We start from the raw sequence: 54563 nt of genomic DNA, 5'->3' as shown, positions 1-54563 counted from the left end.
TGTCGTCGTCAAGCGAGGACAGGACGCGGTCCAGGATCTGGTCGCTGGTCAGATCAGGGCCGCCAGGGGTCGCAGCCGGCCCCGTGGCCGGCGAGACGTCTTGTGACAGGGTTATATCCTCCGGTCAGCGCGCCGATCGCCCCCGGCGCAGGGGATGGATCAAAGATAGCAACTTTTCGCACCATCTCAATGTTCCCGGTCCGATTCCGTGTCGTCCGGCCGGGGATCGCCCGTATGGACCCGAGGCGCGTCATTCACAAGCCGGACCTCTCGGCGCGGGAAGGGGATGGTGATGCCCTGTTCCTTGAAGGCGTCCCACAGCGCCAGATAGACCTGGCCGCGCACATTGGTCAGCCCGTCCGCCGCGTCGTCGATCCAGAAGCGCAGCACATAGTCGATGGAGCTTTCGCCAAAGCCCGTGACCCAACAGACCGCCTGCCGGTGCGACAGAACCCGCCTGACCGTCTTGACGGCGGCGATGGCCGTGGCGGTGACCTTGTGGGGATCGTCCTGATAAGAGGCGCGGAACGTCAGGTCCAGCCGCACGAAGCTGTCGGTGTGGGACCAGTTCACCACCTGGCCCGTGACCAGATCCTCGTTCGGGATCAGGTATTCCTTGCCGTCGCGCGTGACCACGCTGACATAGCGCGCGCCCAGTTCCTCGATCCAGCCGAAGGTGTCGCCCAGGCTGATCACGTCGCCGGGCTTCACGGACTTGTCCAAAAGGATGATGACCCCCGAAACCAGGTTGGACACCACCTTCTGCAGCCCGAAGCCAAGGCCCACGCCCACCGCGCCGGAAAAGACCGCCAGCCCCGTCAGGTCGAATCCCGCCGCCTTCAGGCCGACGATCAGCGCCAGGCTGAACAGCATGATCTGCAACAGCTTCGTGGTCAGCACCCGCATCGTGGGCGAGATGTCCTCGTTCCGGGCCAGCCGGCCCCCGATCAGCCGCGACAAGGCCCGCGCGGCCCCGATCATCAGGCCGGTGACGACCAGCGCCTTCAGCACCGTCAGGGCCGACAGGCGCAATTCGCCCAGGGTGATGGCGATGCTGTCCAGGAAATCGCCCGCGGGATCCGTCAGGTCCAGCAGGAACAGCGTGACCCAGATCCAGGCGGCCCAGCTGACGATGCGGCGCAGGAAGCGGTTGGCGATCAGCCGCACCAGGAAGAAGGTCGCCAGCCAGGCCGCCGCGATCGAGGCCGCCAGCGCGATCAGCGCGCTGCGCGAGGGCCAGGTGATCTCTCGCATGACAAGGACGACGGTCCAGGCCAGGGCCGCGAAGATGATCAGCCCCATCCTGCGCCCGATCAGCACCCCCAGCCGCAGCCGCCATTTGGGCCAGTTGTCGCGCCGGCGCAGCCAGTCGTTCCACAGCCGGGCGGTGATCCGGCCCACCAGCCAGGACAGAAGCATCAGCCCGGCGATGGCGGCCAGCTGATACAGGCGCTGCGGCAGGATCATGATCTCGAGGAACAGGGCGATGCGCGACCACAGCCCCCGGGCTGCATCCATGACGCTTGGACCGATCGGCTCCATCCCCCTTCCGCCCCTTCCGACAATGTTGCGTCAACGCCGAAAGGGGCATAAAAGATCGGCCATGGCCGGGTTCATCTATTTCGACATCCATGACCGCGCGCGCCTGCCCTCGCGGTTCTTCGGCGCCACGCGGCGCGTGACGGCGCGACTGTGACGGGCTGCGGTTTGCGCCGCAGCCGATCCTTTCGCCACGACCCCATCACAGCCGAAAGCCAAAAACCATGACCACCCAATCCGCACGCACGCTTTACGACAAGATCTGGGACGCCCATGTGGTGGACCGCCAGGAAGACGGCACCTGCCTTCTGTATATCGACCGCCACCTGGTCCACGAAGTGACCAGCCCCCAGGCCTTCGAGGGGCTGCGCATGACCGGCCGCACCGTCCGCGCCCCCGAACGCACCATCGCTGTGCCCGACCACAACGTGCCGACCACCTGGGACCGCGAAGCGGGCATCGACAACGAGGAATCGCGCATCCAGGTCGATGCGCTGGACCGCAACGCCCGCGAATTCGGCGTGGTCTATTACCCCGTCAACGACATCCGCCAGGGGATCGTCCACATCGTCGGCCCCGAACAGGGCTGGACCCTGCCCGGTATGACGGTGGTCTGCGGCGACAGCCACACCGCGACGCATGGCGCCTTTGGCGCGCTGGCCCACGGCATCGGCACCAGCGAGGTCGAGCATGTCCTGGCCACGCAAACGCTGATCCAGAAGAAATCGAAGAACATGAAGGTCGAGGTGACGGGCCGCCTGGCCCCCGGCGTCACCGCCAAGGACGTGGTGCTGGCGATCATCGGCCATACCGGCACGGCGGGCGGCACCGGCCATGTCATCGAATATTGCGGCGAGGCGATCCGCAGCCTGTCCATGGAAGGCCGCATGACCATCTGCAACATGGCGATCGAGGGCGGCGCCCGCGCGGGCCTGATCGCGCCCGACCAGACGACCTTCGATTACGTCAAGGGCCGCCCCCATGCGCCGAAAGGGGCGCAATGGGAAGCCGCCGTTTCCTGGTGGAAGACGCTTTTCAGCGACGAGGGCGCGCATTGGGACAAGGTTGTCACCCTGCGGGGCGAGGATATCGCCCCCACCGTCACCTGGGGCACCAGCCCCGAAGACGCGCTGCCCATCACCGCGACCGTCCCCGCCCCCGAGGATTTCACCGGCGGCAAGGTCGAGGCCGCGCGGCGGTCGCTGGACTACATGGGCCTGACGCCCGGCACGAAGCTGACCGACATCGCCATCGACGCGGTGTTCATCGGTTCCTGCACCAACGGCCGGATCGAGGATCTGCGCGCCGCGGCCGACATCCTGCGCGGCCGCAGGCTGGCGCCCGGCGTGCGCGGCATGGTGGTGCCCGGATCGGGCCTGGTCCGTGCGCAAGCCGAGGAGGAAGGGCTGGACCAGGTCTTCAAGGACGCGGGCTTCGAATGGCGGCTTGCGGGCTGTTCCATGTGCCTGGGCATGAACCCCGACCAGCTTGCCCCCGGCGAACGCTGCGCTGCGACCTCCAACCGCAACTTCGAGGGCCGGCAGGGATATAAAGGCCGCACCCACCTGATGTCGCCCGCGATGGCTGCGGCGGCGGGCGTGGCCGGGCATCTGGTCGATGTGCGCGCCTTCGCGGCGGAAATGGCGTAGGGAGAGCCGATCATGGACAAGTTCACCACCCTGACCGGGATCGCAGCGCCCATGCCGCTGGTCAATATCGACACCGACATGATCATCCCCAAGCAGTTCCTCAAGACGATCCAGCGGTCGGGCTTGGGCGTCAACCTGTTCGACGAGCTGCGCTATGACCGCGACGGGAACGAGCTGCCGGATTTCGTGCTGAACCAGCCGGCCTACCGGCAGGCGCAGATCATCGTGGCAGGCGACAATTTCGGCTGCGGATCCTCGCGCGAACATGCGCCCTGGGCGCTGCTGGATTTCGGGATCCGCTGCGTGATTTCCACCAGCTTCGCCGACATCTTCTTCAACAACTGCTTCAAGAACGGCATCCTGCCCGTGGTGCTGCCGCAGGACGCGGTCGATGTGCTGATGGAGGATGCCCGCAAGGGAGCCAACGCCCGCATGACGGTGGATCTGGAAAACCAGACGGTCACCACCTCGGACGGGCAGTCCTTTGCCTTCGAGGTCGATCCCTTCCGCAAGCATTGCCTGTTGAACGGGCTGGACGACATCGGGCTGACCATGGAAAAGGCCCCCGCCATCGAAAGCTACGAGACGCAGATGGCGCAGGCGCGGCCTTGGGTCTGAGGGCCTGAAAAAGCCCCGCCATGCAGGATGGCGGGGCAAGGCGGTTCCCCTGATGGCGGCAGCCGGGGGAACGTGGCGAACACCTGATGTTCAGTTGGGACGGGACACCTCGCCCTCCATCTCGGCGCGGATCTGCTGGCGCAGGATGTCGATGGGGATCATCCGGCCCTCGCGCCGGTAATGCCAATAGGTCCAGCCGTTGCAGGAGGGCGCGCCTTCCAGCGCGGCGCCGACCTGGTGGATGGATCCCTTCACGTCATTGCCGATCAGCGACCCGTCCGCGCGGACCTTGGCCTTGTGGCGGTTGTTCATGGAATACAGTTCCTCGCCCGGGCGCAGCATCCCGCGCTCGACCACCTGGCCGAAGGGGATGCGGGGTTCGGCGCGCTTGGGCCGCGCGGTGGCCAGCGCCTCGGCGTCCAGGCGGCGGATGCGGCTGATGCGGCGTTCGGCCACCTCGCGATAGGCTTCCTCGCGCTCGATGCCGATGAAGTCGCGGCCCAGCATCTTGGCGACCGCGCCTGTCGTGCCGGTGCCGAAGAACGGGTCCAGCACCACGTCGCCGGGATTGGTGGTGCCGATGATGACGCGGTGCAGCAGCGATTCCGGTTTCTGCGTCGGATGGGCCTTGTCGCCCGCCGCGTCCTTCAGCCGCTCGCCGCCGTTGCAGATGGGCAGCACCCAGTCGGATCGCATCTGCGTGCCTTCGTTCAGCGACTTCAGCGCCTCGTAGTTGAAGGTGTATTTCGAATTTTCGGATTTTGCGGCCCAGATCAGCGTTTCATGCGCGTTGGTCAGCCGCTTGCCGCGGAAGTTCGGCATCGGGTTCGCCTTGCGCCAGATCACGTCGTTCATGATCCAGAAGCCCTGGTTCTGGATCTCGGCCCCCACGCGGAAGATGTTGTGATAGCTGCCGATCACCCAGATCGCGCCGTTGGGCTTCAGCAGGCGCCGCGCGGCGGCCAGCCAGTCGCGGGTAAAGGCGTCATAGCTGGCAAAGCTGGAAAACTGGTCCCAGTGGTCGTCCACCGCGTCGACGCGGGAATTGTCGGGCCGGTGCAGGTCGCCGCGCAGTTGCAGGTTATAAGGCGGGTCGGCAAAGATCAGGTCCACGCTGGCTTCGGGAAGCGCGTTCATCACGGCGATGCAGTCGCCTGCCAGGATCTGGTTGAGGGGAAGCGGTCGCGCGGCTGCCATGCGCTGGTCCTTGGTCTTTATCATCTTTGCCTCGGGGGGAAGTGCCGGTTTGTCCCGGTCTGGTATCCCCCCAACATGATTCAGACCCGAATCGGCGTCAATTTCTTTTTTGAATCAAGAGCTTGCCTCTAGGGCTTTACACAAGATGTTGTGGACGGGCTCGAACGAACGCCTATGCCAAGGGGTGACGCCCAGATCTAGAAGCGCCTGCTTGTGCGCGGGCGTGCCGTAGCCCGCGTTGGTTTCCCAGCCATAGCCCGGATGTTGTTGCGCCAAATCCACCATCAGCCGGTCGCGCGCCACCTTGGCCAGGATCGAGGCCGCGGCGATCGTCACGCAGCGCGCATCGCCCCCCACGATCGCCTCTCCCGGGCAGGACAGGTCGCGGGGAACGCGGTTGCCGTCCACCAGGACGTGGCAGGGCCGGGTCCGCAGGCCCTTCACCGCCAGGCACATCGCAAGGTGCGAGGCGTGATAGATGTTCAGGCGGTCGATCTCCTCGACACCGACATGGACGATGCAATGGTCGCAATGGACGGCCAGCCATTCGGCCAGCGCCTCGCGCCGTTTTGCCGTCAGCTTCTTGGAATCGTTCAGCCCGTCGGGGATGTTGCCGGGGTCCAGCACGACGGCGGCGGCGGTGACGGGACCGGCCAGCGGGCCGCGCCCGACCTCGTCCACGCCAGCGACGCGGCGGGCGCCCCGGGACAGGGCGGTCCGTTCGACGCTGAAATCGGGCAGAATCATGCGGTGATGGTTACAGGGGGGATGGTGACTTCTTCAAGGTTCACGCCGTCCCCTTCGCGGTCCACCACCAGGAAATAGGCGGGCCGGTCCAGCGGCGTCAGGACACCATGCCAGACCCCCGCGCGCAGGTTCACGCCGGTGCCCGCAGGCACCAGGAAGGCGCGCGGCGCCCCGGGCTTGCCGCCCGCGTCGGGGGCCACGACCGACATCCAGGCATCCGGTCCCAGCGGCATGAAGGCCTGGCTGCCCAGGGGGTGGCGTTCCAGCAGGGTGCAGGCGTAAGGCAGGCTGACGGCTTCGCTGCGGAAGATCGAGATGATCGCCTCGCCGCCCCCGGTTTCCACGGTGGCCAGCGCGTGGTGACGCTCGCAGCGGCCTGCGTTGATCATGCGGTCGGGGGTGGCGCGGGGGGCCAGCACCTCGCCGAAGGGGGCGAACGCTTCCGGCGTAAGGGGTTCGATGCGGATCGTGGTCATGGGTTCCTCCTGCCCCATGCCTAACCCGCCGCCGCCAGCCCGTCGAGGATCCGCGCCATGATCGCGCGCCGCGTGGCGGGCTTGCGCAGCATGGCGGCCTCGGTGCGGGCCGCAGCCGCCATGGCCTTGCATTCGTTCGGATTTTCCCGCGCCCAGGCAAGCTTTTCGGCGATGTCGGTGCCATAGCGTTCCAGCGGAATATAGTGTTTCCATGGACGGAAGCGGCCGGAATAGAAGACTTCCCAGCCGTCCTCCTCGGCCAGCAGCACCGACTGGCTGTCGATGGCCCCGATGAAGTTCGAGCCGTGGTCATAGCCTGTGAGGCACAGCTGATAGCGGAATCCGTGGAAGAAGCTGCGGCCCTGGCGCGGCACGCAATAGGGCGCAAGCCACGGATCGCGGGCAAAGTCGCGGTATCCCCAGGCCATCACCACGCCCAGGTCGAAATCGGGATGCTCCCACCAGCGCCGCACGAAGGCCAGCCGGTTGGTGTTGCACAGCCGGTCCCAGGCCGCCTGCCGCCGGGCCGGATCGTCCCCCGCCTGGGCCAGATCCCGCAGGATGGTGTGCGAGGCCGGGCCGGTCCTGACCCCCTCTCCCATCCCGCTGCCCGAGATCATGCCGCGCCAGACCACTTGGTCCAGCTTGTCCTCCCACGGGATCGGGTCGGGGGGCGCATCGGGATCGAAGCCCGGCAGGCCGATGGCGTGCTGGTCGGGCAGCGGCCACAGAACGGCATTGCGCGCGCCTGCGCGGCGGTTGTGGCACAGGACCGGGGCGGACAGCGCCTCGCCCTGGGGGGATCCGAACCAGCGCGAATCCTCCATGTCGATGCGCAGGGGCAAGGGGCGGTCCAGGCGCAGGGCGTCGTTGATCACCCCCTCGGCCCGGATCAGCTTGAAATGCCGGCCTGGGGCCGACAGGGCGATCCCGTCCCGGACCGCGATGCGGCGCGGGGCGCCGTGGCGGTTGGTCACGAATGCGGCCCCGTTCCAGATGGAAAAATATTCCGAAAGCCCGCCGTCCTGCGGCGCGCCGGGCTCTAGCCCGCGCAGGCAGAAGGCGGCCACGTCCTCGACATAGGCCGGATCGACGGGTTCGGCAGGGGGCGGGGCCAGCAGCCGGGCCAGATCGGGGGGCGCGCCCTCGGCCGGGGGGAACCAGCCTGGCTGCCAGCCGGCATCGGGCATCGGCAGCAGCGGGTCCAGGCGCGCGGCCAGATCGGCGGGCGTGTCGCGGTCCAGATCGACGCGGAACAGCCGGGGATCGGTGCCGAAGAAAGCCTCGACCGCCGCCATGTGGGCGTGCCAGTCGGCTTCCCACAGGTCGGGCAGGTCGGCGGTGGCGCAGCCGCGATGATGCGCATGGCAGCGTGCGGCGGCCGCCCCGTCGCGGGTCAGGCGATCGAGGATCCAGTCCTCGGGGCGCCGCGTGGTCAGGATGAAGCGCGCCTGCGGAAAACGGTCGGCCAGCCAGGCGAACTGCCGCCAGGCCTCCAACGGAGGGCGCCAATGCGGGGTGTGGCGGTAAAGGCCCGCGAACAGCACCGTTCCCGGCCAGGGCGTCAGCGGGTCGGTCCCGGTGGCGCGGGCGAACAGGACATCCTCGGCCAGACGCCCCTTGTCGTGGCAGACGGCGGGGTGGCCGTTGCGGCGGAACAGCCGGGCCAGCCGCCCCTCGCCGCAGTTGTCGGGGCTGATGTGGAAGAACAGCGGCCCGTCCGTCATCCGCCGATCAGCCGCCCCGGGCGTGGCAGAAAGATCGTGAGAACCCCCAGGATCGGCAGGAACGAGCAAAGGAAAAACACCCGCTCGATCCCCTGGGCGTCGGCCAGCACGCCCAAGGCGGCGGCGGCGATGCCGCCCATGCCGAAGCTGAATCCGAAGAACAGCCCGGCGATGGTGCCGGTGCGCCCCGGCACCAGTTCCTGCGCAAAGACCACGATGGCCGGGAAGGCGGATGCCAGGATCAGCCCGATGATCACGGCCAGCACCCCCGTCGCCGCCAGCCCGACATGGGGCAGCAGCAGCGTGAAGGGCAGCACGCCCAGGATGGAAAACCAGATCACCCGCAAGGGCCCGATCCGGTCGCCGACGATGCCGCCCAGGATCACGCCCGCCGCCATGCCGCCCAGGAACAGGAACAGCATGATCTGCGCGCCCTGCGTGGACAGGCCGAACTTCTCGATGGTGAAGAAGGTGAAATAGCTGCTCATCGAGGCGGTGTAGATGTTCTTGGTGAAGGTCAGGATCGCCAGCACCGCGATGGCGCGGATCACGATGGCGCGCGGCAGGCGCAGGGTCGTGTCGGGCTTCGCGGATGCCGCGCGCCGCCGACCCTCGGCCCAGTGGCCCACCTGCCACAGCATCGCGGCGCCAAGGGCGGCGGCCACTGCGAACCAGGCCACCGCCGGGCGGCCCAGCGGCACCACGATGAAGGCCGCCAGCAAGGGGCCCAGCGACTGCCCGAAATTGCCGCCCATCTGGAACAGCGACTGCGCCGTGCCGAACCGCCCGCCCGACGCCAGCCGCGCCACGCGCGAGCTTTCGGGATGGAACACCGCCGATCCGACCCCGATCAGCATCGCCCCCGCCAAGAGCATCCCGTAATGATGCGCGAAGGCCAGCAGCAAGACCCCGCAAAAGGTCGAGGCCATGCCGAAGGGCAAGGACCGGGGCTGCGGATGCCGGTCCGTGGCCATGCCGATCAGCGGCTGCAGCAGCGATGCCGTCACCTGGAAGGCAAAGGTCATCACCCCGATCTGCGCATAGGTCAGCGCGAACTCGACCCGCAGCAGCGGATAGATCGCGGCCAGCATCGACTGCATCACGTCGTTGATCATGTGGCACAGGCTGATGGCGGTCAGGATGCCCCAGGCGGTGCCTGCGGCGGCGACGGGATTGGCGGTGGTGGCCTCGGCGCGCATCGTTCCCCCTGCGGTCGGCTGCAGATCATGCAATAGCAGCCGCACCGCCCGGCGCAAGCGGGCTGTCGCGCCCGGCATGGCAAGCCTTTGCCGGTCACGGGCCATTGTCGATTTGGACATCTTCCTTTTGCGCCAACTGTTCCCGACACTGGATTGGTTACATGTTTCGAGTTTCATAGTAAAAAAATGGCAAAAATACCCGGTAACCTTGTCCGGTCGCTTCGCGCATCCGGTGCGGCGGGCGGCGGCAGGCGCATGAACACCTGGCAATCCGTCCGCGCCGATGTGCTGGAGCGGATCCGAAGCCGGGAATGGCCCCCCGGAGAGCTGATCCCGACCGAACAGGAACTGGCCGTCAGCATGGGCTGCGCGCGCGCCACCGTGAACCGGGCGCTGCGCGAGCTGGCCGACAGCGGCATCATCGAACGCCGCCGCAAGGTGGGCACGCGGGTGGCCGCGACCTCGGCCCGGCGCACGGTGCTGGACATGCCCGCCATCCGCACCGAGATCGAGGGCATGGGCGCGGCCTATGCCTATCGCCTGTCGAACTTCCTGACCCGCCTGCCGACCGAGGCCGCCGCCCGCGCCCTGCAGGTTTCCCCGGCCGAGGAACTGGTGCTGGTCAAGGCGACCTATACGGCCGACGGCAACCCCCATTGCTGCGAAGCGATCTGGCTGAACCCGCGCATCCTGCCCCCCCTGACCCGCCAGGACGTGGAGGAGCAATCCGCCCATGAATGGCTGGCAAGCCAGGTGGCCCTGACGCATGGCCGCTTCTCGATCCTGGCGGATGCGGCCACCGGCGATTGCGCGCGCCACCTGAAGATCGCCGAGGGCACCCCCGTCCTGACCATCGAGCGCACCAACTGGAGCGACACGACCCCCGTGTCCTTCGCCCGCCAGTTCTATCCCCCCCATCATCGCCTGGTGTCCGAGGACTAGGGCCAGCCGGTCAGCGCCGGGAACAGCACGATCGCGGCCAGGACCAGAAGGTCCGCGAACAGGAACCGCAGGATGCCCGACAGGACCGGGCCGGGCGGAACGGTCTTGCTGGCGGTCGCCACGACCACCGCGATCAGCCCGAAGGGCGGCAGGACCAGCGCGGTCTCGACCAGCTTGACCAGGACGACCCCCGCCCAGACGGCATCGAGGCCCCAGACCTGTGCCAGGGCCAGCGCGAAAGGCAGCAGCAGAACCAGCATCGCCACCGGCTCGGCCAGCAAGGCCAGGGTGGCGCAGGCCAGGGCCAGCAGGGCCAGGGTGCCCAGGCGCGGCATGTCGGCGGCCCAGTCCGCCCAGGCGGCGGGGATGCCGGTCCTCTCCAGGAAGGCTAGGAACAGCGTCGCCGCGACCAGCACCAGCAGGATCGCCGCCGTCTGCCGCAGGGTTTCGCGCAGGGCGGACCACAGCGTCTCGGGCGTCAGGCGGCGCTGGACCAGGCCAAGGGCCAGCACCAGGGCCAGGCAGGCCGTCACGGCGGCAACCGGGGTCAGAAGGCCTGACCAGATCCCGCCCACGATGATCGCGAACAGCACCGGCGCGGGCCAGACCGCGCGCAGGACGGCGCTTGCCGGAATGGGCTGCGGCTGCGGCAGGGGGGCGGCTTGCGGATCGCGCCAAACCCACCACAGCACGGTGGCGATCATCCCCGCCAGTGACAAAAGCGCAGGCAGCAGCCCGGCCAGGATCATCGCGCCCACCGGCGTTCCCGACAGCAGCCCCCAGACGATCAGCAGCATCGAGGGCGGCAGCAGCGCCCCCAGCGTGCCGCCCATCGCGACCGAGGCCCCCGCCAGGCGCGGATCGTATCCCGCGCGCAGCATCGCGGGCAGGGCGATGCGCGACATGGTGGCCGCGCAGCCCAGCGACGACCCCGAGGCCGCGGCAAAGCCCGCGCAGCCCCCGATCGCGGCCAGCGCCAGCCCGCCGCGCCTGCCTTGCAAGGCAACCGCCGCCGCGTCATGCACCCCCGTGGCGAAACCCGCGTAAAAGGCCGTGTTGCCCAGCATCAGGACCAGCGGCACCAGCGCCAGATCCGGCGCCGACAGCAGCGCCGCCAGCGGATCCCACGCGCGCTCCAGGCTTCCCGTCCAGGCCAGGCAGGCCGCACCCGCCAGCATCAGCGCCAGGGCGGCAGGCATCCGCAGGGCCGTCAGCGCGACCGCCGCCGCCATCGCGGCAAGCCCCGCCATGCCCATCCCCTCGCCCGTCACCCTGTCCCCGGATATGCGTCCCTCGGGGCAGGCTACGGCGCTGCGGCCGCGAACTCAAACGGCAATTGACCGAAATGTGACCGGCGGTCTATCTGGCGATTTCGCGCAAGACCGCCAATGCTGCGCCCATCCGACGGAGACCCCCATGCCGCGCCTTTCGCCCCCGACCCTGCTTGCCCTGGCGCTTGCCTCGCTTTGTGCCCTGCCCGCGCAGGCCCAGACCGACAAGCCCTTCCTGGCAGCCGATGTGGAGGCCGCAAGCTATGACGGCGGCGAACTGCCCCCGGGGCGGTCGGCCCTGACGACCAAGGTGCAGGTGCTGCTGGACCGCTCCGGGATCTCTCCGGGCGTGATCGACGGCTTCAAGGGCGGCATGAGCCAGAGCGCGCTGATGGCCTTTGAACGCCGGTCGGGTCTGCCCATCGACGGGGTGATGGACCCGCATGTGTGGAACCTGCTGCAATCCTTTGCCGCGCAGCCCGCCACCCAGGACTATACCATCACCGCCGAGGATGCCGAGGGGCTGGTGGACGCGATCCCGACCGATTACGCCGAAAAGGCGAAGATGCCCGCCATGGCCCATACCAGCGTCGCCGAACGCCTGGGCGAACGCTTCCACATGGACGAGAAGTTCATCGCCTTCCTGAACCCCGGCACCGACCTGGTGCCCGGCGCCACCATCAAGGTCATCAACACCGGCAGCCGGATGCGCGGCACGGTGGCGCGCATCCTGGTCGATGTGAACACCCGCCGGGTGGCCGGGTTCGACGCGAACGGCAAGCTGCTGGTGGATTATCCCGCGACCATCGGGTCGTCGGCCACGCCCTCGCCTTCGGGCGATCACCATGTGGCAAAGGTGGCGCTGAACCCGAACTATACCTATGATCCCAAGAAGAATTTCCAGCAGGGCGACAACGACAAGGTGCTGGTGGTGCCGCCGGGGCCGAACGCGCCGGTGGGCACCGTCTGGATCGGGCTTTCCAAGCCGACCTACGGCATCCACGGCACGCCCACGCCCTCGCAACTGTTCCGCAACCAGTCGATGGGCTGCGTGCGCCTGACCAACTGGGACGCCGAGGAACTGGCCCACATGGTCCGCGTCAACACCACCACCGTCGAGTTCCTGCCCGCAGGCGTCACCATCGCCGATGCGACCGGCGCGGCACCCGCCGCCACCGCCCCGGCCGAGCCGCTGGAAACCCCTGCCGCCGCAGTTCCTGCCGCCCCGGCCCCGGAAGAACCGCTCGACTACACCGACCCGCTGGCCGCCAAGCGCGCCCCGGCCGAGGCGGTTTACGAGAACACCTCGGAAGAGGACGCCGAGTCTCTGGCACCGCCCGCCGATCCGCTGAGCAATGCCCTCAGCGGGGCGCTGCCCGACAGTTTCGTCGTCCCGCCTGCCGCCGGGCAGCCATGATCCGGGCGGGGGCGATCCTGCTGGCGCTGCTGGTGCCGCTGGCCCCCGCGGCGGCGCAGGACCGCCCGCCGGAACGGCCCGGGGAAACCGCCGCCCCGCCCGAGGCATCGGCGGAAACCGTTCCCCCGCCGACCGCGATGTTCGGTCCCCCCGCGCCCCCTGCCTGGTGGATGCTGCGCGAAACCGACCAGGAACTTGCCGCCTGCAAGCTGGCGCTGTCCCATCTGGGCACGGTTTATGCCGAACAGCCGCCCCTCACCGACGCTGCCGACCCCGATTGCGGCATCGCCCGGCCGATCCGGGTCGATCGGATCCTGCCCGACCTGGTGCTGGAAGGGGGCGCGGTGATGCGCTGCGACACGGCGCGGGGGCTTGGCTTCTGGGCGCGCGACTTCCTGCGTCCGGCGGCATCCCACCTGCCGGGCGCGCCCCGCGTCACGGGCCTGCGACTGGGCACGACCTATGACTGCCGACCGCGCATCGGCACGGGCGAGGACCGGCCCAAGCTGTCGGAACACGCGCTTGGCAATGCCATCGACATCGCCGCCGTCCTGTTGGACGGGGCCGATCCGCTGGTGATCCAGCCGCGCACCGACACCGGCGACCTGGCCGAGGCCTTCCAGCGCACCATCCGCGCGGCCGGTTGCCTGTTCTTCACCACGGTGCTTGGCCCCGGCGCGAACGCGGCGCATGACGACCACCTGCACCTGGACATCGCCGCCCGCCGCGGCGGCTGGCGGTTGTGCCAGTAGGCCTTGCCCGCGATCATCGGCTGGCGCGCTCCAGATCCAGATAGGACGGATCGAAGCGCGACAACAGCACCAGGCCCTTCCAGTCGATGATGCCGATGTCCGATCCCGACCAGCGGATCAGGCCGCGATCGCGCAAGTCCCGCACGGCGCGGTTCACGTGGATCGGGGAATAGCCCAGGATATCGGCCAGTTCGCGTTGCAGCAGCGGCAGTTGGAACTGCCCGTCCGAGGCCGCGCCCACCGCCGTCAGGCGCGTGTAGATCTCGCACAAGAGATGCGCCAGATGCGCGCTGGAGCGCAGCGAGGCCGCGGCGACCAGCCATTGCCGGTGGATCGCCGATTCGATCAGCGTGGCCATCCACAAAAGCCGGGTCAGGTGGGGAAAGTTCTCGGTGATCTCGGTCAGTTCGGCATGGTCGATGAACTCGACCTCGACGGGGCCCACCGCGACGATGGAATGATCCAGCCGGGCCAAGACAAAGGCGTGAAGATCGACAAAGTCGCCGGGAACGTGCAGGGCCGTGATCACCCGGTCGTCGGGACGGCCGACCAGACGGTTCGACCGCGCGGACAACCCCCGCAGCATCATGCAGCTGCGGGTCGGGCTGCTGCCCGCAGGAACGATCACCTCGCCCGCGCCGAAGCTCGCATGGTGAGTCTTGATGGCCCGGAGGCGTTCAAGGTCTTCCGGGGCCAGAGTATCGCGTCTTTGAAGATAACGGACAAAGTACTCGGTGATTGCCAATTCCGTCCCCTTGCTCTGGCAGCGGACAGTTGCAAATCGTGCTGCACTGCGCAATGGCCCGCCCTCCCAGCCTAACATTCATTAAGCGAACTCAACCGCTTGCACTTGATGATCACGCGCGCGCGCCCTGGCGTGGGCTGCCCTGAACCCGGAGCGCCGCAGCAAGTTCCACAAAGCTGTCGGCGACCCCGTTCGTCTTGCGCGTCACGAAGTCGTCAAGCTGCGGAAAAAGCTTCACGGCCTCGTCCAGGCGCGCATCCGATCCGGGTGCGTAAAGGCCGGCGCGAATCATCAGTTCGGATTCCGCATAGGCGCCAAGGGCGGCCCTGGCCTTGCCGATCATCCTGTTCTCGTCAGCGGTGGCGGCGTCGGGCAAGGACCGCGACACCGATCTTACCACATCGATGGCCGGAAAGCGCCCCCGTTCCGCAATCGTCCGCTCCAGCACGACATGGCCGTCCAGGGTGCCGCGCAGGATGTCGGCCACCGGCTCCTCCATGTCGGACCCTGCGACCAGCACGCTGAAGATGCCGGTGATGTCGCCCGTCCCCTCCAGCCCCGGGCCCGACCGTTCGGCCAGCGCCATGATCAGGTTCGACACCGAGGGCGGAAAGCCGCGATAGCTGGGGGGTTCGCCCGCCGCCAGGGCGATCTCGCGATGCGCCTCGGCAAAGCGGGTGATCGAATCGGCCAGGAACAGCACATGCCGCCCCCCGTCGCGGAAATGCTCGGCCACGGCCATCGCGGCCCAGGCACAGCGCCGCCGGATCAGCGGCGATCGGTCCGAGGTCGCGGCCACGATCACCGCCCGTGCCATGCCCTCGGGGCCCAGGGTCTTTTCGACGAATTCGCGCAATTCCCGGCCCCGCTCGCCGATCATGGCGATGACCACCACATCGGCCTGCACGCCCCGGGCAAGGCCCGACAGCAGCGTGGACTTGCCCACCCCCGATCCCGCGAACAGCCCGATCCGCTGGCCCGTGACCAGCGGCAGCAGCGTGTCGAAGACCGCGAATCCCGTGGGCAGGCGCGTGCCCAGCCTCTTGCGGCGCACGGCGGGCGGGGCCTCGCGGCGGTAAGGGCGCGGCTCGCGGCCCGTGGGCAGGGGGCGGCCGTCCAGCGGCTGGCCCAGGGGGTCGATGATTCGCCCGATCCAGGCGTCGCAGGGGGCGATGGTGGGGGCGAACAGCAGTTCCACCTCGGCCCCCACCGACAGGCCCTCGGCATCGCCCTCAGGCAGCACATCGGCATGGCGCGGGCCAAGCCCGACGACCTCGCCCGCCACCTGCCCTTTCTGCAAAGAAATCAGCACCCTGTCGCCCACCGAGGCATGGCTGTTCAACCCCTCGGCCCGGATCAGCCCGGCATGCATCGAATGCACCCGGCCAAAGTGCCGCGTCATGCGCAGATCGGCGATCCGCGCCGCGATCGAGGTCAGTTGGTCCATCTCACCCTCCGGTTTTTTCGGGCCGCAAACGGTTTCTAAACGAATCGGGGTTAAGACCGGGTTATCGCCAATGAGGAGAAGCCTCATGTTTGAAAAGATCGAAATGATGCGCATGGCCCGTGCCATGGGCCAATACGCCAGCCAGCGGCAGGTCACTGTCGCCCGCAACATCGCCAATGCCGACACCCCCGGCTTCAAGGCCGAGGATTTGCAGTCCTTCACCGACAGCTATCGCAGCGCGGCTTATGCCGCGATGCGCACAACCGACCCGCGCCACCTGGAAGCGCCCGACTGGTCGCCCGCCACCCATGCCACGGTGTCGGAAACCGGCGTGTCGCCCAACGGCAACTCGGTCTCGCTGGAGGAGGAGATGCTGAAGGCGGCCGAGGTCAAGCGCGGGCACGACCTGTCGCTGGGCATCTACAGCTCGGCGCTGGATCTGCTGCGCACCAGCATCGGGAGGCGTGCGTGATGGACCAGCCCGTTTCCGCCCTGCACCTGTCCGCATCGGGGATGCGCGCCCAAGGCGAACGCCTGCGCCACACGGCCGAGAACATCGCCAACGTGGACACGCCCGGCTATCGCCGCAAGCTTGTCACCTTCGAGGAGGCCGTCCGCTTCGGCCGCCCCACCGGCGAGGTCGAGGCATCGAAGCTGCGGCTGGACCAGACGGACCTGCCGCGGGTCTATGACCCCTCGCATCCGCTGGCCGACAAGGACGGCTATTACCTGGGATCCAACGTCGATCTGGTGATCGAGATCGCCGATTCCCGCGAGGCGGGCCGCAGCTACGAGGCCAACCTGAAAATGTTCGAGCAGACGCGCCAGATGGGCGCGTCGCTTCTGGAACTTCTGCGTCGCTAGAAAGGGTCGCCCATGTTTACCAGTTTGAATGCAGCCAGTGCCTATTCCGCCGCCCGCACCGCCGTGGCGCCGGGCCAGCCCGCCCCCGCCGTCCAGGCGCTGTCCAACGCCGCCGAGGATTTCGCGGCCCAGATGGGCCAGGTCGATCAGGTGGCGGCCGGCGCCATGACTGGCCAGGTCGAAACCCACCGCCTGGTCCAGACCATCGCCGAGGCCGAGGTCGCCCTGGAAACCGTGGTCGCCATCCGCGACAAGGTGGTCGAGGCCTATCAGGAAATCCTGCGGATGCCGGTCTGAGCCATGGACGAGACGCTGCTCTTCGACATGCTGCGCCAGGCGCTGCTGATCTCGGTCCGCATTTCCGCCCCGATGCTGGCGGTGGCGCTGATCGCGGGCGTGGTGATCGGCCTGTTCCAGGCGCTGACCTCGGTCCAGGAGATGACGCTGACCTTTGTGCCCAAGGTCGGGCTGATGCTGGCCGTCTTCTGGGTCACCATGAGCTTCATGACCACCGCGCTGTCCGATTTCTACTTGGGGCAGATCATCCCCCTGGTTGCGGGAAGCTGACATGGACAACGCGATCTATGCGACGCTGACCCGGCAATCGGGCTTGATGGCGGAAATGCGCGTGGTGGCCAACAACATCGCCAACGCCAACACCACCGGCTTCCGCCGCGAGGGGGTGATCTTCGCCGAACACCTGTCGGCGCTGGACCGCAGCGGCGACACGCTGTCGATGGCCCATGCCCGCGGCCGGACCCTGGATCTGGACCAGGGCGTGCTGACCCAGACGAACGGCAACTTCGACCTCGCCATCGAGGGCGAGGGCTTCTTCCTGGTCGAGACACCCGAGGGCAACCGCCTGACCCGCGCTGGCGCCTTCCTGCCCTCGGCCGAGGGCGAGCTGATGACCGCCGACGGCTTCCGCCTGCTGGACGAGGGCATGGCGCCCCTCATCGTGCCCGCTGGCGCCAGCGATGTCGCGGTGGGCGCCGACGGCACGCTGTCGGCCAATGGCGTGGCCTTCGGCAAGATCGGCGTCTTCACCGCGCCCGAGGACGCGCAGCTGACCCACCAGGGCGGCACCGCCTTCACCACCGACGCCGCCCCCGAGCCCGTCGAGGACGCCCGCATCCGCCAAGGCTTCCTGGAGGAATCCAACGTCGATTCCGTCTTCGAGATCACCCGCATGATCGAGGTCCAGCGCGCCTACGAGCTGGGCCAGTCCTTCCTTGACCGCGAAGATCAGCGCATCCGCAGCGCGATCACCGGCATGACCCGCTGAAAGGTCCACCCATGAGAGCCCTGCAGATCGCCGCAACCGGCATGAGCGCCCAGCAGACCCGCGTCGAGGTCATCTCGAACAACCTCGCCAACATGTCCACCACCGGCTACAACGCGCGGCGCGCGGAATTCGCCGACCTGACCTATCAGCAGGCGACCCGTCCCGGCACCGTGACCGCCGCCGACGGCACCGTCATCCCGGCGGGTGTCCAGCTGGGACTGGGCGTGCGCCCCACGGCGGTCAGCATCAACCTGCAACAGGGTTCGCTGACCCAGACCGGGGGCGACCTGGACCTGGCCATCGACGGCGACGGCTATCTCGAGGTGACGCTGCCCTCCGGCCTCTCGGCCTATACGCGCGACGGCGGGCTGAAGCGGTCGCCCGACGGGCTGATCGTGACCTCGGACGGCTATCAGGTCGCGCCGGGGATCACCATTCCCGACGATGCGCGCAGCATCTCGATCAATGCGGCGGGCGAGGTTTACGCCTATTTCACCAACCAGGTCGAGCCCGAGATGCTGGGGCAACTGACCCTGGCGGGCTTTTCCAACGAAAAGGGGCTCGAAGCGATCGGGTCCAACCTGTTCCTGGAAACCGCCGCCTCCGGCACGCCCCAGGTGACGACGCCCGGCCAGGAGGGGCTTGGCATCCTGCGCCAGGGCTATCTGGAGGACAGTTCTGTCGATTCCGTGCGCGAGATCACCGAACTGATCAAGGCGCAGCGCGGCTATGAACTCAACGCCAAGGTCATCACCGCCGCCGACCAGATGCTGGCGGCCACCACGCAGGTGCGCTGATGCGCTGGCTGGTCCTGCTTCTGGCGCTTGGCCCCCTGCCTGCCGGGGCGGCGGTTCTGGCGGCGGCGCGGACGCTGCCTGCCGGCACGGTCATCACGGCGGGCGACCTGCGCGCCATTGACGGCGACCGGCCCGGCCTGTCCGACCCGTCTCAGGCGATCGGCCTGCAAACCCGCATCACCATCCACGAAGGCCGCCCGCTGCAAGCCTCGCTGCTCCAGGCGCCCAGGCTGATTTCGCGCAACCAGATCCACCCGCTGGTCTTCCAGCGCGGCGCGCTGCGCATCGTGACCGAGGCGCGGACCCTGTCCGACGGGGCCGCGGGCGAGGTGATCCGCGTCATGAACCTGGAATCCCGCGCGACCATCAGCGCCGTGGTCCAGCCCGACGGCAGCCTGCTGGCCATGAAATAGACCCAAGGATTTCCCATGAAACCGACCCATTTCCTGTGCCTGGCCTTGGCGGTCTCGGCTTGCGCGCGCACCGACCACCTGGGCAAGCCGCCCAGCCTCACCTCGCCCCGCAACAGCGAGGAATTCATCGCCATGACCAACCCGCCCCTGGAGATTCCCGTCGATTCCGGCCGCCCCGAGGCCGCGGCCTCGCTCTGGGCCGGGACTACGTCGTCGCTGATCAGCGACCGTCGGGCGGCCACGCGCGGCGACATCCTGACCGTGGTGATCGAGATCGACGACGAGGCGCAGATGACCAACAGCTCGGGGCGCAGCCGGTCCTCGGACGAAAGCGTGTCGATCCCGCAGATGATCGGCATCCCGCAGCGCCTGAACGAAAAGCTGCCCGAGGGCGCCAGCTTCGACAACCTGGCCGAGGCCGAGGCCTCGTCCTCCTACAAGGGCAGCGGCAACATCACCCGGCGCGACAAGCTGACCCTGCGCGTCGCCGCCACCGTGATCGACCAGCTGCCCAACGGCACCCTGCAGATCGAGGGCACCCAGGAAGTGCGCGTGAACTATGAGCTGCGCGAGCTGACCGTCAGCGGCTTCGTGCGCCCCGCCGACATCGACCGCAGCAACGAGATCGCCTATGACCGCATCGCGGGCGCGCGCATCTCCTATGGCGGGCGCGGGCAGATCACCGATGTCCAGCAACCCCGCTTCGGCCAGCAGCTGGCCGATGTGATCCTGCCTTATTGAGGCCGCAGATGAAGAAGATCCTGATGCTGCTGGTTCCTGTTGTCGCCCTTTTCGCAGGTGTCGCTGCGGGCGAGATGCTGCGCCCCGCGTCAGACGTGGCCGGACAGGCCGAAGCCGAAGCCCCTGCCGAAGGTCATGGCGGCGCGGATGCCGCCGAACCGGGCGCCGATCATGCCGCCGAGGAAGCCTCGGATCACGCAGCTCCTGCCCCGGCCGAGGACCATGCCGCCGCATCGGCCGATCATGGCGGCGGCGGGCACGGGGGCGAGGGCCCGGTTCCGGCCGAAGGCTGGTTCACCTTTCCGTCCCAATTCTTCGTGCCCTTGATGCGCAACGGCGACATGGGCGCGGTGATGATCCTGACCCTGACCATCGAGACACCCGGCGCCGACTTGCAGGCGATGGAACAGCAGGAACACCGCCTGCGCGACGCGCTGCTGCGCGAGCTGCTGATCCACGCCAATACCGGCGGTTTCGACGGCAACTTCACCTCCGAGGCGCGGCTGGCCCCCCTGCGCGAGCGGCTGCAAAAGGCCGCGCAGGCCAGCACCGACCTGACCGTCAAGGCCGTCCTGATCGAGGATATCGCGCGCCAGGCCGGCTGACGGTTGCATCCGCCAGGGCGGCAGGGCAGAAACCGGCCCTGCCCCTTCAAGGACATGCCGGTGGACCGCCCCCTTTCCAACGATTGCATCACGATCCTGCTAGCCAGCTATCGCGGCGGGGCCTTCATCGGCGCGCAACTGGACAGCATCGCCGCGCAGACCCATCGGGACTGGCGGCTGATCGTGTCGGATGACGGCTCGGACGACGGCACGCCCGAGATCGTCGCGGATTTCGCGGCATCCCGCCCTGCGGGCCAGGTGCAGGTGATCCAGGGGCCCGGGCGTGGCGCCACGCAGAACTTCCTGCACCTGCTGTCGCTCGCGCCCGAGGGGATGATCGCCTTTTGCGACCAGGACGATGTCTGGTTCCCCGACAAGCTGGCCCGCGCGGCGGCCGCGCTGTCGGCGCAGGACGGCCCGGCCCATTACGCCGCCCGCACCATCATCACCGACGCGGCCCTGGCCCCCGTGGCCGAATCGCGCCATTTCCGCCGCCCCCTGGGCTTTCGCAATGCCCTGGTCCAGGCGATCATGGCGGGCAATACCTCGGTCTTCAACGGGCAGGCCGCGGCGATCCTGCGGCGCTGCGTCCCGGCGGCCCGGGCGCAGAACATCGAATCGCATGACTGGTGGGCTTACCAGATCACGGCGGGCGCGGGGGCCGCGCTGATCCACGACCCGCGCCCCGCGCTGTTCTATCGCCAGCACCCCAGAAGCGTGATGGGCCGCAACGACACGATGGCCGCCATGTCGCAGCGGATCGCAAGGCTGCTGGCGGGCGAATACGGCGGCTGGCTGGCGGCCAATCACGCCGCCTTGGATGCCGTCCGGTCCGAACTGCTGCCCGAAAACCGCGCGGTCCTAGACCAATTCGGCGCGGTCCTGCGCCAGCCCGGACCCTTGGCTGCGGCACGCATGGCGCGGCTCGGCCTTTACCGCCAGACGCGGTCCGGAACCGCCGCCCTGTTCGCGGCGGCCCTGATGGGCCGGTTGCGTCAGGACGGCCCCAGAAGGCCCATCAGATAGCGGCCATAGGCGTTCTTGGAATAACGCCGCGCCTGTTCGCGCAAGGCATCCTCGGTGATCCAGCCGGCCTCGAAGGCGATCTCCTCGGGGCAGCCGGTCTGCAGGCCCTGGCGCTTTTCCAGGGTGCGCACGAAGTTGCCCGCGTCCAGCAGGCTTTCATGGGTGCCGGTGTCCAGCCAGGCGAACCCCCGGCCCATCTTCTCGACCGTCAGGCTGCCCTCGTGCAGATAGCTTTCCAGCAGGCTCGTGATCTCAAGCTCACTCCGATCCGAGGGTTTGACCTGCCTGGCGCGTTCCGACGCCGTGCCATCCAGGAAATAAAGCCCCGTGACCGCGAAGTTCGAAGGCGGCGTTTTCGGCTTTTCAATGATCGCGCGCGCGCGCCCGTCCGGCTGGAAATCGACAACGCCATACCGCTCGGGGTCGGAGACGCGATAGCCGAAGACCGTGCCGCCGCTGTCGCGCCCGTCGGCCGCCTTCAGCAGTTCGGGCAGGCCGTGGCCGAAGAAGATGTTGTCGCCCAGCACCATGGCGGAGGGCGCGCCGGCCAGGAAATCCTCGGCCAGCAGATAGGCCTGCGCCAGCCCGTCGGGCGAGGGCTGGACGATCCATTCGAAGCGCAGCCCCCATTGCGCGCCGTCGCCCAGAAGGCGCTGGAATTGCGCCTGGTCCTCGGGGGTGGTGATGATCGCGATGTCGCGGATGCCCGCCAGCATCAGCACGCTGATCGGGTAATAGATCATCGGCTTGTCATAAAGCGGCAAAAGCTGTTTCGAGACGCCCATGGTGATCGGATAAAGCCGCGTCCCCGAGCCCCCCGCCAGAATGATGCCCTTGCGTGCGGTCATGTCGTGTATCCCAGATGCTTCAGAACGGTGCCCAGGTCGGCCCGCCAGTCGGGCCGCTCGATGCCGAAATCCCGCGCGATGTGGGAACAATCCAGCCGCGAATTGGCCGGGCGGCGCGCCGGGGTCGGATAGTCGCTGGCCGGAATGCCGCGCACCTGGCAGGCAAGGCCTGCCTGCGCAAAGATCTCGCGCGCGAAACCGGCCCAGCTGATGTCGGGGGCCCCGGCAAAGTGGTAAAGCCCGCCTTTTTGCGGATCGGCCAGCATCTGGCGCGTCATCGTGAGCAGGGCGGCCGCGATCCGGCCCGCCTCGGTCGGGCCACCGATCTGGTCGGCCACGACGTTGAGGCTGTCGCGTTCCGCGCCAAGGCGCAGCATCGTCTTGACGAAATTCGCGCCATCCGGGGAAAACACCCAGGAGGTGCGCATCACCGCCCATTGCCCGCCCGCCGCCGCCACCCGGCCTTCGCCGTCCAGCTTGGTCCGGCCATAGACGCCCAGGGGGGCGGTCGCGGCATCCTCGGTCCGCGCGCGGTTGCCCGACCCGTCGAAGACATAGTCGGTGGACACATGCAGGAAGGGGATGCCCAGGTCGGCCGCAGCCCGAGCGAGCAGGCCCGGCGCCGTCGCGTTCAGCATCGCGGCCGCCTCGGCATCCGTTTCCGCGCGGTCAACGGCGGTATAGGCCGAGGCGTTGATGATCGCCCTTGGCCGCAGCGCGCGGATCCGGTTGGCGACGGGATGGGGGTCGGACAGGTCGGCCTCGGCCCGGCCCCAGACGGTTGCCTCCGGCGCCTGCCGGGCCAGCGCCTGCGCAAGCTGCCCGGATTGTCCCAGAACCAGCAGGCCGTTCATGTCCCTTGCCCCAGACGCTGGCCGACGCCCTCGCGCGACAAAAGCGGCTGCCACCAGCCGCGGTTCTGCAGATACCATTCGACGGTGCGCCGCAGCCCTTCCTCGACCGTGACCGAGGGGCGCCAGCCCAGCTCGGTGCGGATGCGGGCCGGGTCGATCGCATAGCGGCGGTCATGGCCGGGACGATCCGTGACAAAGGTGATCAGGTCGGCATGGGGCGCGCCCTGGGGGTGCAGGGCGTCCATATGCGCGCAGATGGTGCGCACCAGGTCGATGTTTCTGGCCTCGTTCTCGCCGCCGATGTTGTAGCTGCGGCCGACCTCGCCCTTTTCGACGACCAGCAGCAGGGCGTCGGCGTGATCCTCGACATACAGCCAGTCGCGCACGTTGCCGCCGTCGCCATAGACGGGGATCGGCTCGCCCGCCAGGGCCTTGAGGATGACCACCGGAACCAGCTTTTCGGGGAAGTGGTAGGGGCCGTAATTGTTGGAACAGTTGGTCAGCAGGACCGGCAGGCCATAGGTCTCGTGCCAGGCGCGCACCAGATGGTCCGAGCCCGCCTTGCTGGCCGAATAAGGGCTGCGTGGATCATAAGGCGTGGTTTCGGTGAACTGCCCGGTCTCGCCCAGCGAGCCGAACACCTCGTCGGTCGAGATGTGATGAAAGCGGAAGCCTTCGGGGCGGCCGCGACTGGTCCAATGGCTGCGCGCGGCCTCCAGCATGTTGAAGGTGCCGATCACGTTGGTCTCGATGAAGGCGGCGGGTCCGTCGATCGACCGATCGACATGGCTTTCGGCGGCCAGGTGCATCACGGCATCGGGCCGGTGCGTGGCAAAGACCCGGTCCAGCGCGGCCCGGTCGCGGATATCGACATGCTCGAAACGGTAAAGGGGGCTGTCGGCGGCCTCGGCCACGTTGGCGGGATTGGCGGCATAGGTCAGGGCATCGACATTGACGACCTCGTGCCCGCGCCGGACGGCCAGCCGGACCACGGCCGACCCGATGAACCCGGCGCCGCCGGTGACGAGGATCTTCATGCGGCACCCTGGTATTCAAAAGGGGATTGCCAGTCGGCGAAAGCCGGGGCGTCCCGGTCCTTGTCGGACAGCAGGGGCTCCTCGACCCCCCAGTCGATGCCAAGGCTGTCCCACCGGACCGCGCCGTCGCTGGCCTTGTCGTAGGGGGCGGTGCATTTGTAGACGATCTCGGTATCGGGCTCGCGCGTGACGAAACCGTGCAGGAAGCCGGGCGGCACCCAAAGCTGCCGGCCATTTTCATGGGACAGCTCGACCCCGACCCACCGGCCATAGGTCGGGCTGCCCCGGCGCCCATCGACCGCAACATCCCACAAGGCCCCACGCCCGCAGCGCACCAGCTTGCCCTGAGCAAAGGGCGGCGCCTGGTAATGAAGCCCCCGGACGGTGCCTGCGCGGCGCGACATCGAATGGTTGTCCTGGACGAAGTCCGGCAGGCTTACGCCGGCATCGGACAGGGTCTTCCGGTTCCAGCTTTCCGAGAAAAAACCGCGCTCATCGCCAAAGCGGGCAGGCGTGATCACCAGAACATCCGGCAAGGCGGTGGCTTCTATCTTCATGAGATCATCCAGATCTGAAAACGTCGCCTATCGTCTATGCGATGGTTCCGACGGTGTCACTTGCCTTGAAACGCGCCCGCTTCATTCGATGATCAGATCGGCGTGCAAGGCCCCCGCGGCATGGATGGATTTCAGGATGTCGATCATCTCGCGCGGGCGCACGCCAAGCGCGTTCAGCCCCTCGACCAGATCGCTGAGCGAGGTTTCCCCCGCGACCTCGGCAAAGCCGATGCCGGGCTCGTTGCGCAACTCGGCAACCGTTCGGGGCACCGTCACGGTCTCGCCTCGGGCGAAGGGATTGGGCTGCGACACCATCGGCGCCTCGCTGACCTGCAGCGTCAGGGCGCCCTGCGAGACCGCGACCCGAGAGATGCGCACCCGTTCGCCGATGACGATGGTGCCCGACTTGTGGTCGATGACGACCTTGGCACGGTCCTCTGGCTCGACCGTCAGGTTCTCGATGCGGCCCAGCACGCGGGCCGGATTGACATCGCCCAGCTGCCGGAACTCGACCATCACCGTGCCGCTGTCCTGGGTGACGGCGACGCGGCGGTCGAAATCGCGGTTGATGGCATCCTCGATCCGGGTGGCGGTGGTGAAATCGGCGTTGCGCAAGGCGATGCGGATGTTCTCGATACCGGCAAAGTCGAACTCGACCTCGCGCTCGACCCGGGCGCCGACCGGGATCTTGCCCGATGTGGGCACCCCCTCGACCACGCGGGCGGCCTCTCCCTCGACCGCGGCGCCGCTGGCGATGATCGAGCCCTGGGCCACCGCATAGATGTTGCCGTCTGCAGCCTTCAAGGGCGTCATCACCAGCGTCCCGCCCAGCAGGCTTTTCGCGTCCCCGATGGTCGAGACGCTGACATCGATGCGGCTGCCCGAGCGCGCAAAGGGCGGCAGGGTGGCGGTGACGACAACGGCCGCCACGTTGCGGGACCGCAGCGCCTCGTCCGTGACGTTGACGCCCAGCCGTTCCAGCAGGCCGGCCAGCAGTTCCTCGGTAAAGGGGGCGTTGCGGAAGCCGTCGCCGGTGCCGTCCAGGCCGACCACCAGGCCATAGCCGACAAGATCGTTGCCCCGCACCCCGTCGAAATCCGCCAGATCCTTGACGCGGACCGGCACCGCCGCCGCAGCCAGCGGCAACAAGACCAGGAAGATCACCGCAAGAAGGCGCCGCATCAGATGTAATCCGCCAGCTTCAGCTGCGACAGGCGGCCGATCACGGTGTAAAGCGTCTGCAGCTTGGTTTCGGCATCGCTGATCGCGGTCGAGGTGGCAAAGGGATCGGCCTCCCGCAGGGTGTTTCGCGCGATTTGCAGCGTGGCACTGGCCGCGTCCCCTTCGGTCTGCGCGCTGGCGATCACCTGCTGGGCATAGCCGATGCGCGACATCTCGGCTGTCAAGGCGGGCGCATTGTCCAGCAGGGCCTTGCCCGCGCCTTGCAGCAACTTCTGCCCTTCCTGGGGATCCGAGCGCAGAACGCCGCGGTCGATCAGGGCTGCGGTCGCCAAACCTTTCAGGCTGTCGCGGATCGCGGGCGACAAGGCGGTCGTGGTCAGGGCGATGGTCGTTTCCTCGCCGATCGGCATCAGCCGGCCCCCTGCCCCGCCGCGATAGGCCACATCCGCAAAACCGCCCGAAGGCGCGTCGAACCAGTCCGACACCGCCTGCGTCACATCCTCGGCCGTAGTCAGGCCCGACACCAGGGTCGTCAGTTCCGACAGGATCGCATCGGCCGAGGCCAGCGGGGGCGTATCGCTTGCCATGCCCGAGAACAAAAACCTCTGCCCGACCGAGCCGTTCAACTGCCCGATCACCGTCTGCAGGGCCGAGGCCGCCTCGGCCGAGCGGGCGGTCATCAGCTCGTCGGTGGGCGAGGCGGGCTCTATGTAAAGGCCCTGTCCCAGCTTTTCGGTTGCCGACTGGACGGCCGTCAGCGCGTCCTGCATCCCCTTGGCATGGGCGGCAGCCTCGGCGGCGTTGTTCTTGAACTGCGCCAGCATCGCCAGCCGCGCCTCGATCCCGGCAAGGTTCTGGGTGTTGCCGCCCAGCCTTGCGCCCAGGTCGGCAACCTCGCCGCTGGAGAGTTCCGCGGTCAGGGTCGCCAGCGTGGTCTTGATCCGGCTGGAGGCCGACTGCATGGCAAAGGCCCGCGCCTGATCCCCGATGGATTGCACCGTCATCTTCAAATCTCCAGTATCTGGTCCATCATGGTCTGGATGGCCTGGATCACCCGCGCATTGGCGGCATAGGCCTGTTCGTATTGCAGCAGCTTCTGCATCTCGGCGTCGCTGTCCACGCCATCGGCGGTCAGCCGGGTGGTGATGGTATCGGCCTGGCTGTTGCGGACCGCGGCCTCGGACTGCGCATTCACGCGCGCGGTGGAGATCTGCGTTTCGACCGATGCCAGGCGCGCGGCCAGCGAGGCCTTGCCGCTGAAGGCGGTTCCGGTTGCGGCGGCCGAGGCCTCGCTCAGCGCGCCGGACATGGCAACCAGCAGCGCGGAATCGCCCACCGCCCCGGAGGTCGTGGCGCCCAGGCCCGCGCGGATGCGCCAGGCCTCGCCCCCTTCGCTTGCCACGACAGCATCGTTGACGCTGATCCGTCCCGCAAGCCCGGTCTTCGTTGCCGCGCTGGCGCGTGCGCCGTCATCGGTGAAAAGACCGGCGGATGTGGCGCTGATCGTGGGATCGACGGCCGGATCCGCCAGGCGGTCGTGCAGGTCAAGCGCGAGGTCGTCCAGCAGGCTTTGCGCAGCGGGGGCCAGTTCGTCGCGGATGGCGAAGTTGGCGGCAAGCGATCCGCCGGCGTAAAGCCGCATCTGCGATTGCGTCAGTTCCACGCCGTTCTGGGTCAGCATGGACAGCCCCGTTCCGGCCGTCCTGTCCGCCGTCACCTGTCCTGCAGGGGTGAAGGACAGTTCCGTCGGCCTGGTGCCATCCAGCAGCACCGCGCCTTCCGCCGTGAACAGCGCGACCGCGCCCGCGGCCCGCGTCACCTCCTGCACCGGGACGATCTTCGATATCTCGCTGATGATGCCCTGGCGCTGGTCGTAAAGCGACGATGGGTCCGAGCCATCCGCCTCGAGAACCGCGATCTTGCGGTTCAGGTCGGCCACCTGGGCCAGCGCCGTGTTCAGCGTGGCGACATCGGTGGCAATGGCTTGGTCCGCCTCGGTGCGCGCGGCCTGAACCTCGTCCGAGAGGGCGTTCAGCCGGCTGGCCAGGGTGGCGGCCTTGTCGACCACCTGGGTCAGGCGGATTTCGTCGTCGGGCCTGCTGGCCGCCGAGGCCAGGGCGGTCTGGAAATCGCTGAGCGCAGAGCCCAGGCTGCCTGTATTGCCGGCGATGCCGATCGCCTCCTCGATCCTTGTGGCGAAATCCAGGCGCGTGGTGGCGTCCGCCCGCGCCGCCTCGGCCAGGCGCGATTCGGACAGCACGCTGGCATTGACGGCGCGCGTCACGCCATCGACCCGCACGCCCCCGGCATTGCCGCCCGCCGTCTGGGCGCTGACAATCAGATCCCGCCGCGCATAGCCGGGGGTCGAGGCGTTGGCCAGGTTTGCCGCAACCGCCTCGGTCCCCCGCGCGGTGGCGGTCAGGCCGGAAATGGCATTTCCAAGGGCGCGCGCGATGCTCATCCCGGTTATCCCTTACCGCTTGATGTTGGTGGTTTCCTGAAGCATCTCATCCACGGTCTGGATGATCTTCGCGTTGGACGAATAGGCCCGCTGCGTCTGGATCAGGTGGGTCAGCTCCTCGGCCACGTCGGTGGTCGATTCCTCCAGCGCGTAACCCTGGACCGACCCCGTCGGCCCGTCGCCCGCGTCCCACAGGAAGAAGTTGCCCGAGGTGGACGAGATCGTGAAGGCCTGCGAATCGACCGAGTTCAGGCCGTTCGGATTGGGCACGTCCACCAGCGGGACCTGGTACAGCGTCTTGACGAAGCCCGTGTCATAGGTGGCCTTCAGGAAACCATCCGCATCGACCTCGACCGAGGTCAGGTTGCCGACCGGGGATCCGTTCTTGGCGATGTTGGTGGCCGAGTAGCTGGTCGAAACCTGGCTCAGCCCGGTCGTGCCGCCCGGTGTGCCGATGACCAGGTCCATGGGCCCGCCCGCCACGGTCAGGCCGATCGCCCCGGTCACGGGATCATAGGCACCGCCGCTGAGCGTGGTCACGCTGGCGATCCTGCCGCCATTGGCCTGACTTTCGTCAAAGGTGATCCGATAGGATCCGACAAGGTTCGATGCCGGGTCCGAGGCGCTGTCGCGCACCTCCATCACCCAGGTGGATGACATGCCCGTCGCATCGGACGTGTCGGGAATGAAGCTGATGTTCAGCGATTCGGACGTGCCGAGGTTGCCGTAATAGTCAACCTTCACGTTATAGGGATCGCCCGACGCGTCCGGCAGCGTTTCTGTCGCCTTCAGGCGCACGCCCAGCGAAATCTCGGTCGTCGGATCGGCTGCGGTCTGATAGGGGTTGATCCGGATGGGCTCCAGCCCGCCCATGCTGTCGCGCGACATCGTCGGAACCGTGCCGTCGGCCTGCGCGGGCCATCCCATCAGGACCAGGCCCGATTGGGTCTTCAGATAGCCTTCCGCATCGGTGCGGAACGATCCGGTCCGCGTCATCATGAAGGGCAGGTCCGTGTAGCCGTTGTCCAGATCCACCGCCGAGGTCACCGGCAGCATCCCGCGGCCCGAAACGGCGATGTCCAGCGGATGCGTGGTCGTGGACAAGGCCCCGTCATCCTCGATCAGGCGCTGCGTCGTGGCCGTCACGCCGCCCGCCGAATACAGCCCCGCGATGCGGTGCTGGTTCAGCACGAAGGAATTGAAATCCGTCTCCATCCGCTTGTAGCCATAGGTGCCCGAGTTCGCGATGTTGTCGGAAATCGTCGCAAGACGGGTAGAATTGGCCGCCAGCCCCGAGACACCGGCGCTCATCGCGGAAGATATTGACATGGCATCACCTTCTTGTGGTTCGCCTTGGATCATCCACCGCAGGGCTTAAGATTCGCCTAACCGCGCCCCTTCATCTGAGTAAAATCACCTCGATCCGGTTGTTGGCGGGATCCATCGGGTTTCCTGTCTTGGACTTGCGGTCGGCATAGCCGGTGACGCGCTGGATGCGCTGTTGGTCCAGGCGGGCTTCCTCCAGCAGGTTGCGCACGGCGTGCGCCCGGGCATCCGACAGCGCCCAGACGGGCGAGTTCACCAGCGTTTCGGGAAAGGCCCGGACATGGCCCGAAACCGCGACCTGGTTGCGGGTCTTGGCCATGACGCGCGCGACGATTCGCGTCAGTTCCCGCAGGACCGGCTGCGGCTGGCCGGTGTCACCGACGAACAAGGGCTGGTCGGTCAGGTCGCCCAGTTCGATCACCAAGCCCTCGTCCGTCATGCGGGTGACCACATGGCGCAAAAGGTTGGTCAGCTGCTGCGATTCGCCCCCCGTGGCGCGGATCTGCCGCTCGATCTCCTCGGCCACCTGCTCCAGGGGCGTGTCCGAGGGATCCTTGCCCTGCTTCTCGACCCCCTCGCCCGAGGCGCCGGGGGTGCGCACGATGGTCGGGTTGAAGTAATCGGCCAGCCCCTGCCGCTGCTGCTCGGTCGTGGCGTTCAGCAGCCACATCAGCAGGAAAAAGGCCATCATCGCGGTCACGAAATCCGCATAGGCCACCTTCCATGCCCCGCCATGGTGCCCCCCCTCCGCCGAGGCGGTCACCCGCTTGATCATGATCGTGGATCCCGTGGATCCCTTTTGCCTTGCCATCGCCCTACCGCCTTTACAGTCAGCCGGAATGTCGCGGGTGGCGGGGCAAAGAACAAGTTAACCCTTCAAATGCAAGGCATTATGGGTTCAGTCGGTGGCCCAACCGCTGATGGCCTTGGAATCCATGAACTCCTCGAGGCCCATCACGCCGCCTTCGCGCGCCCGGCCCGACATCTTGACGCCGCCGAAGGCCGACCCCGCACCGCGCGATTGGCCGTTCATTTCCACCATCCCCGACCGCAGGCGGCGGGCCACGCGGTTGCGCCGGGGGCCGTCCTGCGACTGGACATAGTTGGTCAGGCCGTAGGGCGTGTCATTGGCGATGGCGATGGCCTCCTCCTCGGTCTCGAAGGGGATGATCGACAGGACGGGGCCGAAGATTTCCTGCTGGGCGATGGTCATGTCGTTGCTGACATCGGCAAAGACCGTGGGCCGCACGAAATAGCCGCGGTTGACGCCCTCGGGCAGGCCGGGGCCGCCCGCGACAAGGCGCGCGCCTTCGTCGATGCCCGCCTGGATCAGCGCCTGGATCCGGTCCCATTGCTGGCGGCTGACCACCGGGCCGATATGGCGGCCGGGCTGGTGCGCCGTGGCAACCTGCGTTTCATTGGCAACCCTTGCAGCCGTTTCGACCGCGCGGTCATAAACGGACCGTTCCACCAGCATCCGGGTCGGCGCGTTGCAGGACTGCCCGCTGTTATAAAAGCAATGCCGCGCCCCCCGCACCACCGCCTTGTCGTCGGCATCGGCGAAGACGATGTTGGCGCCCTTTCCGCCCAGTTCCAGAACCACCTTCTTCAACGTGTCGGCGGCGGCCTTGGTGATCGCGATCCCGGCGCGGGTGGATCCGGTAAAGCTGATCATGTCCACGTCGGGATGCGTGGACAGTTGCGTGCCGACCCCCGGCCCGTCGCCGTTCACCAGGTTGAAGACGCCTTTCGGCAATCCTGCCTCGTCCACGATCTCGGCGAACAGCATCGAGGACAGGGGCGCGATCTCGGACGGCTTGAGCACGCAGGTGTCCCCCGCCAGGATCGCCGGGATGACCTTCAGCGTGACCTGGTTCATCGGCCAGTTCCAGGGCGTGATCAGGCCCACGACGCCCACCGGCTCCCACGCGATCATCGAATTCGGGGCGTGATCGCCCAAGGGGCGGATGAACCGGAACTCCTTGAAGGCATTGATGAAGTTGGTGATGTGCCAGGTGCCGGCGGCGACTTGGTCGTCCAGCGACATGTCCTGGGGCGCGCCCATCTCGTGGCTGATCGCCCAGGCCATGTCGGCGGCCCGGCGGTTGTAGATCTCCAGGATCTTCTCGACATGGGCCAGCCGTTCCGACGGCTCGGTCCGCGACCACGCCGCGAAGGCCGCCTTGGCCGCCGCCACCGCGCGGTCGGTGTCCGCCTTGTCGCCCAGGCTGATCACCGCCACCGCTTCCTCGGTCGAGGGGTCGATCACCTGAAGGTCGCTGGCCCGCGCGGGATTCACCCACGCCCCGTCGATATAGAACTTGCGCTTGTCCAAGAGCCCGGTCATCGCGATCCCCTCCATCCCTTTTCCTGCACAAGGTGAAGCGGCGGCGGGGCGGGTGCAAGCCTTCTTAAATCTCGACCATCTATGTCGATAAACCTCTGGCATTCCCGGTCGTTTGACCTATTCTGCCTGCGGCAACCACTTGAAAGGACACCCATGTCCCTGCGCATCAACGACATCGCCCCCGACTTCACCGCCCCCTCGACCGAAGGCGAGATCCGCTTTCACGACTGGCTGGGCGACAGCTATGCCGTCATCTTCAGCCATCCGCGCGACTTCACGCCGGTCTGCACGACCGAATTCGGCGCCGTGGCGCAACTGGTCCCGGAATTCGAGAAGCGGAACACCAAGGTGCTGGGCGTTTCGGTCGATTCGGTCGAGGATCATGGCAAGTGGAAGCGCGACATCGAACAGGTGGCGGGCGTCCCGGCCGATTTCGCGATGATAGACGACCGCGACCTGACCGTGGCCAAGGCCTATGACATGCTGCCCGCTGATCATTACCTGCCAACCGAGGGGCGCACGCCCGCCCATTCGGCGACCGTGCGCAGCGTGTTCATCATCGGGCCCGACAAGAAGGTGCGGCTGACCATGACCTATCCGATGTCCATCGGCCGCAACTTCGCGGAAATCCTGCGGGCGCTGGATGCGGTGCAGAAGACCGACGGCGTGCCCATCGCCACGCCCGCCAACTGGGTGCCGGGCCAGGACGTGATCGTGGCGCTGGCCTTGGACGACAAGGCGGCCGAGGAGCGGTACGGCCCCCTGGACATCAAGCTGCCCTATCTGCGGTTCGCCAGGGATCCGGCGTGATCAGGACCGGGGGGCCGCGCCCTTTGCGGCCCTCTGCCGCCGCGCCAGGTCGCGCTTGTGCCGCCAGGCGAACAGCTTGTTCACGATCTGGCGGCGCTGCTTGATCAGCCCGTAAAGCGGATGCCGCCCTTCCGCCGACCGCTTGCCCTTGCCGTCCTCAATGTCGCTTTCCGCGCCGGTGGTCGTGACCAGGGGCGGCCAGACCGCCAAGCCCCGGTCGCTGCGGGTCAGCCAGTGGCGGAAATGATTGTCCACGCCCCGGGTGATGCGGTCATGCGTGCGCACAAAGGTTTCGGCCCCCTGCCGCGACCAGATCAGCGCGGTGGCGGTCATGGGAAAATAATGGGCGCGGGTCAGGTCGTGATGCCGCCCCGCGACATCGAACCCCAGGACCGGGGTATAGATCTTGTGCTGGGGGGAACCCAGGTTGACCAGATCCCAGTCCGGATGTTCGTCCAGCCAGTCCAGAACGACGCGCAGCCCTTCGGCAAAGCCGGGCTTCAGCTGCATGTCGTCCTCGAACACCAGGCCCCGGGCCGCGCCGCTGTCCAGAACGCGGCGCGCGCAGTCCAGGTGGCTGAGGTAACAGCCGATCTCGCCCCCGCGCAGGGGACGGCCCATATAGGCCATCGTGCCCACGGGATCGTAACCGGGAAACTCCTCGACCCGCAGCGCCCTGCCGTCGAAGGCCGGGACGCGTTCAAAGGGGATGCCCGCATCGTCCAGCTGGCGGGTGGCCGAACGCAGCCGGTCCTCCGAGCCGTCCAGGTTGATCAGGTAAACGGGAAGCTGCATCAGGGCGACCCTGCCCCGTCGTCCCACCAGCCGGTCCGGTCGCGGTGGTGCAGCGCACGCAGGCGCGCAAAGGCCGTGTCGTTCACCTGCATCCGGTCATAGACGGTCTTCAGGATCATCCCCGCAGGTTCGGCGGCGAAGAACGGCTCCAGCCGCCAATACATGTTGCGCAGCGTGTCGTCCGTGCCGACAGTAAAGACCGAGGTGCCCTCGAACAGCGGAACCAGGTCGGTTTGCAGCCTGTCGATCCGGTCCGGCATCGGCGCCAGCGACTCGGCCCCGTGGATATAGCGGTCGGATTCGCCGATCTTCACGGTATTGCCCAGCAGCGAGGCCATCATGCCGATGGCGCGCGCCTGCGGGTCGGGGCCATGATCCGCAAAGGTGTCCGCCGCGGAAATCAGCCAGCGCAGGTTCAGGTGACGGCACAAAAAATCCGCCTCTTGCGTCCACAGCGCGAAGAACCGGGCCAGGCTTTCCGGCAGCCGCACCTCGCGCCGGATCAGCACGATCAGGGTCGCGTGATGCAGAAGAAGCTCGGGCTGGCCGGAAAACTCGGCCCTCAGGTTCGCCAGGTGGCGGTCCAGCGACTTGTCCGAACCGCGCGTCTGCACCGCCTCGCCCGCCGCGACGATGCGGTCGCGCATCGCGGCCAGATCGGGATCCCCGGCAAGATGCCGCCGCGCCCCCCAGCGTTTACGGTGCTGGTTGAGCGAGAAGAACCGCTCGATGCGGGATTTCCGGCGCCTGACCACCTCAGCCCCGCCGCGAGACGACCGCGTCCAGGCGCGGATCGAAGCTGAAATCATATCCCGCAAGCGCGGCGCGATAGCCCGCGCTCAGATCGTCGGTGCCGATCTCGTCCTTGCGCCGGGCCGAGGCGTTCACATAGGCCTTGAGCTGGCGCGAGGCCTGCTTCTGGTCGATGAAGGGCCGGATCTTGCGGCCAAAGGGGTAATAGAACACCCGGTCCCTCAGGTCGCGGATCCCGGGGCGGGGCGTGCGGGATATGCCGCTGTTCAGCCACTGGCTTGCCAGATCCGTGTCGCGGGCGGTGCGGAACCAGGCCAGGCTGAACAGCACCTGGTCCCAGACATGCGGGTATTCGTCGCACAGCCGCACCCATTCGGCCAGCATCCTGCCCACCGCCGGGGCCGTGTTCAGGTAGATGAGATAGGAAATATCCTCCCACCCGCCGCGGCGGACAAAGGCCACGTCGAAGGGATTGCCCATCAGGAAGGCGGGCGGGCGCAGGATCGCGGCATCGGCGTCGATCCAGCAGATCGGACGGCCGCTTTCGCGCCAGGCCGTTTCGATCACCCGCGCCTTCAGCCCGGTATTGGCGACCCATGACCCGCGCGAGGCCACAGGCTCGATCCGGTGCGGCAGGCCATGGTGGTCCAGGGAGGCGCGCAGGTCGGCGGCCAGCGCCTCATAGGGGGTGTCGGTGGTGTAATAGGACACGAACAGCGGCGGCTCGCCCTGCGGCGTTTCGTAAAGCGCGATTTCACCGCGCAGATCGGCCGTGCAGGCAAGGTCGGCGGCACCGGGGCGGCGCAGATGCGCGATGATCCTGCCCTGCGGATCGGCTAAAACCTCGGGCAGCGGGCAGAATGACAGCCCCGCCCTGGCCATGTAATCCGAAGGGGTCATCCTAGCCATCCACCGGGCGCGCCAGCCTGCGCCGGATCAGGCCGCGATAGTATCGGGCCTTCAGGAAACGGGCGGGGTTCTTTTTCTCGCGAACCGTCTGCCTCTCTGCGGCAGCCCGGTCCTTGTCCAGATGCGAAGGCCCCTCCCCCGGCGGGGGATGACGCACGATCTGGGGCGTGACCAGCCATGCCTTTGTTTCATACAGGTCCACGGGCCAGTCCGAGACACAAGCGACCGGCGTCGTCGCGCGCAGAATGTCCCGCGCCGCATGGCGGGACAGCGTATAGGCGGTGCAGCCCGATGCCCGCCGCGTCGGCCGATGCATCAGCCAGCGCCCGGCCTTTCTGCGCTGCCAGGGCAAGGCGCGCCCCGAATAATGATACAGCAAGGCCAATGTTTCCGTCCTGTGAAACCCCGCCTGCAGAAAGTCGGCAAAGTCCGGGGTCAGGATCGCATCATCCTCAAGCACAAGCGCACCGGCAAGGCCTTCGTCCAGAATGATTTCGCAGATCCGGCGATGCGACAAGGCGCAGGCGAATTCCGCATCCGTCATGGGCCGTTTCATGCGACCCCGCGCCGCCTCGCGGTCGATCAGCGGCAGACAGTCGTTGGGCAGGCCCTGCCGCCCATCGACACCGTATATCAGGCGCCAGGACAAGCCCATTGCGGCAAGTTGGTCCAGCAAGGGCTGGCGGCGCGCCTCGTCGCCTTGCAGGGTCAATATGAGAATCGGCCAGTCCGTCTGCACCGGAACATCCTGTCGTAAAAGGCATGAAAAAGCCCCGGACATGCCGGGGCTTTTCGATGTCGCGAAAAGAATCAGCCTTCGGCCGCTTCTTCCTTGGCCTCGGTGATTTCCTCGCCGGTCTGCTGGTCCACCATCTTCATGCCCAGGCGGACCTTGCCGCGGTCGTCGAAGCCCAGAAGCTTGACCTTGACCTCCTGGCCTTCCTTGAGGATCTCGTTCGGGTGGTTCAGGCGCTTGGCCGCGATCTGGGATACGTGGACCAAGCCGTCGCGCTTGCCGAAGAAGTTCACGAAGGCGCCGAAATCGACCAGCTTGACGACCTTGCCGGTGTAGATCTTGCCTTCCTCGGGCTCGGCCACGATCGAATAGATCATGTCATAGGCCTTCTTGATCGAATCGGCGTTGGCCGAGGCGATCTTGATGGTGCCGTCGTCGTTGATATCGACCTTGGCGCCCGACACCTCGACGATCTCGCGGATCACCTTGCCGCCCGAGCCGATCACTTCGCGGATCTTGTCTGTGGGGATCTGCATCGTCTCGATGCGCGGGGCGTGGGCGCTGAACTCGCGGCGGCCCTCGGTCAGGGCCTTGCCCATCTCGGCCAGGATGTGCAGGCGGCCTTCCTTGGCTTGCGCCAGGGCCTGCTCCATGATGGCGGGCGTGATGCCCTGGACCTTGATGTCCATCTGCAGGGAGGTGATGCCCTCGGCGGTGCCGGCGACCTTGAAGTCCATGTCGCCCAGGTGATCCTCATCCCCCAGGATGTCGGTCAGGACCGCATACCTGCCGTCGTCCTCCAGGATCAGGCCCATGGCGACGCCCGCGACCGGCGCCTTCAGCGGCACGCCCGCATCCATCATCGACAGCGAGCCGCCGCAGACCGAGGCCATGGACGACGAGCCGTTCGATTCCGTGATCTCGGACACGACGCGGATGGTGTAGGGGAAGTCGGTCGGGGCGGGCAGCACCGCCTGCAGCGCGCGCCAGGCCAGCTTGCCATGGCCGATCTCGCGGCGGCCGGGCGAGCCCACGCGGCCCACCTCGCCCACCGAATAGGGCGGGAAGTTGTAGTGCAGCAGGAAGTTCGAGCGGAAGTTGCCGTGCAGCGCGTCGATGATCTGTTCGTCATCGCCGGTGCCCAGCGTGGTCACGACCAGGGCCTGCGTCTCGCCCCGGGTGAACAGGGCGGACCCGTGCGTGCGCGGCAGGATGCCCACTTCGCTTTCGATGGCGCGGACGGTGCGGGTGTCGCGGCCGTCGATGCGGGCGCCGCCGTTGATCACGTCGCCGCGCAGGATGCCCGATTCCAGCTTCTTCAGCGCCGAGCCCAGGTTCGGATCGGCCAGTTCTTCTTCCGACAGGCTGGCCACGACCTTTTCGCGCACCGCCTGGATGGCGTCACGACGCTCGGCCTTGTCGATGAGGGCATAGGCCGCGCGCATGTCCGTTTCGCCCAGCGATTTCACGCGGGCGTAAAGCGCGCTGTAATCGGGGGACTGGAAGTCGAAGGGTTCCTTGGCGGCGGCTTCGGCCAGGTCGATGATCAGGTCGATCACAGGCTGCATCTGCTCGTGGCCGAACTTGACGGCGCCCAGCATCTCCTCCTCGGTCAGCTCGTAGGCCTCGGATTCGACCATCATCACGGCGTCCTTGGTGCCCGCGACGACCAGATCCAGGCGCTGTTCCGGGTTGGAACGCAGCTGGTCCATGTCCTGGACCTCGGGGTTCAGCACGTATTGGCCGTTGGCAAAGCCCACGCGGGCAGCGCCGATCGGACCCATGAAGGGCACGCCGGAAATGGTCAGCGCGGCGGATGCCGCGATCATCGCCACGATGTCGGGGTCGTTGACCAGGTCATGCGACAGCACCGTGCACATCACCAGGGTTTCGTTCTTGAAGCCCGGCGCGAACAGCGGGCGGCAGGGCCGGTCGATCAGGCGCGCGGTCAGCGTTTCCTTTTCGGTAGGGCGCGCCTCGCGCTTGAAGAAACCGCCGGGGATCTTGCCGGCGGCATAGTATTTTTCCTGATAGTGAACCGTCAGCGGGAAGAAGTCCTGCCCGGGCTTGGGTTCCTTCGCGAAGGTCACGTTGGCCATGACGCTGGTCTCGCCCAGGGTGGCGATGACCGTGCCGTCGGCCTGACGGGCAACCTTGCCCGTTTCCAGCGTGAGCGTTTCCTGGCCCCACTGGATGGATTTCTTCACTTCGTCAAACATCTGGTTTCCTCTGGGCCGCGCCAGCCTTCTGGTTCGCGCCCGTGTCCTATGGCGGCCCCATTGCCGCCGCCCCTATCCTTTGCATGTGCCCCGGGGCTTGGGGCGTCACGTCACAGATGGCGGGCCATTACAGGAAAACAAGGGCTTTGGGAAGCGGCAAGGCGCATCGGCGGGGGGCGGGCCGGGCGGCGATGCCGCAGGGCCGCCCGAAAGACCAGGGGCGGCGGAACCGATGCTCCGCCGCCCCGGATGTCATGCGGGCCTGTCCCGGCCTCAGGCGGCCAGGTCTGCCGCCTTGCCGTCGGCTGCGGCCTCCTCGGCCGGGGCGGTCAGCGCGGCCAGGGGATCGGCCCTGGCCTCGGACAGTTGCTCGACAAGGCTCAGCACCTGCTCGCGTTCCTGCGCCTGGATGGCATGGGCGCGGGCGCGGGCTTCCTCGTCGGGGTCCGTTGCCTCCTCGGCCTTGGCGGTGGATGCAGTGGTGGCGGTTTCCTGAACCTCGCCGCTTGCGGACAAGGTCGGGGTGGCCGTGACCGACAGGGCAGTGGCGGCGGCTGCCCCGGCTTCCGGTTCGGCCTGGGAAGCCTGCAGGGCAGCGATCTGGGCGGCGATGGTCAGGGCCGCGGGCAGGAAGGGAGGCGGCGCCTCGGGCACCGCCGCCGTGGCCGCAGGGGCGCTGGCCTGGCTGTCCGGGGCGGCGGAAGCCGCCGCCACCGCCTGCAAGGCCGCCGGGGACAGGTCGAAGACCACGCCCGGGGTGGCGCCGGACGCCGGTTCTGCCGTCTGGCTGGCTTGCTTGGCCGCCGCCTGGGCGGCCCGGGCGGCGGCATTGGCCTGGGCGGGTGCGGCCGCCGTGGACGGCAGGATTCCGCCCCCCAGCAGGCCCGACACAGCTTTGTTGAGAATACCAAGTACCATTCGCGCATCTCCTTGTGGTGACACGTGAACAGTTCTTAATTTTCCCTTAACCGTCCAGAAAACAGTGCCGAAGATTTTAGGCATCCGCACGGCAAAACGCCCGCGGCCAGGGGCCACGGGCGTTCCATTCGTCAACCGGCTGCGATCAGCGGCGCAGGCCCAGCTTGCCGATCAGGTCGGTGTAGCGGGCTTCGTCCTTCTTCTTCAGATAGTCCAGCAGCTTGCGGCGCTGCGCGACCAGCTTCAGCAGACCACGGCGCGAGTGGTTGTCTTTCTTGTGGGTCTTGAAATGCTCGGTCAGGGTGGCGATGCGCGAGGACAGGATCGCGACCTGAACCTCGGCCGAGCCGGTGTCGCCGGCCTTGGTGCCGAATTCCTGGATGACGCGGGCTTTTTCTTCGACGGTGATCGACATCGGGATCTCCTTTCAGGAAAGGGGTTATGGCGCAGGCCGGGATGTCGTCCAGCACGGGCCCGTGGAGTGTCCGCCCGGGCAAGGCCGGGACGGATGCGCGCCTATAGGGGAAAAGCACCCGCAAGGAAAGGGAAATCGTCAGCCGGGCAGCCGGACCACCAGGATGTCCCGGGCCACGAGCCCGCCGCTTTGCAGCATCCGGCCGATGGCCTCGCCGTTGACGGTGATCAGCACCGTGCCGTCCTTGTCCTCGGCCAGATCGATCCGGGCGTCCCCCGCGATGCTGTCGGGCAGGTGCAGCACCATCTGGTCCTCGCGCGCGTCGAAATCGGCGATCACGGGCAGCTGGCCGGGCGCCTGTTGCAGCACGAACTGGTCGGCGCCGTCCTGCCCTTCGGCGAAATCGCCCGCGCCCGGGGCCAGGGTATCGGCGCCCACGCCCCCGTGCATCCAGACGGTGTCGGGATCGTCGTCGCCCACCAGGTGGTCGTTGCCGCGCCCGCCGTCCAGGTCGTCGGCCCCGCCGCCCGAGACCAGCAGGTCGTCGCCATCGTTGCCCGACAGCCAGTCGTTTCCAGACCCGCCGAACAGCGTGTCCTGGCCTTCGCCGCCGTAAACGGTGTCGGCGCCCTCATCCCCCCAGATGATGTCGTCGCCGCCCTGCCCGGCCAGCGAATCGGCGCCCGCGCCGCCGCGGATCTCGTCGTCGCCCGCGGCGTCATAGCTGCCGTCGCCCTGCACCCAGTCGTCGCCCGCCCCGGCCTCGATGGTGTCGTTGCCCGCGCCGCCGAACAGATCCTCGGCCTCGGGCCCGCCCTCGATCAGCTCGTCGTCGGGGTTTTCCTCGGCCACCGGGGGCCCGGTCACGTCCGGCCCGGGCGCGGGATCGGCCCCGCCCTCCTCGGATGTGCCGGCGCTGATGTCGCCGACCTCGCCCCTGTCGGGCTCGCCCAGGGTGGGGGGCAGATCCTCGGGGTCGTCGTCATCCACGTCGCGGCTGGCGGTGGAGGTCAGGTCCAGCGCGGCCCCCGCCGCGGCAAGCGCCATCAGACTGGCAAGCACGAACATGACACGACCCCGCAGAAACGTTGCAAAATACCTGGGGGCACCAATACAACCTTAAGGCGTGTTAACCAAATGCTTTGTTAGCAAACGGTTAACTTCCGGCGTTCCGGCATGAAAAAACCCGCCATCGGGCGGGTTTGTTTCGTTTTCGCGGTGATCGCGGCCGGATCAGCCCTGGCGGGCCTTGAAGCGGCGGTTGGTCTTGTTGATCACGTAGATGCGGCCTTTGCGGCGCACCACCTGGCAGTCGCGGTGCCGGCTTTTCAGCGAGCGGAGCGAATTGCGAACCTTCATCGGTTTTTCTCCATCACGCGGCCCGCAGCCGCAGGAAAACGAAATGCCCCCGACATCGGCCGGGGGCGGCGAAAACATGGTGGGCGGTACTGGGATCGAACCAGTGGCCACTACGATGTCAACGTAGTGCTCTACCGCTGAGCTAACCGCCCGTCCTCGGGTGATCCCGTCGACACCTTTCGATGTGTCCCGAACCGCCTTTGGTCCGCGTGTCTATATAGGGGGCCCCCGGGGGTTTCAAGCCCTATCGCATCAGGAAAATTCCGGCTTATATGGACCCCCGAGGAAACCGCCTGCCGGGGTCTGACTTGACCGAATCCGACCTGCCTGTCCTGATCGAACGGCCCGACCATTGGTTCAGCGGCGTCATTTTCGGATCCCCGCATTCGGGCTGCATCTATCCCCCCTGGTTCCTGGAAGGCACGAAGCTGCCCCCCGAAACGCTGCGCTCGTCCGAGGACGCCTTTGTGGACCGGCTGATCGCGGGCGCCCCCAGCCATGGCGCGGTGACGATTCGCGCCCAGGTGCCGCGCGCCATCGTGGACCTCAACCGCGCCCCCGACGAGATCGACCCCCTGGTCGTGCGCGGCGTCCCGCGCCACCCCCTGAACCAGCGCACGCTGGCGGGCCTTGGGGTGATCCCGCGCGTCGTCTCGCAGGGTCGCGCCATCCTGGAGCGCCCGATCGAGCGGTCCGAGGCCGAGCGCCGCATCAACGCCTATTGGCGCCCCTATCACCGCGCGCTGGCCGCGCTGATCGCCGAGGCGCGGTCGCGATTCGGCCAGGCGATCCTGATCGACGTGCATTCCATGCCCCATGACGCGCTGGCCCATCTGCACGGCCCGCGCCCCGACATGGTGCTGGGCAACCGCCACGGCATCTCGGCCGCCGCGCGTGTCTCGGACGCCATCGTCGCCGCCGTCGAGGCCGAGGGCTGGCGCATCCGGCGCAATTCGCCCTTTGCGGGGGCCTATATCTGCTCGACCTACGGGCGGCCCTGCCACAACGTCCATGTGGTGCAGCTGGAAATCGACCGCTCGCTCTACATGGACGAAAAGGCCATCGCGCCCCATGCGGGCTTTGACGGTTTCGCCGCCCGCTTCGGGTCGGTGATTCGCAAGCTGGCCATGCTGGAGGCCGATGGCCCGACCGAGGCCGGGATCGCCGCGCAATGAACGGCTGGTGGTGGCTGGCCGCGGCCGTCCTGCTGGCGGGGGTGGAGCTGCTGGTGCCGGGGTGGGCCTTCATGGGGCTCGCGGCCTCGGTCGGGCTGATGGGCGTGCTGATGCTGGGCGGGCTGTGGACGGCGGGGCCGGCGGTCACGCTGGCCGTCACCGCGCTGCTGTCGGCGGTGGCCTGGCTGGTCTTTCGGCGGGTGTGGCCGGGCAGCCGCGAATGACGGCCCGGGCGGCGGGCGCGGATGGGTATCCAGGCCAAGAAGAAGCCGCGTTTCACGGCGCCAAGCTGGTCCTGACGCATGGGGGGCGGCTGCTGACCTTTCTGCGCGACGACAAGCCCGGCCTGCCCTTTCCGGCGCATTGGGATCTGCCCGGGGGCGGGCGCGAGGGCGGCGAATCGCCGGTCGAATGCGCCCTGCGCGAACTGCACGAGGAGTTCGGGCTGGCCCTGCCGCCGTCGCGCCTGACGGGGCGGCCCTTCGCCTCGCGCCAGCATCCCGGCTGGCGGTCCTGGCTGTTCACGGGGCGATTGACCGCCCGAAACATCGCCGCGATCCGTTTCGGAGACGAGGGGCAGGCATGGCGGATGATGCCGCTGGGGGATTTCGCCGCCCATCCCCGCGCGGTGCCGCAGTTCCGCGACCTGGTGGCCGGGATCATCGCAGCGCCGCCACCCCGCGCACCAGCGGGCGCAGCGCGTCGCCCTTGACCATCCAGCTTGTCGCAAAGGCGAAGGTGGCCACGGTTTCCAGCCAGAAGACCGGGCGCAGCGCCGCAAGCCGGGTCTCCAGCCCGGTCGCGAACAGCACCCCCACCAGGGCGATGCTGGCGATGATGGTCCAGCCGCAAAGGCGATAGATCCGGTTCGAGGCGTCCTTTTCCACCCCGTCGACCGCGCCTTTCGTGAACAGCACCAGGCAATAGACCGCCAGCGCCCCGAAGAACACCGCCGCCGCGCCCAGATGCACCTGCGCGGCCAGGCCCGGCCCCAGGGCGCATTGCAGCAGGGTGCAGGCGGGATCCACCCCGGCCCCGGCCTTCCCGGCGGGGCTGGTCGGGGCCAGCGCCACCAGCGCGATGGCCACCGCCGCCACCCGGGCCGTGCCCTTGTCCGTGACCAGGTCGCCCGCATCGGGGCGAAAGCCCTCATAGCTCCACAGGAACACCGCCTGCGCGGTCAAGGTGCCCACGAAGACCTCGCGCATGGGCGTGTAGTAGGCGGCCGAGATGCTGGTCAGAAGCTGGCCGTCCAGCAGGCCATAGGCCAGCAGCGCCAGCGGCAGGAAGAAGCCAAGCGCCCCGATGGCGCGCCTGACCGCCAGAAAGGACAGCACCAGGTCGTTATGCGCCTTTTGCGAAATCCCCCGGTCGTCCGCCATTGCGCGCCCCCCCCTTGCGGGCCCAAGGTGGCGCGGATGGCGGGACGGGTCAATCAGCCGCGCATTTCCGCGATGATGGCCTGCGCTGCGGCGCGCGGATCGGCGGCCTGCCAGATGGGACGCCCGACGACAATGTGATCGGCCCCGGCGGCGATGGCGCTGGCGGGCGTTTCCACCCGCTTTTGATCGCCGAGCGCCGCCCCGGACGGACGCACGCCCGGCGTCACGATCAGCCGCGATCCCGGCAGGGCGCGGATCGCCGCGGCCTCGCGTGGGGAACAGATGATGCCGTCGGCGCCCGCCTCGAAGGCGCGGGCGGCGCGTTCCACGGTGATGTCGTGGATGTCGCCCGGCCGGATAAGCCCCGCGTCCAGATCCGCGCGTTCCAGCGAGGTCAGGACCGTCACGCCCAGGATCTTGAGGCCGGACCCCCCTGCCCCTTCCTTGGCGGCGCGCACCACATGCGGATCGCCATGCACGGTCAGGAAATCCAGGTCGAACCGCGCCAGCCCGCGCACGGCGGCTTCCACCGTGGCGCCGATGTCGAACAGCTTCATGTCCAGGAAGACGCGCTTGCCCTGTTCGTCCTTGAGTTCCTGCGCCAGCGCCAGCCCGCCGCCGGTCAGCATCCCCAGGCCGATCTTGTAAAAGCCCACGGCATCGCCCAGCCTTTCGGCCAGGTCCAGCCCCGCCACGGCGTTCGGCACGTCCAGCGCCACGATCAGCCGGTCATCCATGCTGCCACCCTTGTTCCTGAAATCGCGGCGTTATGGCACATCGCCAAGCCGCTTGAAAGCGCCGCAAGACTACCCAGATGATAGTCGAAGACCCGGACCGGGGCGTGCCAGACGGGCGCCTGCGACACGGGGGCTAGTGGAAGGAGTATATTGCCGATGAACATGGAAAAGTTCACCGAGCGGTCGCGCGGCTTCATGCAGGCCGCCCAGACCATCGCGATCCGCGAGGAAAACCAGCGGGTCGTCCCCGAACATCTTTTGAAAGCCTTGATGGACGACGACCAGGGGCTGTCGTCGAACCTCATCACCCGCGCGGGCGGCGATGCCCGCCGCGTGAAAGAGGCCGTCGATGCGGCCGTGGCCAAGCTGCCCAAGGTGAAGGGCGGCAACAACCAGGTCTATGTGGACCCCTCGCTGGTGCGCGTGCTGGACGAGGCCGAGCAGATCGCCAAGAAGGCGGGCGACAGCTTCGTGCCGGCCGAGCGCATCCTGATGGCGCTGGCGATGGTCAACACCAATGCCCGCGACGCGCTGACGGCGGGCGGCGTGACCGCGCAGAAACTGAACGCCGCGATCAACGACATCCGCAAGGGCCGCACCGCCGATTCGGCCAGCGCCGAGGACAGCTATGAGGCGCTGGAGAAATACGCCCGCGACCTGACGCAGGCCGCGCGCGACGGCAAGATCGACCCGATCATCGGCCGGGACGAGGAAATCCGCCGCGCCATGCAGGTTTTGTCGCGCCGCACCAAGAACAACCCGGTGCTGATCGGCGAACCCGGCGTGGGGAAAACCGCGATTGCCGAGGGCCTTGCCCTGCGCATCGTCGATGGCGACGTGCCCGAATCCCTGCGCGACAAGCGTCTGATGGCGCTGGACATGGGCGCGCTGATCGCGGGCGCGAAATACCGAGGCGAGTTCGAGGAACGGCTGAAGGCCATCCTGAAGGAGATCGAGACCGCTGCCGGGGAAATCATCCTGTTCATCGACGAGTTGCACGTGCTGGTCGGCGCGGGCAAGACCGATGGCGCGATGGATGCCGCGAACCTCATCAAGCCCGCGCTGGCGCGGGGCGAACTGCATTGCGTGGGCGCCACCACCCTGGACGAATACCGCAAGTATATCGAAAAGGACGCGGCCCTGGCCCGGCGCTTCCAGCCGGTCATGATCCAGGAACCGACGGTCGAGGACACGATCAGCATCCTGCGCGGCATCAAGGAGAAGTACGAGCTTCACCACGGCGTCCGCATCTCCGACGCGGCGCTGGTCGCCGCCGCCACGCTGAGCCACCGCTACATCACCGACCGCTTCCTGCCCGACAAGGCCATCGACCTTGTGGACGAGGCCGCCAGCCGTCTGCGCATGGAGGTGGACAGCAAGCCCGAGGAGCTGGACCAGCTTGACCGCCAGATCCTGCAGTTGCAGATCGAGGCCGAGGCGCTGAAAAAGGAAGACGATGCCGCGTCGCGCGACCGGCTGGAACGGCTGGAAAAGGATCTGTCCGAATTGCAGCAGCAATCGGCGGAAATGACCGCCCGCTGGCAGGCCGAACGCGACAAGCTGGAAGGATCGCGCAACCTCAAGGAACAGCTTGACCGCGCGCGCGCCGAACTGGACCAGGCCAAGCGCGAGGGCAACCTGGCCCGCGCGGGGGAACTGTCCTATGGCATCATCCCCGGCCTGGAAAAGCAGCTGGCCGAGGCCGAGACCGGCGGCGACGGGCTGATGGTCGAGGAAGCCGTCCGCCCCGAGCAGATCGCCGAGGTGGTCGAACGCTGGACCGGCATCCCCACCAGCAAGATGCTGGAAGGCGAGCGGGAAAAGCTGCTGAAGATGGAGGAGCAGATAGGCCGCCGCGTCATCGGCCAGCAGGAAGCCGTGGTGGCCGTCAGCAACGCCGTCCGCCGCGCCCGCGCGGGCCTGAACGACGAGAACCGCCCGCTGGGGTCGTTCCTGTTCCTGGGCCCGACCGGCGTCGGCAAGACCGAGCTGACCAAGGCGCTGGCCGAATACATGTTCGACGACGATTCCGCGATGGTCCGCATCGACATGTCCGAGTTCATGGAAAAGCATTCCGTGGCCCGGCTGATCGGCGCGCCTCCGGGCTATGTCGGTTATGACGAGGGCGGCGTGCTGACCGAGGCCGTGCGGCGGCGTCCCTATCAGGTGATCCTGTTCGACGAGGTCGAAAAGGCCCACCCGGACGTCTTCAACGTGCTGCTGCAGGTGCTGGACGACGGGCAGTTGACCGACGGCCAGGGCCGCACGGTGGACTTCAAGCAGACGCTGATCATCCTGACCTCGAACCTCGGCTCTCAGGCGCTGTCGCATCTGCCCGAGGGGTCGGATTCGTCCGATGCCCGCCAACAGGTGATGGAGGCGGTCCGGGCGCATTTCCGGCCCGAGTTCCTGAACCGCCTGGACGAGATCATCATCTTCCGGCGGCTGAGCCGCGCCAACATGGACGGGATCGTCAACATCCAGTTGCGGCGGCTGGAACAGCGTCTGGCGGGGCGCAAGATCACGCTGGATCTGGACGAGGGCGCGCGCAAATGGCTGGCCGACCAGGGCTATGACCCGGTCTTCGGCGCGCGTCCGCTGAAGCGGGTGATCCAGCGCGCCTTGCAGGATCCGCTGGCCGAACTGCTGCTGTCGGGCGAGGTTCTGGACGGCCAGACGGTCCATGTCAGCGCCGGGCCGGAGGGGCTGATCGTGGAAAACCGCATCGGCCGCGCGGGCCACAAGCTGGGGGCCGTGGGCGAAGGCCCCCGCCCCGAGGCGACCGTCCACTAACACAAAAGGCGCGGGCAGACCCCGCGCCTTTTTCATTCCGCGATACCGCCAGAGACTGCGCAGGGAGGAGGGGGCGGGTCCCTGGCGGATGTCGAGGATCGGGGCCGGATCACTCGCCCCATGCGTTAATACTGCGCCTGATCGCGATAGGTGTCAGCGACGGCCTGCAAATCCCGTGCCGCAATGCAGAAGAAGCGGCACCGCTGCGGGATTGCGCAGCAGGCTGCCCGTTTTCGCGGCAGATCCCGGTCAGGCGGTCTTGCCCGCCAGTTGCGCGATCCCCATGACCTCCAGCACCTTCGCCTCGATATGCGCGGCGTTGAGCGCCGAGCTGTCATACATGGCGAAAGGCGCGTCGTGATCGACGAAGCGGTCGGGCAGGACCATGGACCGGAAGCGCAAACCGCTGTCGAAGATGCCTTCGTCCGACAGAAGCTGCGCGACATGGCTGCCGAAGCCGCCGACCGCGCCTTCCTCCAGCGTGATCAGCGCGTCATGGGTCGCAGCCAGGCGCAGGATCAGGTCGCGGTCCAGCGGCTTGGCGAAACGCGCATCGGCCACGGTGGGGGTGATGCCGCGCGCCCCCAGCGATTCGCAGGCCTTCGCCGCCTCGGACAGGCGGGTGCCGAAGGACAGGATCGCGACGCCCTTGCCTTCGCGGACGATGCGGCCCTTGCCGATTTCCAGCACCTGACCACGTTCCGGCATCTCGACCCCGGTGCCCTCGCCGCGCGGGAAGCGGAAGGCGATGGGGCCGCTGTCGTGGGCGGCGGCGGTGGCGACCATGTGCATCAGTTCCGCCTCGTCGGCGGCGGCCATCACCACCATGCCGGGCAGGTTCGCGAGGAAGGCGATGTCATAGGCCCCGGCATGGGTCGGCCCATCCTGGCCCACCAGCCCCGCGCGGTCGATGGCAAAGCGGACGGGCAGGTTCTGGACCGCCACGTCATGGACCACCTGGTCATAGCCGCGCTGCAAAAAGGTCGAATAGATCGCGCAGAAGGGCTTCATGCCCCCCGCCGCCAGCCCCGCGGCAAAGGTCACGGCGTGCTGTTCGGCGATGCCCACGTCAAAGGTCCGGCGCGGAAAGCGTTCGGCGAACTGCTTCAACCCCGTGCCGTCCGGCATGGCGGCGGTGATGCCGACGATCTTCTCATCCCGTCCGGCCTCGTCGATCAGGGCCTGCGCAAAGACCGCCGTATAGCTGGGCGCGTTCGACTTGGCCTTGGCCTGCACGCCCGTCACCATGTCGAACTTGCCCGTGGCATGGCCCCGGTCGGCGGCGTTTTCGGCGGGCGCATAGCCCTTGCCCTTGCGGGTCACGGCATGGATCAGCACCGGGCCGGTCGCGCGCGCCTTCACCGTGCGCAGCAAGGGCAGAAGCTGGTCCAGGTCGTGGCCATCGACGGGGCCGATATAGGAAAAGCCCAGTTCCTCGAACAATGTGCCGCCGATGGTCATGCCCTTCAGCATTTCCTTGGCCCGGCGCGCGCCCTCCTGGAAAGGCGGCGGCAAGAGGCCCACCGCGCCCTTGGCGGCGGCCTTCAGATCCTGGAACGGGCGGCGGGTGTAAAGGCTGGTCAGGTAGGACGACAGCGCGCCCACCGGCGGGGCGATGGACATCTCGTTGTCGTTCAGGATCACGATCAGCCGCTTGCCCAGGTGGCCCGCGTTGTTCAGCGCCTCGAAGGCCATGCCCGCGCTCATGGCGCCGTCGCCGATCACCGCGATGGCGTCGCCCGGATCGCCGCCCAGGTCGCGGGCCACCGCAAAGCCAAGCGCCGCCGAAATCGAGGTCGAGGAATGGCCCGCGCCGAAGGGGTCATAGGGGCTTTCCGCGCGTTTCGTGAACCCCGCCAGCCCGCCGCCCATGCGCAGGGTGCGGATGCGGTCGCGCCGGCCGGTCAGGATCTTGTGCGGGTAACACTGGTGGCCCACGTCCCAGATGATCTTGTCGCGCGGGGTGTCAAAGACCGCGTGCAGCGCCACGGTCAGTTCCACCACGCCAAGGCCCGCCCCCAGGTGCCCGCCGGTGACGCTGACCGCGCTGATGGTTTCGGACCTGAGTTCGTCGGCAAGCTGGTGCAGTTCCCGGTCGCTCAGCGCCTTCATGTCCGAGGGCAGCTTGACCCGGTCGAGGATCGGCGTCTTGGTCAGGTCGGTCATCGGCTGGCCCCTTCAGGCATTGCGGGCGGGCGTTCAGGTGTCGCGTTCGATAACGAAACGCGCCAGATGGCGCAAGTTTCCGGCACCCTCGCCATAGGGTTCCAGGGCGGCATCGGCGGCGGCGGCCAGCCGCGCGGCCTCGGCCCGGGCGCCCTCCAGCCCCAGCAGGGACACGAAGGTGGCCTTGCCCGCCGCCATGTCCTTGCCCACGCGCTTGCCGGTCACATCTTCGTTGCCGGTCACGTCCAGGATGTCGTCGGCGATCTGGAAGGCGAGGCCCACCGCATCGGCATAGGCGGCCAAAGGGGCGGGATCGGCATCCGCGATCAGCGGCCCAGCCATGGCGGCAAAGCGGATCAGAGCGCCGGTCTTGCCGCCTTGCAGTTCGGTGATCTGGCCCAGCGTCAGCGGTTGGGCAGCAGATTCGGCGGCGATGTCCAGCGCCTGCCCCCAGACCATCCCGGCCCCGCCCACGGCCTGCGCGAAAGCCGCGACCAGGCGGCGGGTGGCGGCGGCATCAAGGGCAGGGTCCGCCAGCAGCCCGAAGGCCAGCGATTGCAGCGCGTCGCCCGCAAGGATGGCGGTCGCCTCGGACCATTTCACATGGACGGTGGGCAGGCCGCGCCGCAGGTCGTCGTTGTCCATGGCGGGCAGGTCGTCATGGACCAGGGAATAGGCGTGCAGCGCCTCGACCGCCGCCGCGACTGGCAGGGCTGCGGCATCAGGCACGCCGTGCAGGCGGGCGGATTCCATCACCAGAAAGGCCCGGATCCGCTTGCCGCCCGCGCAGGCATAACCCATGGCGTCGCGCAACTCGCCCGGGGGCAGCGCACCGATGGCACCATCAAGCGCGGCCTGGACCCGGGCCTTCACCGCCGTCAGCCGTGACTGCATCACAGCCCCTCGGCCGGTTCCGTTCCCGTGGGCTGGCCATTGGCCGCGAGGGTGATCTTTTCCACCCGGTCCTCGGCCTCGCGCAGGCGTTTCTCGCAATGCTGGCGCAGGGCGGCGCCGCGTTCGTAAAGGCGGATCGATTCGTCCAGGGACGCGTCGCCGGTTTCCAGCTTGCCGACGGTGGCCTCCAGCTCCTTCATGGCTTCCTCGAAGCTCATGGTCGCGATGTCGTTCATGTTCCGGCCTCCAGCAGCACTTGGACATGGGCGCGGGTGGACCGGCCCAAAGCCGCCAGATCATAGCCCCCTTCCAGGCAGGATACCACGGGGGCCGAGAGATCCGCCGCCATGTCGCAGATCATGCGGGTGATGGCGGTGAAATCGGCGTCCTGCCATTCAAGCTGCGCCAGCGGATCGGCGGCATGGGCGTCAAAGCCCGCCGAGACGATCACCAGTTGCGGATTGAACTCACGACATTGCGCCAGGATGTCGCGCCAGGCGGCCTGCCCCGCCGCGCCATCCGATCCGGGGCGCAGGGGCACGTTCACCATCTGCCCGTGCGCGCCCCGTTCGGACGCTGCCCCCGTGCCGGGATAAAGCGGCATCTGGTGGGTCGATGCGAAAAAGGCGCGGGCATCGTCCCACAGCAGCGCCTGCGTGCCGTTGCCGTGATGCACGTCGAAATCCAGCACCGCCACGCGGTCCAGCCCGTGATGGTCCAGCGCCCGCATGGCTGCGATGGCCGCGTTGCCGAAGATGCAGAAGCCCATCGGCTTTTCCCGTTCCGCATGGTGGCCGGGCGGGCGCATGGCGACAAAGGTATTGGCAACCTCGCCCGCCAGAACGGCATCGACGGCGGCGACCGCGCCGCCGACGCCGCGCAAGGCGGCATCCAGGCTGCCGGGCGACAGATGCGTGTCGGCATCCAGCATCTGCCAGCCGTCCTCGGGGACCGCTGCCCGTATCCGGTCCAGGTAGCGCAAGGGATGGCAGCGCAGGATCTCGGCTTCCTCGGCCCGAGGGGCCTCTCGCCGGTCCAGATCCAGGTCGGCCAGCGCGTCGATGACGGCGCCATAACGTGCCACCTGCTCGGGATGGCCGGGGGGCGTGATGTGGCGTTCCGCGTCAGGGTGGGTGAACAGGGCCGTGGTCATGCGCTCTCCTTACACGTCCATCTTGCCGATCAGGGGCAGGTCGTCCTCGGGGCCGACGCTGTGGCGCTCGATCATGCGGTGGACCAGGGGATCGCCCTCGCCCCGGTGCAGGGCGCGCAGGGCCACGGTGATTTCCGCGTCCGATTTCGTGCGGCGCAGGTTGTGGCGGACATATTCGTCCCAGGTGGCGATGTGATAGCTTTCCGACCACAGGTCGGGATGTTCCAGATCGCGCAGCAGCGCCCAGTTCCGCGCCCCGTCGCGGCGGCGGATGTTGCGGCGCAGGCCCATCAGGCGCAGGAACTCGGCCGTGTCCTGTTGCGCGATGCGGTAATCCACCATCACCATGATCGGTCCCGACCGGCCGCGCAGATCCAGCCGCAGCGCCGGTTCGCGGAAGCGGTTGGCCGGATCCAGATCGGCGGTGCCGAATTCCGGCACCTTGAACCAGAAGCCGACAACAGCCCCCGCCAGCAGCACAAGGCCCGCCGCCGTCAGCGCGTCGCCCAGGCCATGCGCCCCCGCGACGCTGCCCCAGACCCAGGATCCCGCCGCCATGCCGCCGAAGGTCGCCGTCTGGTACAGCGCCAGGGCGCGGGCCACGACCCAGCGGGGGGTGGAAAGCTGCACGGTGACGTTGAACAGCGAAAGCGCCAGCACCCAAGACGCGCCCGCGGGCAGCAGCGCCAGCGCGTGCAGCCAGATGGCCTGCGTCTGGCCCAGCACGATGGCCGACAGCGCGAACCCGGCAAAGGCCATGCGCACGATGTTTTCGTTGTTGAACCGCGCCCGGATGCGCGGGTTCAGCGCGGCCCCCGCGATCGCGCCGATGCCATAGCAGCCCAGAAGGCCCCCGAACAGCATGGACCCCCCTTCCGGGTGGGCCTTGGCGACCAGCGGCAGCAGCGCCAGCACCGACACGGCGGCGAATCCGAACAGCGCGCCGCGCCCGATCACCCGCGTCAGGTTCGGGGACAGCAGCACATAGCGCAGGCCTGCGGCCACGGCGGGCAGGAACTCCTCGGGCGGGGCGGTGCGGGGGGCGATGTTGGGACGCCAGCGCAGCAGCGCGCCCAGCAGCGGCACATAGCTGGCCGCGTTGACGGCAAAGGCCGCCGCCGCCCCGAAGGCCGCCACGATGAAGCCCCCCGCAGCCGGGCCCACGCTGCGCATCAGGTTGAAGCCGACCGAGTTCAGCGTCACGGCGGCGGGCAGATCGGCGCGCGGCACCAGGTCGCCCATGCTGGCCTGCCAGGGCGGGTTATAGAGCGCCTGCCCCGCCCCGATCAGGAAGGTGAAGACCAGCAGCAGCCAGGGCGTCAGCCAGCCTTGCCAGGCCACGATGGCCAGCGCCAGCGACACGGCCGCCATGAAGCATTGCGCGAACATCAGGATCGCCTTGCGGTCGAAGATGTCGGCCAGCGCGCCGGACGCCAGCGCCAGCAGCATGATCGGCAGCGTGTTCGAGGCCTGCACCAGCGCGATCAGCGTGGCGCTGTCGGTCAGTTGCGTCATCAGCCAGGCCGCGCCCACCGCCTGCACCAGCCCGCCGAAGTTCGACACCAGCGTCGCCCCCCACAGCAGGCGGAAATCGGGATAGCGGAACGGGGCAAGCGCGGAAGGGGACGGGGGCCGGGATGCTGTCTGGTCGGTCACGGGAACGGTCGCTCTGGCTTTGGGTGCAGCCTAGCCAGCGGGGCGGCACGGTGCAATCGCGGTCGGGACGGGGGGCCTTGTGGCGGCGATGAAACCAAAGCAAACGACAAGTTGTTCCCCCGTCAGTCAATCTTGAACGGACTGCCGCCCTTTCGCCACAATGCGGGGATTGCTGTCCACTGGTGCGGGCCGCAAGGCTTGACGCCGGTGCATGTGACGGGCTGATAAACCTAGCGCGAATCACCCTTGGCCTGCCACAGGGGCGATCAAGACGAAATTCACACGCCGACGGCACCGGATCCGCCCGTGCCGCGGCGGTGCCATGAAGGAAGAATGAAGATGCGTCTCGTTACCCTGTTCACGGCGGTTGCCCTGGGGCTTGCCGCATGTGGAAGCAGCCAGCCGATCACGCTGGCCAATCCCACGGTGCCCGAAGCCTATCAGGCCCGCACGGATTCCGGCCCGAACGGAGAGCCGATCCAGATCCCCGCCGTCCGTGCCGCCTATCTGAACGAGCGCAACCAGCGCCAGCAGGTGCCCTATAACGGCCCCGAGGCGCCGGGCACCATCGTGGTCGATCCCTATGCGCGCGTGCTGTATCACGTCCAGCCGGGCGGCCAGGCGATGCGCTATGGCGTGGCCGTGGGCCGGGCGGGCACGGGTTACGCCGGGACCGCGACCATCGCGCGCAAGGCGGCCTGGCCGTCGTGGCGGCCCACCGACAACATGATCCGCACGCAGCCGGATCTGTATGCCCAGTTCGCGGGCGGGCTGTCGGGCGGGATGCACAACCCGCTGGGGTCGCGGGCGCTGTATCTTTATGAAGGCGGGCAGGACACCTATTACCGCATCCACGGCACGATGGACCCGTCGTCGATCGGCAAGGCCACCTCGGCGGGCTGCATCCGGCTGTTCAACCAGGATGTCATCGACCTGTTCGCCCAGGTGAAAACCGGCACGACGGTCCATGTCCGCAGCCAGGAGGAAAGCATCCGCCTGGAAGGCCCGATGATCGAGACGCCGGAAGGCTATGTCCAGCCCGCCAACCAGGCGCAGACCGCCATGGCCGGCGCACCCACGGCGATGGCCGCCGCGCCCACGACGGCGCTGGTGACCGATCCCTATGCGGTGACCACGATCTCGACCCCCGGCGGGGCGCCGGTCACGACCTACTCGCCGGTGGAAAGCGCCGTGCAGTAAGGCACAGGCCCCGACGGCAGGCCCTGGCCCCGGTTGATTCCGGGGCCTTTCCGTTTGCAAAACCGGAAAATCTCTTTCAACATCCGCCGCAAAAATCAGGCTGCGTGCCGAGGGAACAGCGATGCCCAACCATACCAAGCTGGAACAGGAACTGCTGACGGATGACCAGCGCGCCCTGACCCGCAACAGCCGCGGCGCGGCCTTGAAGGCGCTGGACGACGCGGCGCTTCTGAAGCTGATCGCGGATCTGCAGCAGGCGGCGGACCAGGCCGCCCCCGTGGGCGAGGATGGCCAGGTTTCCGCGGGCGAGCTGCTGTCCGGCGCGCTGCGCCGCGCCCAGGCCGAGCAACGCAAGCGCGCCCGCCCGCCGCAACCCGGGGCTGCCGCCCCTGCCCCGGCCGCCAAGGCCGCGCCCCTGCCCGAG

The 54563-nt window shown here is 67.9% G+C and carries 57 protein-coding genes, 1 tRNA gene and 1 pseudogene (1 of these 59 running past the window's edge); 22 read left to right on the top strand and 37 right to left on the bottom strand.

Translation table 11 applies throughout. The features are described 5' to 3' along the window. Together rsfS and JX613_RS12575 are read right to left on the bottom strand one after the other, a co-directional pair. Positions 1-109: the 5' portion of a ribosome silencing factor gene (gene rsfS / locus JX613_RS12580; protein WP_207101825.1), read on the bottom strand. Its footprint begins 314 nt before the window's first position; the window shows 109 of its 423 coding nt (coding positions 1-109); it begins with the start codon at positions 107-109; its stop codon lies off the left edge, out of view. A 77-nt stretch (positions 110-186) separates the two neighbouring features. Beyond that, the gene (locus JX613_RS12575; protein WP_207101810.1) at positions 187-1542 is read right to left on the bottom strand and encodes a mechanosensitive ion channel family protein; all 1356 of its coding nucleotides are present in this window, start codon (positions 1540-1542) and stop codon (positions 187-189) included. 221 nt (positions 1543-1763) lie between these two features. On the opposite strand from JX613_RS12575, the gene leuC reads away from it, so the two are divergent. Beyond that, positions 1764-3188, top strand: coding sequence for a 3-isopropylmalate dehydratase large subunit (leuC, locus tag JX613_RS12570; RefSeq protein ID WP_207101809.1), 1425 nt, complete (start codon positions 1764-1766; stop codon positions 3186-3188). A 12-nt stretch (positions 3189-3200) separates the two neighbouring features. Beyond that, positions 3201-3806, top strand: a complete 606-nt coding sequence (gene leuD / locus JX613_RS12565) for a 3-isopropylmalate dehydratase small subunit (RefSeq protein WP_207101808.1) — start codon at positions 3201-3203, stop codon at positions 3804-3806. A gap of 90 nt (positions 3807-3896) precedes the next feature. Here the strand turns inward: leuD and JX613_RS12560 are convergent, their stop codons facing one another. From JX613_RS12560 to JX613_RS12540, 5 genes are all read right to left on the bottom strand, one after another. Next, positions 3897-5003, bottom strand: coding sequence for a site-specific DNA-methyltransferase (locus tag JX613_RS12560; protein WP_237168547.1), 1107 nt, complete (start codon positions 5001-5003; stop codon positions 3897-3899). Positions 5004-5117: 114 nt separating this feature from the next. After that, positions 5118-5750 carry a ribonuclease HII gene (locus JX613_RS12555; RefSeq protein WP_207101806.1) on the bottom strand — a complete coding sequence of 211 codons (633 nt, stop codon included), beginning with the start codon at positions 5748-5750 and terminating at the stop codon, positions 5118-5120. After that, on the bottom strand, positions 5747-6226 hold the full coding sequence (locus JX613_RS12550; RefSeq protein WP_207101805.1) for an ureidoglycolate lyase: 480 nt from the start codon (positions 6224-6226) through the stop codon (positions 5747-5749). The genes JX613_RS12555 and JX613_RS12550 overlap by 4 nt, the downstream gene beginning before the upstream one ends. Positions 6227-6246: 20 nt before the next feature. After that, positions 6247-7953, bottom strand: a complete 1707-nt coding sequence (locus JX613_RS12545; RefSeq protein WP_207101804.1) for a glycosyl transferase family 90 — start codon at positions 7951-7953, stop codon at positions 6247-6249. Continuing rightward, positions 7950-9272, bottom strand: a complete 1323-nt coding sequence (locus JX613_RS12540) for an MFS transporter (RefSeq protein ID WP_419538833.1) — start codon at positions 9270-9272, stop codon at positions 7950-7952. The genes JX613_RS12545 and JX613_RS12540 overlap by 4 nt, the downstream gene beginning before the upstream one ends. 135 nt (positions 9273-9407) lie before the next feature. Between JX613_RS12540 and JX613_RS12535 the strand changes: the two genes are divergently transcribed. After that, a complete protein-coding gene (locus tag JX613_RS12535) occupies positions 9408-10094 on the top strand; it encodes a GntR family transcriptional regulator (protein ID WP_207101803.1) in 687 nt (228 codons plus the stop codon). Here the strand turns inward: JX613_RS12535 and JX613_RS12530 are convergent. After that, on the bottom strand, positions 10091-11344 hold the full coding sequence (locus tag JX613_RS12530) for a TRAP transporter large permease subunit (RefSeq protein WP_207101802.1): 1254 nt from the start codon (positions 11342-11344) through the stop codon (positions 10091-10093). The genes JX613_RS12535 and JX613_RS12530 overlap by 4 nt on opposite strands. 166 nt (positions 11345-11510) lie before the next feature. Between JX613_RS12530 and JX613_RS12525 the strand changes: the two genes are divergently transcribed. Continuing rightward, complete coding sequence (locus JX613_RS12525; RefSeq protein WP_207101801.1) at positions 11511-12782, top strand: L,D-transpeptidase family protein; 1272 nt, start codon at positions 11511-11513, stop codon at positions 12780-12782. Next, on the top strand, positions 12779-13534 hold the full coding sequence (locus JX613_RS12520) for an extensin-like domain-containing protein (protein ID WP_207101800.1): 756 nt from the start codon (positions 12779-12781) through the stop codon (positions 13532-13534). The genes JX613_RS12525 and JX613_RS12520 overlap by 4 nt, the downstream gene beginning before the upstream one ends. Before the next feature lie 13 nt (positions 13535-13547). On the opposite strand, the gene JX613_RS12515 is transcribed toward JX613_RS12520, so the two are convergent. Continuing rightward, positions 13548-14279 carry a Crp/Fnr family transcriptional regulator gene (locus JX613_RS12515; protein WP_207101799.1) on the bottom strand — a complete coding sequence of 244 codons (732 nt, stop codon included), beginning with the start codon at positions 14277-14279 and terminating at the stop codon, positions 13548-13550. A gap of 112 nt (positions 14280-14391) precedes the next feature. Continuing rightward, complete coding sequence (locus JX613_RS12510; RefSeq protein WP_207101798.1) at positions 14392-15726, bottom strand: FliI/YscN family ATPase; 1335 nt, start codon at positions 15724-15726, stop codon at positions 14392-14394. 85 nt (positions 15727-15811) lie between these two features. Here JX613_RS12510 and JX613_RS12505 point away from each other — a divergent pair, with 85 nt between their 5' ends. The 10 genes from JX613_RS12505 to JX613_RS12460 are packed head-to-tail and all read left to right on the top strand — an operon-like array spanning position 15812 to position 21457. Further along, on the top strand, positions 15812-16198 hold the full coding sequence (locus JX613_RS12505; protein WP_207101797.1) for a FlgB family protein: 387 nt from the start codon (positions 15812-15814) through the stop codon (positions 16196-16198). Continuing rightward, the gene (gene flgC, locus JX613_RS12500) at positions 16198-16590 is read left to right on the top strand and encodes a flagellar basal body rod protein FlgC (RefSeq protein ID WP_207101796.1); all 393 of its coding nucleotides are present in this window, start codon (positions 16198-16200) and stop codon (positions 16588-16590) included. The genes JX613_RS12505 and flgC overlap by 1 nt, the downstream gene beginning before the upstream one ends. A gap of 12 nt (positions 16591-16602) precedes the next feature. Next, positions 16603-16887, top strand: coding sequence for a flagellar hook-basal body complex protein FliE (fliE, locus tag JX613_RS12495; protein ID WP_207101795.1), 285 nt, complete (start codon positions 16603-16605; stop codon positions 16885-16887). Between the two features lie 3 nt (positions 16888-16890). Continuing rightward, positions 16891-17157 carry a flagellar biosynthetic protein FliQ gene (locus tag JX613_RS12490; RefSeq protein ID WP_207101794.1) on the top strand — a complete coding sequence of 89 codons (267 nt, stop codon included), beginning with the start codon at positions 16891-16893 and terminating at the stop codon, positions 17155-17157. Position 17158: 1 nt separating this feature from the next. Next, positions 17159-17875, top strand: coding sequence for a flagellar hook-basal body complex protein (locus JX613_RS12485; RefSeq protein ID WP_207101793.1), 717 nt, complete (start codon positions 17159-17161; stop codon positions 17873-17875). An 11-nt stretch (positions 17876-17886) separates the two neighbouring features. Continuing rightward, on the top strand, positions 17887-18672 hold the full coding sequence (flgG, locus tag JX613_RS12480) for a flagellar basal-body rod protein FlgG (RefSeq protein WP_207101792.1): 786 nt from the start codon (positions 17887-17889) through the stop codon (positions 18670-18672). Beyond that, on the top strand, positions 18672-19085 hold the full coding sequence (gene flgA, locus JX613_RS12475; RefSeq protein WP_207101791.1) for a flagellar basal body P-ring formation chaperone FlgA: 414 nt from the start codon (positions 18672-18674) through the stop codon (positions 19083-19085). The genes flgG and flgA overlap by 1 nt, the downstream gene beginning before the upstream one ends. A 15-nt stretch (positions 19086-19100) precedes the next feature. Further along, positions 19101-19826, top strand: coding sequence for a flagellar basal body L-ring protein FlgH (gene flgH / locus JX613_RS12470; RefSeq protein WP_207101790.1), 726 nt, complete (start codon positions 19101-19103; stop codon positions 19824-19826). 8 nt (positions 19827-19834) lie between these two features. Continuing rightward, positions 19835-20431: a hypothetical protein gene (locus JX613_RS12465; protein ID WP_207101789.1), complete on the top strand. Its 597-nt coding sequence runs from the start codon at positions 19835-19837 to the stop codon at positions 20429-20431. Between the two features lie 60 nt (positions 20432-20491). Further along, positions 20492-21457, top strand: a complete 966-nt coding sequence (locus JX613_RS12460) for a glycosyltransferase (RefSeq protein ID WP_207101788.1) — start codon at positions 20492-20494, stop codon at positions 21455-21457. Here JX613_RS12460 and rfbA read toward each other — a convergent pair. The 10 genes from rfbA to JX613_RS12410 all read right to left on the bottom strand — a co-directional run bounded on the left by rfbA (position 21427) and on the right by JX613_RS12410 (position 32069). Continuing rightward, positions 21427-22305 carry a glucose-1-phosphate thymidylyltransferase RfbA gene (gene rfbA, locus JX613_RS12455; protein WP_207101787.1) on the bottom strand — a complete coding sequence of 293 codons (879 nt, stop codon included), beginning with the start codon at positions 22303-22305 and terminating at the stop codon, positions 21427-21429. The two genes, JX613_RS12460 and rfbA, sit on opposite strands and share 31 nt — an antisense overlap. Next, complete coding sequence (gene rfbD, locus JX613_RS12450; RefSeq protein WP_207101786.1) at positions 22302-23159, bottom strand: dTDP-4-dehydrorhamnose reductase; 858 nt, start codon at positions 23157-23159, stop codon at positions 22302-22304. The genes rfbA and rfbD overlap by 4 nt, the downstream gene beginning before the upstream one ends. Further along, entirely contained in the window at positions 23156-24196 is a 1041-nt protein-coding gene (rfbB, locus tag JX613_RS12445) for a dTDP-glucose 4,6-dehydratase (protein ID WP_207101785.1), read from the bottom strand. Before rfbB ends, rfbD begins: the two co-directional genes overlap by 4 nt. After that, positions 24193-24753 carry a dTDP-4-dehydrorhamnose 3,5-epimerase gene (rfbC, locus tag JX613_RS12440; protein ID WP_207101784.1) on the bottom strand — a complete coding sequence of 187 codons (561 nt, stop codon included), beginning with the start codon at positions 24751-24753 and terminating at the stop codon, positions 24193-24195. Before rfbC ends, rfbB begins: the two co-directional genes overlap by 4 nt. Before the next feature lie 81 nt (positions 24754-24834). Beyond that, positions 24835-25935: a flagellar basal body P-ring protein FlgI gene (locus JX613_RS12435; RefSeq protein WP_207101783.1), complete on the bottom strand. Its 1101-nt coding sequence runs from the start codon at positions 25933-25935 to the stop codon at positions 24835-24837. Continuing rightward, on the bottom strand, positions 25935-26939 hold the full coding sequence (locus tag JX613_RS12430) for a hypothetical protein (protein ID WP_207101782.1): 1005 nt from the start codon (positions 26937-26939) through the stop codon (positions 25935-25937). The genes JX613_RS12435 and JX613_RS12430 overlap by 1 nt, the downstream gene beginning before the upstream one ends. A gap of 2 nt (positions 26940-26941) precedes the next feature. Beyond that, positions 26942-28396, bottom strand: coding sequence for a flagellar hook-associated protein FlgK (flgK, locus tag JX613_RS12425; RefSeq protein ID WP_207101781.1), 1455 nt, complete (start codon positions 28394-28396; stop codon positions 26942-26944). Positions 28397-28408: 12 nt separating this feature from the next. After that, positions 28409-29725, bottom strand: a complete 1317-nt coding sequence (locus JX613_RS12420; protein WP_207101780.1) for a flagellar hook protein FlgE — start codon at positions 29723-29725, stop codon at positions 28409-28411. Positions 29726-29795: 70 nt separating this feature from the next. Next, complete coding sequence (locus JX613_RS12415) at positions 29796-30533, bottom strand: flagellar motor protein MotB (protein ID WP_207101779.1); 738 nt, start codon at positions 30531-30533, stop codon at positions 29796-29798. An 87-nt stretch (positions 30534-30620) separates the two neighbouring features. Continuing rightward, positions 30621-32069 (bottom strand): aldehyde dehydrogenase family protein, encoded by a 1449-nt coding sequence (locus tag JX613_RS12410; protein ID WP_207101778.1) that lies wholly within the window; start codon positions 32067-32069, stop codon positions 30621-30623. 153 nt (positions 32070-32222) lie between these two features. Here JX613_RS12410 and JX613_RS12405 point away from each other — a divergent pair, with 153 nt between their 5' ends. Further along, positions 32223-32879, top strand: coding sequence for a peroxiredoxin (locus JX613_RS12405; protein WP_207101777.1), 657 nt, complete (start codon positions 32223-32225; stop codon positions 32877-32879). On the opposite strand, the gene JX613_RS12400 is transcribed toward JX613_RS12405, so the two are convergent. From JX613_RS12400 to JX613_RS12355, 10 genes are all read right to left on the bottom strand, one after another. Beyond that, a complete protein-coding gene (locus JX613_RS12400; RefSeq protein WP_207101776.1) occupies positions 32880-33674 on the bottom strand; it encodes a glycosyltransferase family 25 protein in 795 nt (264 codons plus the stop codon). Further along, positions 33674-34429 (bottom strand): hypothetical protein, encoded by a 756-nt coding sequence (locus JX613_RS12395; protein WP_336512302.1) that lies wholly within the window; start codon positions 34427-34429, stop codon positions 33674-33676. Before JX613_RS12395 ends, JX613_RS12400 begins: the two co-directional genes overlap by 1 nt. Before the next feature lies 1 nt (position 34430). Further along, positions 34431-35327, bottom strand: coding sequence for a hypothetical protein (locus JX613_RS12390; protein WP_207101774.1), 897 nt, complete (start codon positions 35325-35327; stop codon positions 34431-34433). A gap of 1 nt (position 35328) precedes the next feature. Next, complete coding sequence (locus tag JX613_RS12385) at positions 35329-36117, bottom strand: glycosyltransferase family 25 protein (protein ID WP_272874533.1); 789 nt, start codon at positions 36115-36117, stop codon at positions 35329-35331. Between the two features lie 29 nt (positions 36118-36146). Then, a complete protein-coding gene (gene pnp / locus JX613_RS12380) occupies positions 36147-38291 on the bottom strand; it encodes a polyribonucleotide nucleotidyltransferase (RefSeq protein ID WP_207101772.1) in 2145 nt (714 codons plus the stop codon). Positions 38292-38564: 273 nt separating this feature from the next. After that, positions 38565-39209, bottom strand: a complete 645-nt coding sequence (locus JX613_RS12375) for a hypothetical protein (RefSeq protein WP_207101771.1) — start codon at positions 39207-39209, stop codon at positions 38565-38567. A gap of 145 nt (positions 39210-39354) precedes the next feature. Continuing rightward, entirely contained in the window at positions 39355-39624 is a 270-nt protein-coding gene (rpsO, locus tag JX613_RS12370; RefSeq protein ID WP_207101770.1) for a 30S ribosomal protein S15, read from the bottom strand. A gap of 138 nt (positions 39625-39762) precedes the next feature. After that, entirely contained in the window at positions 39763-40692 is a 930-nt protein-coding gene (locus JX613_RS12365; protein ID WP_207101769.1) for a calcium-binding protein, read from the bottom strand. Between the two features lie 165 nt (positions 40693-40857). Beyond that, the gene (gene ykgO, locus JX613_RS12360) at positions 40858-40983 is read right to left on the bottom strand and encodes a type B 50S ribosomal protein L36 (protein WP_042245282.1); all 126 of its coding nucleotides are present in this window, start codon (positions 40981-40983) and stop codon (positions 40858-40860) included. 77 nt (positions 40984-41060) lie between these two features. After that, positions 41061-41135: transfer RNA gene (locus tag JX613_RS12355), tRNA-Val, on the bottom strand. A gap of 156 nt (positions 41136-41291) precedes the next feature. Here JX613_RS12355 and JX613_RS12350 point away from each other — a divergent pair. Genes JX613_RS12350 through JX613_RS12345 form a run of 3 tightly spaced genes read left to right on the top strand, consistent with a single transcriptional unit; the run spans position 41292 to position 42870 of the window. Next, positions 41292-42158, top strand: coding sequence for an N-formylglutamate amidohydrolase (locus JX613_RS12350; RefSeq protein WP_237168543.1), 867 nt, complete (start codon positions 41292-41294; stop codon positions 42156-42158). Beyond that, positions 42155-42382, top strand: coding sequence for an NfeD family protein (locus tag JX613_RS19955; RefSeq protein WP_237168542.1), 228 nt, complete (start codon positions 42155-42157; stop codon positions 42380-42382). Before JX613_RS12350 ends, JX613_RS19955 begins: the two co-directional genes overlap by 4 nt. Next, entirely contained in the window at positions 42379-42870 is a 492-nt protein-coding gene (locus tag JX613_RS12345) for an NUDIX hydrolase (protein ID WP_237168541.1), read from the top strand. Before JX613_RS19955 ends, JX613_RS12345 begins: the two co-directional genes overlap by 4 nt. Here the strand turns inward: JX613_RS12345 and JX613_RS12340 are convergent. Further along, positions 42818-43540, bottom strand: coding sequence for a hypothetical protein (locus JX613_RS12340; RefSeq protein WP_207101766.1), 723 nt, complete (start codon positions 43538-43540; stop codon positions 42818-42820). The two genes, JX613_RS12345 and JX613_RS12340, sit on opposite strands and share 53 nt — an antisense overlap. A 53-nt stretch (positions 43541-43593) precedes the next feature. Further along, positions 43594-44277, bottom strand: a complete 684-nt coding sequence (pyrF, locus tag JX613_RS12335) for an orotidine-5'-phosphate decarboxylase (RefSeq protein WP_207101765.1) — start codon at positions 44275-44277, stop codon at positions 43594-43596. 156 nt (positions 44278-44433) lie between these two features. Between pyrF and clpB the strand changes: the two genes are divergently transcribed. Beyond that, on the top strand, positions 44434-47070 hold the full coding sequence (gene clpB, locus JX613_RS12330; RefSeq protein WP_207101764.1) for an ATP-dependent chaperone ClpB: 2637 nt from the start codon (positions 44434-44436) through the stop codon (positions 47068-47070). 249 nt (positions 47071-47319) lie between these two features. Here clpB and dxs read toward each other — a convergent pair whose 3' ends face one another. Genes dxs through JX613_RS12305 form a run of 5 tightly spaced genes read right to left on the bottom strand, consistent with a single transcriptional unit; the run spans position 47320 to position 52939 of the window. Next, positions 47320-49236 (bottom strand): 1-deoxy-D-xylulose-5-phosphate synthase, encoded by a 1917-nt coding sequence (dxs, locus tag JX613_RS12325; RefSeq protein WP_207101763.1) that lies wholly within the window; start codon positions 49234-49236, stop codon positions 47320-47322. A 33-nt stretch (positions 49237-49269) separates the two neighbouring features. Further along, positions 49270-50130, bottom strand: coding sequence for a polyprenyl synthetase family protein (locus tag JX613_RS12320; protein WP_207101762.1), 861 nt, complete (start codon positions 50128-50130; stop codon positions 49270-49272). Then, entirely contained in the window at positions 50130-50366 is a 237-nt protein-coding gene (locus JX613_RS12315) for an exodeoxyribonuclease VII small subunit (protein ID WP_154764573.1), read from the bottom strand. Before JX613_RS12315 ends, JX613_RS12320 begins: the two co-directional genes overlap by 1 nt. Next, positions 50363-51283: a histone deacetylase family protein gene (locus tag JX613_RS12310; RefSeq protein WP_207101761.1), complete on the bottom strand. Its 921-nt coding sequence runs from the start codon at positions 51281-51283 to the stop codon at positions 50363-50365. The genes JX613_RS12315 and JX613_RS12310 overlap by 4 nt, the downstream gene beginning before the upstream one ends. Before the next feature lie 9 nt (positions 51284-51292). Then, entirely contained in the window at positions 51293-52939 is a 1647-nt protein-coding gene (locus JX613_RS12305; protein ID WP_207101760.1) for an MFS transporter, read from the bottom strand. Between the two features lie 339 nt (positions 52940-53278). On the opposite strand from JX613_RS12305, the gene JX613_RS12300 reads away from it, so the two are divergent. Together JX613_RS12300 and JX613_RS12295 are read left to right on the top strand one after the other, a co-directional pair. Continuing rightward, the gene (locus JX613_RS12300) at positions 53279-54139 is read left to right on the top strand and encodes a L,D-transpeptidase (protein WP_207101759.1); all 861 of its coding nucleotides are present in this window, start codon (positions 53279-53281) and stop codon (positions 54137-54139) included. A gap of 121 nt (positions 54140-54260) precedes the next feature. After that, positions 54261-54563: pseudogene (locus tag JX613_RS12295) on the top strand (hypothetical protein); the annotation flags it as partial.

Origin of the sequence: Paracoccus shandongensis (assembly GCF_017315735.1) — a bacterium.
GTDB lineage: Bacteria > Pseudomonadota > Alphaproteobacteria > Rhodobacterales > Rhodobacteraceae > Paracoccus > Paracoccus shandongensis.
This window is presented reverse-complemented; position numbering and strand designations above follow the sequence as displayed.

Excerpts from the sequence above, each read along its gene's own strand:
- JX613_RS12520 (WP_207101800.1), top strand. The coding sequence starts at position 12,779 with ATGATCCGGGCGGGGGCGATCCTGCTGGCGCTGCTGGTGCCGCTGGCC.
- JX613_RS12365 (WP_207101769.1), bottom strand. The coding sequence starts at position 40,692 with ATGTTCGTGCTTGCCAGTCTGATGGCGCTTGCCGCGGCGGGGGCCGCG.
- JX613_RS12410 (WP_207101778.1), bottom strand. The coding sequence starts at position 32,069 with ATGACCGGGCTCTTGGACAAGCGCAAGTTCTATATCGACGGGGCGTGG.
- JX613_RS12390 (WP_207101774.1), bottom strand. The coding sequence starts at position 35,327 with ATGACCCCTTCGGATTACATGGCCAGGGCGGGGCTGTCATTCTGCCCG.
- leuC (WP_207101809.1), top strand. The coding sequence starts at position 1,764 with ATGACCACCCAATCCGCACGCACGCTTTACGACAAGATCTGGGACGCC.
- pnp (WP_207101772.1), bottom strand. The coding sequence starts at position 38,291 with ATGTTTGACGAAGTGAAGAAATCCATCCAGTGGGGCCAGGAAACGCTC.
- JX613_RS12315 (WP_154764573.1), bottom strand. The coding sequence starts at position 50,366 with ATGAACGACATCGCGACCATGAGCTTCGAGGAAGCCATGAAGGAGCTG.
- JX613_RS12345 (WP_237168541.1), top strand. The coding sequence starts at position 42,379 with ATGACGGCCCGGGCGGCGGGCGCGGATGGGTATCCAGGCCAAGAAGAA.
- JX613_RS12300 (WP_207101759.1), top strand. The coding sequence starts at position 53,279 with ATGCGTCTCGTTACCCTGTTCACGGCGGTTGCCCTGGGGCTTGCCGCA.
- JX613_RS19955 (WP_237168542.1), top strand. The coding sequence starts at position 42,155 with ATGAACGGCTGGTGGTGGCTGGCCGCGGCCGTCCTGCTGGCGGGGGTG.
- JX613_RS12575 (WP_207101810.1), bottom strand. The coding sequence starts at position 1,542 with ATGGAGCCGATCGGTCCAAGCGTCATGGATGCAGCCCGGGGGCTGTGG.
- JX613_RS12560 (WP_237168547.1), bottom strand. The coding sequence starts at position 5,003 with ATGGCAGCCGCGCGACCGCTTCCCCTCAACCAGATCCTGGCAGGCGAC.
- JX613_RS12465 (WP_207101789.1), top strand. The coding sequence starts at position 19,835 with ATGAAGAAGATCCTGATGCTGCTGGTTCCTGTTGTCGCCCTTTTCGCA.
- JX613_RS12310 (WP_207101761.1), bottom strand. The coding sequence starts at position 51,283 with ATGACCACGGCCCTGTTCACCCACCCTGACGCGGAACGCCACATCACG.
- dxs (WP_207101763.1), bottom strand. The coding sequence starts at position 49,236 with ATGACCGACCTGACCAAGACGCCGATCCTCGACCGGGTCAAGCTGCCC.
- clpB (WP_207101764.1), top strand. The coding sequence starts at position 44,434 with ATGAACATGGAAAAGTTCACCGAGCGGTCGCGCGGCTTCATGCAGGCC.
- JX613_RS12555 (WP_207101806.1), bottom strand. The coding sequence starts at position 5,750 with ATGATTCTGCCCGATTTCAGCGTCGAACGGACCGCCCTGTCCCGGGGC.
- flgA (WP_207101791.1), top strand. The coding sequence starts at position 18,672 with ATGCGCTGGCTGGTCCTGCTTCTGGCGCTTGGCCCCCTGCCTGCCGGG.
- flgK (WP_207101781.1), bottom strand. The coding sequence starts at position 28,396 with ATGAGCATCGCGCGCGCCCTTGGAAATGCCATTTCCGGCCTGACCGCC.
- rfbD (WP_207101786.1), bottom strand. The coding sequence starts at position 23,159 with ATGAACGGCCTGCTGGTTCTGGGACAATCCGGGCAGCTTGCGCAGGCG.
- ykgO (WP_042245282.1), bottom strand. The coding sequence starts at position 40,983 with ATGAAGGTTCGCAATTCGCTCCGCTCGCTGAAAAGCCGGCACCGCGAC.
- JX613_RS12435 (WP_207101783.1), bottom strand. The coding sequence starts at position 25,935 with ATGCGGCGCCTTCTTGCGGTGATCTTCCTGGTCTTGTTGCCGCTGGCT.
- fliE (WP_207101795.1), top strand. The coding sequence starts at position 16,603 with ATGTTTACCAGTTTGAATGCAGCCAGTGCCTATTCCGCCGCCCGCACC.
- JX613_RS12385 (WP_272874533.1), bottom strand. The coding sequence starts at position 36,117 with ATGTCCGGGGCTTTTTCATGCCTTTTACGACAGGATGTTCCGGTGCAG.
- rpsO (WP_207101770.1), bottom strand. The coding sequence starts at position 39,624 with ATGTCGATCACCGTCGAAGAAAAAGCCCGCGTCATCCAGGAATTCGGC.
- JX613_RS12535 (WP_207101803.1), top strand. The coding sequence starts at position 9,408 with ATGAACACCTGGCAATCCGTCCGCGCCGATGTGCTGGAGCGGATCCGA.
- flgG (WP_207101792.1), top strand. The coding sequence starts at position 17,887 with ATGAGAGCCCTGCAGATCGCCGCAACCGGCATGAGCGCCCAGCAGACC.
- JX613_RS12505 (WP_207101797.1), top strand. The coding sequence starts at position 15,812 with ATGTTTGAAAAGATCGAAATGATGCGCATGGCCCGTGCCATGGGCCAA.
- JX613_RS12550 (WP_207101805.1), bottom strand. The coding sequence starts at position 6,226 with ATGACCACGATCCGCATCGAACCCCTTACGCCGGAAGCGTTCGCCCCC.
- JX613_RS12405 (WP_207101777.1), top strand. The coding sequence starts at position 32,223 with ATGTCCCTGCGCATCAACGACATCGCCCCCGACTTCACCGCCCCCTCG.
- JX613_RS12530 (WP_207101802.1), bottom strand. The coding sequence starts at position 11,344 with ATGGCGGGGCTTGCCGCGATGGCGGCGGCGGTCGCGCTGACGGCCCTG.
- JX613_RS12400 (WP_207101776.1), bottom strand. The coding sequence starts at position 33,674 with ATGCAGCTTCCCGTTTACCTGATCAACCTGGACGGCTCGGAGGACCGG.
- JX613_RS12540 (WP_419538833.1), bottom strand. The coding sequence starts at position 9,272 with ATGTCCAAATCGACAATGGCCCGTGACCGGCAAAGGCTTGCCATGCCG.
- rfbC (WP_207101784.1), bottom strand. The coding sequence starts at position 24,753 with ATGAAGATAGAAGCCACCGCCTTGCCGGATGTTCTGGTGATCACGCCT.
- JX613_RS12485 (WP_207101793.1), top strand. The coding sequence starts at position 17,159 with ATGGACAACGCGATCTATGCGACGCTGACCCGGCAATCGGGCTTGATG.
- JX613_RS12510 (WP_207101798.1), bottom strand. The coding sequence starts at position 15,726 with ATGGACCAACTGACCTCGATCGCGGCGCGGATCGCCGATCTGCGCATG.
- flgH (WP_207101790.1), top strand. The coding sequence starts at position 19,101 with ATGAAACCGACCCATTTCCTGTGCCTGGCCTTGGCGGTCTCGGCTTGC.
- JX613_RS12415 (WP_207101779.1), bottom strand. The coding sequence starts at position 30,533 with ATGGCAAGGCAAAAGGGATCCACGGGATCCACGATCATGATCAAGCGG.
- leuD (WP_207101808.1), top strand. The coding sequence starts at position 3,201 with ATGGACAAGTTCACCACCCTGACCGGGATCGCAGCGCCCATGCCGCTG.
- JX613_RS12545 (WP_207101804.1), bottom strand. The coding sequence starts at position 7,953 with ATGACGGACGGGCCGCTGTTCTTCCACATCAGCCCCGACAACTGCGGC.
- JX613_RS12420 (WP_207101780.1), bottom strand. The coding sequence starts at position 29,725 with ATGTCAATATCTTCCGCGATGAGCGCCGGTGTCTCGGGGCTGGCGGCC.
- JX613_RS12430 (WP_207101782.1), bottom strand. The coding sequence starts at position 26,939 with ATGACGGTGCAATCCATCGGGGATCAGGCGCGGGCCTTTGCCATGCAG.
- JX613_RS12525 (WP_207101801.1), top strand. The coding sequence starts at position 11,511 with ATGCCGCGCCTTTCGCCCCCGACCCTGCTTGCCCTGGCGCTTGCCTCG.
- JX613_RS12340 (WP_207101766.1), bottom strand. The coding sequence starts at position 43,540 with ATGGCGGACGACCGGGGGATTTCGCAAAAGGCGCATAACGACCTGGTG.
- pyrF (WP_207101765.1), bottom strand. The coding sequence starts at position 44,277 with ATGGATGACCGGCTGATCGTGGCGCTGGACGTGCCGAACGCCGTGGCG.
- JX613_RS12320 (WP_207101762.1), bottom strand. The coding sequence starts at position 50,130 with ATGCAGTCACGGCTGACGGCGGTGAAGGCCCGGGTCCAGGCCGCGCTT.
- rfbA (WP_207101787.1), bottom strand. The coding sequence starts at position 22,305 with ATGACCGCACGCAAGGGCATCATTCTGGCGGGGGGCTCGGGGACGCGG.
- JX613_RS12490 (WP_207101794.1), top strand. The coding sequence starts at position 16,891 with ATGGACGAGACGCTGCTCTTCGACATGCTGCGCCAGGCGCTGCTGATC.
- JX613_RS12375 (WP_207101771.1), bottom strand. The coding sequence starts at position 39,209 with ATGGTACTTGGTATTCTCAACAAAGCTGTGTCGGGCCTGCTGGGGGGC.
- flgC (WP_207101796.1), top strand. The coding sequence starts at position 16,198 with ATGGACCAGCCCGTTTCCGCCCTGCACCTGTCCGCATCGGGGATGCGC.
- rfbB (WP_207101785.1), bottom strand. The coding sequence starts at position 24,196 with ATGAAGATCCTCGTCACCGGCGGCGCCGGGTTCATCGGGTCGGCCGTG.